This is a genomic window from Cupriavidus pampae, assembly GCF_914271485.1.
In the GTDB taxonomy this organism is placed as follows: Bacteria; Pseudomonadota; Gammaproteobacteria; order Burkholderiales; family Burkholderiaceae; genus Cupriavidus; species Cupriavidus pampae.
In genome coordinates, this window is the sequence record NZ_CAJZAG010000007.1 from 1 (window position 1) to 56,116 (window position 56,116).

The window sequence follows — 56,116 nt, forward strand, 5'->3', positions numbered from 1 at the left end:
CAGGACTCGACCAAGACTGATACGAAACCCTACAATCGACACCGCGCAACTCCCATCCCGCCGAATCGGTCACGATCCCGAAATCGGCGGTCACGTTCGCCGAAATACGCATCGAAGGCTTGACTGATATTGTGCGGGTAATGGCAAGACATTCGGTGGTGGAGCAAAAAACCGATGCCATACAGCAGGCTGCTTCGGTAACTCCGATAGTCCAAGATTCGGGAGTGATCGCAGCTCCGGTCGCTGCCGTAACAAATGCGTCCATCCAGCAGAAAGAATCTATCGATACGTATCCCACGGTCTATTCAGACATCAATGGAAAGTTGAAGATTGTCTCGAAAATTAAAGGCGATACGGTCCGAGTGAAGATGACCAACATTGCTCTGTTGTACTGCTACGGGGCGTATCTCATGGGTGACGATCAAGTTCCTTCGAAGAACATTCGGGATGCTTGTCAGGAGCATGGTCATCTAGATGAGGGGAATTTCGCGAAAATTTTCAACGATAAAACAGTCTTCTTGTCGGACGGCGTCAAAGGTGGTGCCAAACAAATCAAGCTGACTGTCGTTGGTCGTGAAAAGGCTAAGGAGTTGTTGGCTAATGGGTAAGCTTGCCGCTGAGGGGATCTTAACGACTGCTTTTCCAAAGGAGATCGTGACTCATATGCTTCAAGCGTATGACGAGGTCGCCCATAACTATAGGTTGGAGAAGTGGAAGACCAGTGAGTTAGACGCCGGTCATTTTGTTGAGTCGGTACGTCGTTTGATTGAGCAGCAGCTTTTTGGGCAATTTACACCGTTTTCCACGGCCATGGGCTCCTTCAATCAAGGTGTGCTCAACAAATACGAGGGGGCTCAAAGTGGGGGTGACGAGTTCAGAATACTCATCCCTCGGGTGCTTTACGCCATGTACTGCATCAGAAATAAGAGGGGAGTTGGGCATATTGGAATAATATCACCCAATAAACTTGACGCTTCTTTTATATTGAACTCGGCTAAATGGGTGTTGGCCGAACTGGTACGTCTCGCAGGAGGCAATGCGCCCGACGAGGCCTCTAGATTAGTTGATCAGATCCTTGAGCGGCAAGTGGACTTGATTTGGGACGATGGCGAAAGCTTCATGGTCCTCAATTCGAAATTGAGGGCTCCTCAGAAAGTCTTGCTTGTTCTGTATAAGCAAGATCGATTGGGGATCGAGTCTCTCAGGGAAAAGATTCAATATAGTAACAAATCTGCATTTAAGAAAATTGTGCAATCTCTGCAGAGATCCAAACACATCGACATTACGATTGATGGACTTTGTAAATTGTCTCCGTTAGGGGTTGCAGAAGCTGAGGCGATAATCGAAGGACATTGAATGTCTTGGTGGCGGGCTGTGCGATAGCGACCTTTTGAGATGCTGGTACTCATTTTCGGGTCTTGCGCACCTTTCCGGCTCTAGGTTGAAGATCGGCTTTAATTTTTGAACCGAAGATTTAAAGTACCCCCGGTGCGGCACAAGGGGCACTATCTTGAAAATTAGAGCTAAAGCCTTGCTGACGTTGTGTTGTTGGGCTCTCTCTCTGTGCGGTCCTCCAGCCCAACTGTGCGCCGAAGCCTTCGGTTCGGTGTGCCGTTTCAGGCGCGGGTAGCGGAACTTCTGACGATGTCCAAGTAGTAGCTGCGCGGATCATCTTCGTAAGATCTAAAGCCGCGTTGGGCGAGCCAAACACGCAGACGAGGATTCACCACCTCCTCGCATTCGATACGGCTGTATGAGAGTCCATCAACGCCGCAAACGAGATCGTTAATCATGGCCGTGAAGAACCCCCGCCCTCGGTTCTTCAGTTCGGATACGTGAATATTCGCCAAACATATGGTCGGTTGCCTTGGATGGCCATGATTTCGATTTTCCGGCGGCAATCCGATTCGCGTGTAGCACACGAAAAGCCTACTTTCGTACCACGAGGACATCCACTGCCACCGCGCGTCGTTCATTGCCTCCATTTCCAACTGACGGGCCCAATCAAAGAAAGCTTCGATGTGCTTCTTGTTTCGTTCTGCGTCATGATTCAAAGTCACGATCGCCTCCAACAGAAAACGGTCTCGATCTGCCATCGGTCCAAACAATCGGTCCTCAGGCTCCCCCATTGAGGGTGGGTGTCACAGATGGTCGGAAGGCGGCCTAAGGCGTACCACAAACAGGCCTCATGTAGTACCACATTTGCCTCGGTGCTAATTAGTGATCATCGTTGTGGCGACTCTGAAACCCGCATAAAATAAGGCCTTCAGCGTCATCACCCAACCTCGGTTCGAATCCCTAAATCCCTGTCGGCGGGACCATCACCTTCGTGGCATGACGACGTCATCGTTGGCTACCGACCCCGCGCCGATTCGCGCGTTACCGCACGTATTCCCCCGATTCCACACCCCGTGTTTGCGGCCGTCCATCTGACGACCGGCTATGATGTCGGCTTCACGCGCACGCGACGGTTGAGTCCGCGTCGTGCGTCTGACTGAATTTTTCGGCACCTATGCACCTACTGAAGACGATTCATCGCAGGCTGCCTGCACTCGCCGGCATGCTGGCCGCGCAGGCCATGGCGGTCGCGCCCGATCCCGGGCTGGCCGACACGTCGGGCTGCACGGCGATGCTCGACATCGTGCAGGAGAGCCTGCGCAGCGAGATCGAGGTCGTCTGCAATGAGCCCAACAAGGCCGGCTGCGAGGCCAAGAACGGGCAGATTCGCGTCATTCTCGACATCGTCGAGCATCGCCGCCAGCGCGGCGCCGACGAGTGCGACACCATCGCCCAGGTCAACCGCCTGCTGCGCACGCTGCCACCGCGCGGCTGATCCTGCGCCGCCCGTACCGCTTACGATCCCTCTGCACTACTGGCCGTTGGGCCGCCACCGTACGTCCGCCACGCCCCGCCTCAGTGCGAAAACTTCGAGAACAGCTGAATCACCGCCACCCCGGCAATAATCAGCCCGATCCCCAGGCAAGCCGCCAGATCCGGCACCTGCCGATATAGCACGGCGGCAATCAGCGTCACCAGCACAATGCCGGCCCCGCTCCAGATGGCATACGCCACCCCCACCGGCACGGTCTTCATCACCTGCATCAGCAGCCAGAACGCCGCCACATAGCCAGCGACCACCAGCACACTGGGCCACAAGCGCGTGAAATTTTCCGCAGCCTTGAGGCAGCTGGTAGCGATAACTTCGGCCACGATGGCCAGCGCTAGTAGTACACAACCGTTATTCATGGCGATAAAAGAGGCTAAAAAGACGCATGTAGGCCCTATTATGAGGGTCAGCCGCACCAACCCGGCGCAAAGTCCCCCCTGAAAGCCCGGAAACGTACGCCCGACAAGGGTTTTCGGCGTGCGGGTTACCCTCCCTTGCGGTGGTTGTGCCCCGCGTCGGAGGGGGGTTGAATGCCGGGTAGGCATTCACAGATCAAACGGCTCAACAAACACCCGGCCACGCATGCACGGGTGAGAGGCCGAAGTTAGTCGCGGCGGCACGCTCCGACCATACCGGCACCTATAAAAATCATGCCGGGGCGGGGCGACAGGAATTCAGGGGAGCGGGTATGCGGAACGATATCGATGCGGCCACAATCTGGCCGGCTTCGCGGGCCGTCGGCGTCCGAGTTGACGTCGATGGGAAGAGGGAGGACAGGGCAGCGGACCGGACAGCGGACAGGGTAGACACCGACGCGGCATGCGGCGATGGCATCTGGCAAAACACGATTGCCGCCGCCGATCACGCGCTCGAAGAAGCCAATCGCATCCAGCGTGGCGTTCAGCAAAATCTGAAGCTGATGCAGGAGATGCGCAACCTCCGCGAGGAACTGCGCAAGGCGCACGCAGAGGTAGACCGCTATCGCGGCATGCATGCGCGCGTAGTGGTCAGCATGCGGCAGATCGAAGAAGAGCGCGATGCCGAACTCGCGCGGCTGCAGGCCGACAACGAGATGCTGCTGGTGCGGCATCGCGTCTACAAGCTGCTGGCCGAGCATTACGCCACCGCGGCCTTGGGGTTCGACGCCAAGGTCTTCACCGAGCACCGCGACCGCGTGCTCGAGCACGTGCTGTTCCAACGCCGCAAGGGCACGCCGGTGACGCGCATCACGCGCGCCGATATCTCGTTCCTGCTGCTATAGCCGTATAGCCGGCAGCCAGACTGTCACCTCAGTCCGCGACCTTGTCCGAGGGGAATCGGAACGACTCCATCAACAGATACCCCATCGGAATGTCGAGCGTGACGTTGCGCGGCGGAATGGGCGACAGAAACCACTTGCGATACAGCTGCTGTGTTTCCCCCTCGTGGATCGATGCGACCATCGCGCGATCCACCAGCTTCTTGAACTCCGGGTCGCCCTTGGGCAGCATCAGCGAATACGGCTCGATGGCCAGCATCGAACCGCGTACCGCATAACGGTGACGATCGCCGCCAGCGGCGGCAAGCCCGGCGAGTTGCACGTTGTCGGCAGCCACAGCATTGACGCGATCCGCATCCAGCAGTGACAGCGCCTGGTTGACCTCAGGCGCCTCTACGATGTCGACGCCGATCGCATGGGTCACCGGCAGACTCCGCACGGCTGCGAGGGTAGTGGTGCCCGCAGCCAGTGCAACAGGCTTGCCGCGCAGGTCTTTCCAGTCATTGATGCCAGAGTTCGCCTTGACGAGCATGCGCGTACCCGCGATGAAATGCGGGATCGTGAAGGCCACCTGCTCGCGGCGTTGGCGCGTATTGGTCGTCGTGCCGCATTCCAGGTGAGCGAGTCCGCCCGCAATGGCATTTATGCGTGTGGTTGGGGTGACGGGCACCCATGTGACCCGCAGCGTGGGGACCGCCAGGGCCGTGCGGATTGCCGCCACCACGCGCATGCACAGATCGATCGAATAGCCCGCGGGCTTGCCATTGACGACATACGAGAACGGCACTGCCGATTCGCGGTACGCCAGCCGGACGGTTCCGGCCTGCCGAATCTGCTGTAGCACCGTGCTTGCCACAGCGGGTGCGTCGGCGTCCGGCGCCGTCGATTTCGCAGGTGCCGCTTGTGCGCTCCAGCACATCACGGCAAAGAAGCCGAGGGGATACCAACGGGTCATCGACGCTCCAGACAATGGAAGTTCGGAGCGATTCTTCCATGGCCGCGCGCCGTGACACAACTGTCTCGGAGAAACAGCGACGAAGCGACCCGCTAGTCGGCCACCTTGTCGCTCGGGAACTTGAACGAGTCGCGCAGCAGATAGCTCATCGGAATATCAAGCGTGATGCCATTCGGCGGAATCGCCGTCAGGAACCACTTGCGGTAGAGCCTCTGTGTTTCCTGATCGTAGATCGCGTTGATCATGGCCTTGTCCACGAGCTTCTTGAACTCGACATCGTGCTTCGACAACATGATCGCGTAGGGCTCGATCGTCAGCAGATCTCCCGTGACCGTGTATTGCGCGGGCGCCTTCGCATTGGCACGCAAACCATACAACAGCACGTCGTCCATCACGAACGCATCGGCCCGTCCAGACTCGACCATCGCAAACGCTTCCGCATGGTCCTTCGCTTCTACGATCTTCCAGCCGAGCGCGCCGGATTCATTCATCTTGCGCACCTGCACCAGCGGCGTGGTACCCGTGGTGGAGACCACCGTCTTGCCGCGCAGATCTGCCCACTTGTGAATGCCGCCGTCGGTCTTGACGATCATGCGGCTACCGGCGATGTAATGCGGGATCGTGAACGCCACGACTTCGCGGCGGTCACGGTTGTTCGTCGTCGAGCCACACTCGAGATCAGCCTTGCCCTCGACGATCGCGGGAATGCGGCTGGCCGGCGTCACCGGCACAAACTCGACGCGCAACTGCGGCTGCTTGAGCGCGGTACGCAGCGACTCGGCAATGCGCAGGCAGAGGTCCACCGCATAGCCCATGGGCTTGCCATCGGCGACAAACGAGAATGGCACCGAGCTTTCGCGATGGGCAATCCGCACCGCGCCAGTCACCAGGATGCGTTGCACGACCGAGTTGCCGGGAGGCACGTTGGGCGAGGCAGCGTGCGCGGGCGCAAGCAGTGCCATCGGCAGCGACGCGGCAACAGAGAGAAACAGCGCGGAGAGTCCGCGGCGCGCGCATGCAGGCAACCGGCGCGGCAAGGCCAATGTGTTCATGGATTATTCACCCGTCCGAATAAAGTGAAACAACAAGTGGAACGGCAAGTTGATGCTGGCCACATACGGCCGGATAGTTCCGGCTCTGTTTTGCTGCGTCGTGCTGGTGCTACCTGCTGCGGGTTGCTGCGGGGGATAAAGCGAAAAAACGATGTTGCGGCGAGAGGCTGTCGCTGACCAGGGCGACAGGCTCGAATTGTTCCATGCCGGGGCACTGTGACACAACCGTCGCAAATGAAACGTGCACCGAGGCGTGCCGAGCATGCAACGGTCGGCGCCGGTTCCGGTTGACGGGGGCTTTCCCTTAAGGAGTTGTCCGACTTATTCGCCGGCGCGGCGCTCGGTATCCTTCAGTTGTGCCTTGCGAGCAGGGCACCGAGGAGAGACTCTTGGGCCCGTCATCGAACGGGCCTTTTCTTTTCCCGCACGGCTTTTGCGCAAGGCCGAATGTAAGGCCGAATGTCAGGCCGAATGCAAGGCCGAATGTAAGGCATTTGCTGGCCGCCACCCGCGCTCGTCTACAATCCGGGCCACGCTGTACGCACCGTCAAAATCCATGGCCCTGTTTTCCATTTCCGATGCCCAACTCGCGTTCGGGCACGTCGCGCTGCTCGACCACACCGATTTCTCGCTGGAAGCCGGTGAACGCGTTGGCCTGATCGGCCGCAACGGCAGCGGTAAATCGTCGCTGCTGAAGATCGTCGCCGGGATGTCCGCGCCCGACGATGGGCTGATCGCCCGCCAGAGTGGCATTACCACTGCATATGTGCCTCAAGAGCCTCAATTCGAGCCCGGCGTGACCGTGTTCGAAGCTGTGGCGCTCGGCATGGGTGCCGCGCATTCATTGCTGGTGCGCTACGAAGCCGTGGTGACCAGGCTGGAAGCGCAGCAGGACGAGGCCACGCTGGCTGAACTGCACCGCCTGCAATCCGAACTCGACGCCGCCGATGCGTGGCAACTGCGCACGCGGGTGGAAAGCACGCTTGCTCGCCTTGATCTCGATGCCCACACCCGCGTTGATGCGCTGTCAGGCGGCTTGCAGAAGCGCGTCGCGCTGGCGCAGGGGCTGGTGGCGGAACCTGACATCCTGTTGCTCGACGAGCCGACCAACCACCTCGATGTGACTGCTATCCGCTGGCTCGAGGACCTGTTGCTCGGCTTCCGTGGCAGCGTGCTGCTGATTACCCACGATCGCGCATTCCTCGACCGCGTGGCCACGCGCATCGTCGAACTCGATCGCGGACGCCTGGTGTCGTTCCCCGGCAACTTCGCCGCCTATCAGACGCGCAAGGCCGACCTGCTGGCGGCGGAAGCGGTGGAGCAGGCCAAGTTCGACAAGCTGCTGGCGCAGGAAGAAGTGTGGATTCGCAAGGGCGTGGAAGCGCGCCGCACGCGCAGCGTGGCGCGGATCCAGCGACTGGTGACCATGCGTACCGAACGCGCGGCGCGCCGCGAGGTGCAGGGCAACGTCAAGCTCGAGGTGTCGCAGGCGGATCGCTCGGGCAAGATCGTGGCCGAACTGACCGACGTCTCCAAGGGCTATGGCGACAAGACGGTGGTGCGCGACTTTACCGGCACCATCATGCGCGGCGACAAGGTTGGCCTGATTGGTCCCAACGGCGCGGGCAAGACCACGCTGCTGCGGCTGATCCTCGGTGAACTCGCACCGGATAGCGGCACCGTTCGCAACGGCAGCAATCTGCAGGTGGCGTACTTCGATCAGATGCGCACGCAGCTGGATCTCGAACGCTCGCTGGCCGATACCATCAGTCCCGGCAGCGACTGGGTCGAGGTCAATGGCCAGCGCAAGCACGTGATGAGCTACCTCGGCGATTTCCTGTTCGCACCGGAACGCGCGCGTTCGCCGGTGCGGTCGCTTTCGGGTGGCGAGCGTAATCGTCTGCTGCTGGCACGTTTGTTTGCGCGGCCGGCCAATGTGCTGGTGCTCGACGAACCGACCAACGACCTCGATATCGACACGCTCGAACTGCTGGAGGAACTGCTGCAGGACTACAGCGGCACGGTCTTCCTCGTTTCGCACGATCGCGCGTTTCTGGACAACGTGGTCATGTCGACGATCGCGGCCGAGGGCGATGGCTTCTGGCGCGAGTCAGTAGGTGGCTATTCGGACTGGGAAGCGCAGAGCGCGCGCGCCGCGGCGCTGCAGTCCGCCGCGCGCCAGGCAGAGCAGAAGCTCGCCGAGCCGGTCAAGAGTCAGGCCACGCGCGAGTCGCGCGGCGCCAACCGGACCGTCAAGCTTTCGTACAAGGAACAGCGCGAACTCGATGGTCTGCCCGAGCGCATTGCCGCGCTCGAGGAAGAGCAGAAGACCATCAGTACGCAGCTCGCCGACGGCGCGCTCTACGCATCGGACGCGGCGCGCGCCACGCAACTGGCCACGCGGCACGACGAGATCGAGATGGAACTGCTCGAAGCGCTGGAGCGCTGGGAAGTACTGGAAGCCAAGAACCGCGGCGAAGCGACCTGACGTTAATCGCCTATCCGCACCAAGCCAAAACCATATTGGTCAGATCGACCATAAACGCTGGCCGCAGATAGGCGAGAAAACCCATCGTCAGCACCGCGGCCAGCGCCGTCAGCCCCAGGCCGCGTAGCCAGCGCTCACGTCCGGTATCCGTAGTCATGACATTCACACCGGAATCGGTTGCGGCCGCTCAAGCGCTTGCTCACGAATCGGCAGATTCACCGCCGCGGCCAGCACGCCAAGCGCGATCGCGATCATCCAGACGGTGTTGTAGTTACCGGTCTTGTCGAACAGAAACCCACCCAGCCACGCGCCAAGGAAGCTGCCGATCTGGTGCGAGAAAAACACCACCCCCGACAGCATCGACAGGTACTTGACCCCAAACACCTGTGCGATGATGCCGTTGGTCAACGGCACCGTGGACAGCCACAAGAAGCCCATCAGCGCGGCAAACACCCACGTGCTCGCCGCTGTCAGCGGCAGCAGCAGATACCCCGCGATCACGAACGACCGCGCGATGTAGATAAACGACAGCAGATAGCGCTTGGGCAGGCGCTGCCCCATCGCGCCCGCGGTGTAGGTACCGAACACGTTGAACAACCCGATCAGCGCCAACGCCACGGTAGCAATCTTGGGATCGACGAAACCTTGTTCCTTCAGGTACGGCGCCAGATGCACGCCAATAAAGACCACCTGAAACCCGCATACGAAGTAACCAAGCGTCAGCAGCTGGAAGTTGCGGTTGCCAAACGCCTCGCGTGTGGCTTCCGCAATGGTCTGGTGATGACCGCCGGTGCTGGCCGCCATCTTCGGCTCACGCAGCGAGAAAGCGAGCGGCAACATCAGGCAGGCCATCGCGGCCATCACGAACAGCGCGTTCTGCCAGCCAGTGGTCGAAATCAACGTCTGCTCGACCGGAATCATCAGAAATTGGCCAAATGAGCCCGCCGCGGCGGCAATGCCCATCGCCCACACGCGCTTCTCGGGGCTGGCAATGCGGCCAATCACGCCATACACCACGCTGTACGTGGTGCCCGCCTGCGCAATGCCGATCATGATGCCGGCGCCCGAGGCAAACGCGGTGCCGGAAGTGGCCATCGCCATCACGATCAGCCCGCCCACATACAGCACCACGCCTACCAGCATCACACGCAACGCGCCAAACTTGTCGGCCAGCGCGCCCGCAAACGGCTGGGTCACGCCCCACATCAGGTTCTGCAGCGCCAGCGCGAACGCAAAGGTTTCACGATTCCAGCCATGGGTCTGCGTAATCGGCAGATTAAAAAGGCCAAAACCATGCCGGATGCCCATCGATAGCGTGACGAGCAGGCCGCCGCACACCAATACCGTGGTCAGTGAGAGTTTTCTTTCGGTCATGTCGTGGCTCGCCGTCTCTATTGTTTTGAATGTTCTGTGCGCGCCGAGGGTGCGGCCATGGCGCTGTATAGACCGGAAGAAGTGTACTCCCGCACGATCGTTCGCGGAAAGTGACACCCGAAGTGACGCCAACTCCAGATGCTCTTGAACCGATTGCCCTCGCGGCCATCTATTACAATGCTGCGCATTCCTGCCGCAGCGACGGCCACACCCAATTACTCGAGCGACTCCCGTAGCGACGCCATGGCGAGCAAAACCAGTCAGTACAGCGAATCTTCCATCCGGGTCCTGAAGGGCCTGGAGCCGGTCAAGCAACGGCCCGGCATGTACACCCGTACCGACAACCCCCTGCATATCGTGCAGGAGGTCATCGACAACGCCTCCGACGAAGCGCTCGGCGGCCACGGCACCGAGATCCACGTGACCCTGCACAAGGATGGCAGCGTCAGCGTGGAGGACGACGGCCGCGGCATTCCCGTGGGCATTCACCCCGAAGAGGGCGTGCCCGTGGTCGAGATCGTGTTCACCCGCCTGCATGCGGGCGGCAAGTTCGACAAGGGCAAGGGAGGCGCCTATGCGTTCTCGGGCGGCCTGCACGGCGTGGGCGTGTCCGTGACCAATGCGTTGGCCACCCAGCTCGACGTCGAGGTGTGGCGCGACGGCAGCCATTCCACGCTGACGTTCTCCGGTGGCGATGTCACCAAGGCGCTGCAGACGCGCAAGCTCGAGCGCGGCGAGAAAAAGAACGGCACGCGCGTACAGGTGTGGCCCGACGCCAAATATTTCGATAGCGCGACCATTCCGCAGGCGGAGCTGCAACGCCTGCTGCGTAGCAAGGCCGTGCTGTTGCCGGGCGTCAAGGTGACGCTGGTCATCGAGAAGACCGGCGAATCGCAGACGTGGCAATACGATCAGGGCCTCAAGGGCTATCTGGTGGAAGCACTGGCACAAGGTAGCGGCGCTGAACTCGTGATCCCGATGTTCGAGGGCGAGCATTTCGCCGATCCGGACGCCAATCCCGGCGAAGAAGGCTTTGCCGATGGCGAAGGCGCTTCGTGGGTGGTGGCATGGACCGACGAAGGCGCGCCCGTGCGCGAGTCCTACGTCAACCTGATTCCGACGCCTGCCGGCGGCACGCACGAATCCGGTCTGCGCGAAGGCCTGTTCCAGGCGGTGAAGAGTTTTATCGAGATGCACGCGCTGCAGCCCAAGGGCGTCAAGCTGATGAGCGAAGACGTGTTCGCGCGCGCTTCGTTCGTGCTGTCCGCCAAGGTGCTGGACCCGCAGTTCCAGGGCCAGATCAAGGAGCGCCTGAACAGCCGCGATGCGGTGCGCCTCGTCTCCACATTCAGCAAGCCCGCATTGGAGCTCTGGCTCAACCATCACGTCGATTACGGCAAGAAGCTCGCCGAGCTCGTGATTCGCCAGGCGCAGGCACGCACGCGTGCGGCGCAAAAGGTCGAGAAGAAGAAGGGCTCCGGCGTGGCCGTGCTGCCCGGCAAGCTGACCGATTGCGAGTCGACCGATATCACGCGCAACGAACTGTTCCTGGTCGAGGGCGACTCTGCCGGTGGCTCGGCCAAGATGGGCCGCGACAAGGAATTCCAGGCCATCCTGCCGCTGCGCGGCAAGGTGCTCAACACGTGGGAGACCGAACGCGATCGCCTGTTCGCCAACAACGAGGTGCACGACATCGCGGTGGCGATTGGCGTAGACCCGCATGGCGCGACTGACGAACCCGATCTGTCGAACCTGCGCTACGGCAAGATCTGCATCCTGTCCGATGCGGACGTGGACGGCGCGCATATTCAGGTGCTGCTGCTGACGCTGTTCTTCCGGCATTTCCCGAAGCTCATCGACAACGGCAATGTGTGCGTGGCCCGCCCGCCGCTGTTCCGCGTGGATGCACCCGCGCGCGGCAAGAAGCCCGCGCAGAAGCTCTATGCGCTGGACGAGGGCGAACTCGAAGCGATTCAGGACAAGCTGCTCAAGGACGGCGTCAAGGAAGGCGCATGGCAGATCTCGCGCTTCAAGGGCCTCGGTGAGATGAGCGCCGAGCAGCTGTGGGAAACGACGATGAACCCCGATACGCGCCGGCTGCTGCCGGTGGCGCTCGGCGAATTCGACCTGCCGCAGACCGTGACCATGATGAACATGCTCATGGGCAAGGGCGAGGCATCGCAACGCCGCTCGTGGCTCGAAGAAAAGGGCAACGAGGTCGAGGCGGACATCTAAGGAGACAATGCGCATGGCGAACGGCTCGATCACAACGAAACGTCGACTGGCGGCATCCGTGCTCGCCATCGCCGCGTTGTGCGCGACGTCCGCCGCGCGAGCCGAACTGTACGGCTACGTCGATGGCGACGGCGTCGCGCATTTCTCCGACCAGAAGCTCGACGAACGCTACAAGCTGTTTATGAAGGACGGTGGATCGCTCGACACCGCCAACCTGTCTCGCCCGGGGCTTCGTACCGCCTTGCCCCGGCCGGTCGGTGGCGACCCCGAGGCGAACAAGCTGTACCGCTATGTGCTCAACCACCCGAACCTCAAGGTGGTCGATCCGATGATCGAGCAGATTGCGCTCGCGCAGAACGTCGATCCCGCGCTGGTCAAGGCGGTCATGGCGGTGGAGTCCGGCTTCAATCCAACGGCGGTGTCGCCGAAGGGCGCGATTGGCCTGATGCAGGTGATTCCCGACACGGGCGCGCGCTTTGGCGTCAATGCCGACAAGCGGCGCACGGTCGAGCAGAAGCTGACCGACCCGCGTATGAACATCTCCGCTGGCGTGCGCTATCTAAGCTGGCTCATGCAGTTGTTCCCGAACAATCTGGAACTGGTGCTCGCCGCGTATAACGCGGGCGAGGGCGCGGTGCAGCGCTACAACAACCAGATTCCGCCTTTCCCGGAGACGCGGCAGTACGTGAGTACCGTTCTGGCGTTTTATCAGCTGTATCAGCCTGCCGCCGGCCCGTCGGTGATCCGCACAAGTAGCGGCGAAGGGCCGTCCCGCGTCAGGGTGGTGCTCGGCGGACGCCGCAACATGCCCTAATTTCGGCGATTAAACCCGTCCACTCATTTAGAATCCTGAGCTGACCGGAACTCCGTTCAGCCACGGCGCTCGTGCCGTCTGCCTGCCTACCATGGACGACCAACAAGACATTACGTACCAACCCGATGAGCCGGCCGATTCGCTGACGCTCGCCCGCTACGCGGAACGCGCCTACCTCGACTACGCCGTCAGCGTGGTCAAGGGCCGCGCGCTGCCCGAGGTGACCGACGGCCAGAAGCCCGTGCAACGCCGCATCCTGTTCGCGATGCAGCAGATGGGCCTGCGTGCCGACTCCAAGCCCGTGAAGTCCGCGCGCGTGGTCGGTGAGGTCCTCGGTAAATACCATCCGCACGGTGACCAGTCCGCGTACGACGCGCTGGTGCGTCTGGCGCAGGACTTCTCGCTGCGCTATCCGCTGATCGACGGCCAGGGCAACTTCGGCTCGCGCGATGGCGATGGCGCCGCGGCGATGCGATACACCGAAGCGCGCCTGACGCCGATTGCGCGACTGCTGCTCGACGAGATTGACCTGGGCACGGTGGAGTTCGTCCCGAACTACGACGGCTCCGAGATCGAGCCGAAGGTGCTGCCCGCGCGGTTGCCGATGGTGCTGCTCAATGGCGCGTCCGGTATTGCAGTGGGCATGGCCACCGAGATTCCGCCGCACAATCTGCGCGAAGTCGCCGCGGCGACCGTGGCGATGATCCGCAATCCGAATATCACGCTGGCCGAGTTGCTGACGCTGATGCCGGGTCCGGACTATCCGGGCGGTGGCCAGATCATCTCGCCGGCTTCGGATATCGCGCAGATCTACGAAGGCGGCCGCGGCAGCCTGAAGGTACGCGCGCGCTGGAACATCGAAGAGATGGCGCGCGGACAGTGGCAGATGGTGGTGAATGAACTGCCGCCGAACACGTCGGCGCAGAAGGTGCTCGAGGAAATCGAGGAAATCACCAACCCGAAGATTCGCGCAGGCAAGAAGGCGCTGTCGACCGAGCAGACCCAGCTCAAGACCACGATGCTGAGCGTGCTCGACGCGGTGCGCGACGAGTCCGGCAAGGATGCGCCGGTGCGTCTGGTGTTTGAGCCCAAGAGCAAGAACGTCGAACAGCAGGAATTTATCCAGACGCTGCTTGCGCATACGAGCCTGGAGTCGGGAGCGCCGATCAACCTCGTGATGATCGGCAAGGATGGCCGGCCGCGTCAGAAGGGTTTGGCCGAGATTCTGCGCGAATGGATCGCGTTCCGCTTCGAGACGGTGACCAAGCGCACGCGCTTCCAGCTCACCAAGGTCGAAGACCGCATCCATATCCTCGAAGGCCGGATGCTGGTGCTGCTGAAGATCGACGAGGTGATTCGCATCATCCGCGAGAGCGATGAACCGAAACCCGCGCTGATCGAGGCATTCAATCTGTCCGATCGTCAAGCCGAGGACATTCTTGAAATCCGCCTGCGTCAATTGGCGCGACTCGAAGCGATTCGCATCGAGCAGGAGCTCAAGAAGCTGCGCGACGAACAGGCTGAGCTTGATGTACTGCTGAAGTCCGAGACCATGATGCGCCGTCGCATCATCAAGGAGATCGAGCAGGACGCCAAGCAGTTCAGCCCGGAAGACAAGGATCCGCGTCGCACGCTGATTCACGAAGAGCGCCGCGCCGCTGCCGAGGTTCGCGTGATCGACGAGCCGGTGACGGTGGTGGTATCGGGCAAGGGCTGGGTGCGTACGCGTCAGGGCCATGGCCACGATTCGCAGCAGTTCACGTTCAAGGCGGGCGATACGCTGTATGCGACGTTCGAATGCCGCACGATCGATACGCTGCTGGTCTTCGGCACCAACGGTCGCGTCTACTCGGTCGCGGTCAACGGCCTGCCGGGTGGTCGCGGTGATGGTGTGCCACTGACCACGCTGATCGAGCTTGCCCCGGGTACGCAGATCGCCCACACGTTCGCGGGCAACGCGGAACAACGCATGCTGATGGCCGCGTCGAACGGCAACGGTTTCCTGACCAAGGTTGGCGACATGACGAGCCGACAGAAGGGCGGCAAATCGTTCGTCACGCTCGAAGACGGCGACGTGCTGCTGAAGCCCGAACCCCTCGCCGACGACGCCACGCATGCGGCGTGCGTCTCCGCCAACGGCCGCCTGCTGCTGGTAGCGTTCGAAGAGATCAAGGTCCTCTCTGCCGGCGGCCGCGGCGTAATGCTGATGGAGCTGGAAGACAAGGAACTGTTGCTCCAGGCCATCGCCGTCGGCGCTCCGGGCCTGATCGTCTCAGGCACCGGCCAACGCGGCGGCAAGATGCCCCCGCAGACGCTGAAGGGCAAAACGCTGCTGCCGTTTGTCGGTAAGCGCGCCCGCAAGGGCAAGGCGGTGGAAGCAAAGCTGAAGGATGTACGCATCGAAGCAGTACGGCCAGAACCGACGGTTTGAAGTTGATTTGCTCCCCTCTCCCTTGAGGGAGAGGGGCTGGGGGAGAGGGTGAAAGGTTAATTAACCCATTGTTGTCTCCCCTCTCCCTCGGGGAGAGGGGCCGGGGGTGAGGGCCCACGCATCAAGCTCACCCAACAAAACAAGATGCACCATAGGCTTCATCAAAAGCCAACGAGACACGACGCCATGCCCCCGATCACGCCCACCGAGCCAGATCTGGCTCCGCCCCCCAACGCCCGCACACTGTTCTTCGAATTCGCCCGCATGGGGCTCACCGGCTTTGGCGGCGTCCTCCCCTTCGTAAGACGCGCGGTAGTCGAGCGCAACCGCTGGCTCAACGACAAAGACTTCGTAGAGGTACTAAGCGTAGGCCAGGTACTCCCAGGCCCCAACGTCATCAATGTCTCGCTAATGCTAGGCCTCAGATTCGCTGGCCTACGCGGGGCAGTAGCAGCCTTCACAGGCCTCGTGCTGGTGCCAATGGTGGTGGTACTGAGCGTAATGGTTCTATACCAACACTACCAAGACGTCGAAGCTGTCCGCCGCATGCTCACAGGCATGACCGCTGTTTCAGCAGGCCTCATTCTCTCCACCGGCTGCAAGCTAGCCCAAAGCCAACCTAGAACAATCCGAGCGCTGCTGATCGGCGCCGCAGCATTCGTGACCATTGGCCTGCTACACCTGCCACTGGTCCCCGTCATGGCCGTACTGGTGCCCATTGCGCTGTACCTCGAACACCGCGCCATCAACAAGGAGGCCGCATGAGCACGCCCGAGATCCTCCGCAGCCTGCTAGGCCATTTCGGCATGCTGTCACTACTATCGATCGGTGGCGGCGCAACAACCATCCCCGACATGCACCGGTATCTAGTCGAAGCCAACGGCTGGATGACCGACCAGCAGTTCTCGGCGCTCTACGCGATCTCCCAGGCTTCCCCGGGCCCCAATGTGCTATTCGTAGCCCTATTCGGCTGGCAGGTAGCCGGCCCCCAAGGCACGTTCGCCGCCATGACCGGCATGGTCGGCCCCTCAAGCATCATCGCCCTGGGCTTCGAATACTTCGCCGGCCGCGCCCCCCACGCCCGCTGGCCCAACCTGATCAAGAAAGGCCTATCAGCCCTGACCATCGGCCTCCTGATGTCCACCGGCTGGCTACTGGCCGCGAGCGTAGACCACAGTTGGACGGCGATTGCGGTGACGTTGCTGACGGTATGGCTGATGCTGAAGACGAAGGTGCATCCGCTGGCGCTGGTGGCACTGGGAGCGGGGGCGGGGTTGTTGGGGCTGGTATAGGTCTCGCGAGCCGGGTGCTGGAATGCAAGTGGCCCGCCTGAGCAGGCGGGCCACTTGGTCATGCTGCGTGAACCAGTGCTAGCTGACGATTACAGATACGTCAGCGTAATGGTCGCCGAGCCGTTGATGGCGACGTCCTGGGTCAGTGCGGGCAGTTCGCCGGTCTTGGCGATGGCCGCTTCGACCTTGAACGGTTGCGTGGCAGTCATGAATGCGACGGGAGCGATGGTACCGGTCGTTGCCCACGACATGCCTTGATAGCCATGGGTGTTGACGGCGATGGCGGACGTATAGCCCGCCCAGGTCTTGCCTTGGTCGAAAGAGGCGATCATGCCCACGTTCTTGCCGTCAGCGACGGCTGGCGTCTGGTCCATGGTGATGACGTATGCGCCGATATTCTTGCCACCGACGTTGCCCAGACCGAAATAGGCCTTCGAGGCGTTAGACAGAGCCGCGCCGGCGTTTGCGTTCGCACTGCCTGCGCTATTGTCACCCGTGGTCCACATCACTCGGGTTGCGGACTGGCAGGTGACGGAGAAGGACGAATTCTTGGCGGCCAGTTTGGTCGGTGCCGTATCGCTGAGTGTGTTGGCGGCAATCGTCCCGAGGTCGATCACGCCGCCACCCGAGAAGGTAACGTCGCAGGCGGCAGGCTTGATCGTGCCGGTGACCGTCAGGTTGGCGGAGCCGGCGGCGAAGGCTGCGCTGGAAGCGGCGGCAAACAGGATGGAAGCGAGGGCGGTATTACGAATAGTGGTGTTCATGATATTTCGATGTATCTCAGAGTTTAAAAAGCAGTGTTCGCGCTGGAACGGCATGAAGTCTGCTCGTTGGACGGCTACCTCTGAATCGTAAAAATACTAAAAATGGAAACTGCCCAATAGTTCGTAAAACGACTATGAAATAGGGTGATAAGCAGCGAACATTGTGTCGTCTGTGTATCGTGGCGAGCGGGTGATGTGCCTGTTCTGTCCGGATGTGTGCGATGACTGTTACAAATACTTGATCTCAAAGGTCACCAAACCGTCGAGATGGATGTCCTGAGTGAGGGGCGGCAAGTCCGTTGCCTTGCCGATGGCGAAGTCGAGTTGCCATTGCTGGGTGATGGTCTTGAATGCGCCTGGCGCGGAGGCTGGGCCGCTCGACCAGCCGTGTCCGCGGGTGGCGGGTTGGCTCCAGTCCACTTGCTGGGTCTGATTCCATAAATTTCCGCCATCGGTGGTGTAGAGCGTCGTCGCTACCTGCCCGTCGACCGTCGCGAGTGTCTGCGCGTTGCGCTGGATGGTGTATGCGCCAATATTCTTGCCATCTGCCTTGCCCGCGCCATACCAGACGTAATCCAACGGATAGATCGCGCTTCCTGCCGCGTCGTTGGCCGTTCCCTGGCGACCGTCGATCATGCTCAGTACGAGTTTGGTGGGCGCGTTGCAGTGGATGGTCATCGTGAACAGTTTCGACGCCATGCGAGTTGCGGAGGTTTGGCTGAGTGCCGGGGCATGGATGGTGCCGAAGTCGATAAGGGCGTTATCGGACAATGCTATCGAGCAGGCGGAGGGCTTGATGCTGCCCTTGATCGTCAGGTCGGCGTTGTCCGCGGCGAAGGCGGCGCTCAGGATGGCGGCGAGGGGGAGTGTGGCGAGGGCGGTATTGCGGATAATGAGTTTCATGTGATTCGGCGTGGCTTGTGATGTTCGAGTTGAGACGGCGCAAGTGTTTGCGCAGGCTCGTGATTTCGGAATCGCAAGAAGCCTTAAATCGGTGAAACGGTTGGCGAGTTCGTAGAACTACGAGGCGGAGGAAAACAAGCGGGAGAAAAACAAAAAACCCGCGAAGCTTGCGCTAAGCGGGTTTCTAAATGGCATCTGATGTGCCTGGTACTGCTGAATTCTTTATGGTGCCGAAGAGAGGAATCGAACCCCCGACCTTCTCATTACGAATGAGCTGCTCTACCGACTGAGCTACTTCGGCCCACACCGATGGATTTGCGTCGCATCGGATAAGAGACCGCGATAATAGCAGCGGCTTTGCGTTTTGTGAAGCCCCCGAGCCATTTTTTCTATGCCGCGGAGAACGCTCAATGGCCTGTCATCCCGCTGACACAGTCCTAGGACGTCATACCTTTTCATGATCGCACGATCCCGTGTATATGGCGCCAACGCCGCGCGCCACATGTATGTCTGCAAGAGAAAACGTCTAGGGAATACACCGATGAGAACCACATTGACCGGTTAGAGACGCAGGTTTAGATTGCTCACACGTTGTATGACGACAGATCAATAACACACGTAATAAACATGTCTCTTGCATCGAAAGACCCGCTCGACGGCGTCACCGCGCGTTGCCATCGCATTCTGATGACGGGCGCCGCGGGCAACCTCGGCAAGGTCCTGCGCGACCGGCTCAAGCGTTATGCCGATGTGGTCCGGCTCTCGGACATCGCGGACCTCGGCACCGCGCACGCGCAGGAAGAACTCGTGACGTGCAATCTTGCCGATCCGCAGGCCGTGCATGCACTGGTCGAAGGTGTCGATGCGATCGTGCATCTCGGCGGAGTGTCGGTGGAGCGGCCGTTCGAGGAAATCCTGCCGGCCAATATTCAAGGCACGTACAACATCTATGAAGCCGCGCGTCGCCATGGCGTGAAGCGCGTGGTGTTCGCCAGCTCGAACCACGTCATCGGGTTCTACAAGCAGGGCGATATGCTCGACTCGGACACCGTGCCGCGTCCCGATGGCTACTACGGCATCAGCAAGGCGTTCGGCGAGCAGATGGCGAGCTTCTATTTCGATCGCTACGGTATCGAGACCGTGAGCCTGCGCATCGGCTCGTCGTTCCCGGAAGCGAAGGATCGTCGCATGTTGATCACGTGGCTAGGTTATGACGACCTCGAGCAGCTGATCAAGCGCTCGATATTTGTGCCCGATGTGGGCAACCTTATCGTCTATGGGGCTTCGGCCAATCGCGATCGCTGGTGGGATAACGGCAAGGCTGAGCGTCTTGGTTTCAAGCCCGTCGAGAGCTCCGAGCAGTTCCGCGCCAAGGTCGAATCGGTGCCGCCGTTGCCTGCGGACGATCCCGCTGGCTGGTATCAGGGCGGGGCATTCGTCAAGGCTGGTCCGTTCGGAGACTGAGCGCCATGAACGCGGTGGCGGCCACGATGGGGATCGAACGGATCGGCAATATGCGTTGCGGCGTCGGCGAGAGCCCGGTGTGGCATGGCGGCGAACGCGCGCTGTACTGGACCGATATTCCGAATCGCACGCTGTGGCGGTGGGATCCGTCGAGCGGGCAGTCGAGCTCGTGGCAACTGCCCGAGATGGCAGGCTGCATGGCCATGGCGGCCGATGGTGGATGGCTGCTGGCGATGGAGAGCGGACTGTTTCGCTCGACGGCGTTCGTACCCGGCATGGTTGCGCCGTTGCTGAGGCGCGTGGCCAAGGTCACGCATGCGCGTGAAGGCATGCGTTTCAACGATGGGCGTTGCGATCGGCAGGGGCGGTTCTGGGCCGGCACGATGGTGATGGACATGTCGCGGGCAGCCGACGATGGCCAGCTTTATCGCTATGACTTCAGCGATGGCGTGACACCAGTGCTGTCGTCGCTGATCACGCCCAACGGTCTCGCGTTCAGTCCCGATGGCCGCACGATGTATCTGTCCGATTCCCATCCCACGCGGCAGCTTGTGTGGGCGTTCAACTACGACATCGACACGGGCACACCGTCGAACCAGCGCGTGTTTGTCGATATGACGGCGTTGCCGGGTCGGCCTGATGGCGCCGCCGTTGACGCTGAAGGCTGCTACTGGATCTGCGGCAACGATGCCGGGCAGATTCATCGCTTTACGCCGGCAGGCAAGCTCGATCGCAGCATCGCCGTGCCCGTCGCCAAGCCCGCCATGTGCGCGTTTGGCGGAGAGAAACTCGACACGCTGTATGTCACCTCGATTCGCACCAGCGATGCCGAGGACCCCATGTCCGGTGCTGTCTTTGCGTTGCAGCCGGGCGTGCAGGGCCTGCCGGAGCCCATGCTGAAAGACTGATCCAAACCATCACCATCATCGCGTCATAACTAGAAACGGAGACACCGATGCTTTTCAACCGCTCGTTCCAACGCGCGTGCGTCACGCTTGCCGCCGCCATGCTGCCGCTGCTGGCGGCGCCCGTCGCAACCGTCGCACACGCCGCCGACTTCCGCTCGGCCGATATCCACCCAGAAGACTATCCGACCGTGCTCGCGGTGCGCCATATGGGCGAATTGCTCAAGCAGCGCACCAACGGCCGGCTGTCGATCAAGGTGTACGCGCAGGGCTCGCTCGGCAGCGAGAAGGATGCAATCGAGCAGACCAAGATCGGCGCACTGCAACTGGTGCGCGTGAACGCCGCGGCGATGAACAACATCTGCGAAGCGACCATCGTGCCGACCATGCCGTTCCTGTTCCGCTCGACGGACCATATGCGTCATGTGCTCGATGGCCCGGTCGGTGACGACATCCTGAAGTCGTGCGAGAAAAACGGCTTTATCGGCCTGGCGTGGTACGACAGCGGCTCGCGCTCGCTGTACACCACCAAGCGTCCGATCCGCACGCTGGCCGATGCCAAGGGCATGAAGATTCGTGTGCAGCAGTCCGACCTATGGGTGTCGCTGATGGAAGCGATGCACGCCAATGCCACGCCGATGCCGTGGGGCGAGGTGTACACGGGCCTGAAGACGGGCCTCGTCGATGGCGCCGAGAACAACTGGCCCAGCTATGAAAGCTCGCGCCAGTTCGAGGTGGCCAAGTACTACTCGATGACCGAGCACTCGATGGCGCCCGAGATGCTGCTGTTCTCCAAGCTCGCGTGGGATCGCCTGCCGGCGGCGGATCAGCAGATCGTGCGTCAGGCCGCGAAGGACTCGGTGCCGTATATGCGCAAGCTGTGGGACGAGCGTGAGGAGAAGTCACGCAAGATCGTCGAGGCTGCGGGCGTGCAGATCATCCAGGTGGACAAGGCCTCGTTCCAGGCCGCGATGAAGCCGGTGTACGACCGCTTTATCACGAGCCCGCAGATGAAGGACTACGTGCGCCGCGCGCAGGAAACGAAGTAACGGCGGGCAGGGGAGACCATGATGTCGTCATCGTCCACCCCGGCCAGCGCGGAGGTATCCAATGAGGTATCCAATGAGGTATCTCCCGCGCTGCCGGAAGAGAAACTAAACGCGGCACCGAACCTTTACACGCGCTTCTGCGCCACGCTCGCGCGTGCCTGCATGGCGCTTGGCATCACCGGCCTCGTGCTACTGGTCATCGCGGTGCTGGTGCAGGTGTTCGGCCGCTACGTGCTCAACGACACGCCCACGTGGGCGGAAACCATCGCGATGCTGCTCGTGCTGTACGTGACGATGCTCGGCACCGCGGTGGGCGTGCGCGACGCGGGCCATATCGGGCTCGAATCGCTGCTGGTGCTTGCGCCCGAGCGCATCCGCATCAAGATCGAGCTGCTGATTCACGTGCTGGTCGGCACCTTCGGCGCGGTGATGGCGTGGAACTGCGCGCTGCTGGCGCTTTCCGTCGCTGACTACAAGCTGCCGACGCTCGGTATCTCGGAGGGTTGGCGCTATCTGCCGCCCGTGATCGCGGGCACGCTGATCGTGCTGTTTTCGATCGAACACCTCATCGCGGTGGTCAAGGGGACCGAAGTGGAGCCCGCATGGCACTGATCATTCTTTCCGTCTGCTTCTTCGGGCTGCTGATTCTCGGCGTGCCGGTGGCGTTTGCGATCGGACTCTCAGCAGTGGCGACGATCCTCTACGAGGGGCTGCCACTCGCGGTGGTGTTTCAGCAGATGACGTCGGGCATGAACGCGTTCTCGTTCCTGGCGATTCCGTTCTTTATCTTCGCGGGTGAGTTGATGCTGTACGGCGGTATCGCCGATCGCATCGTCGGCTTTGCCAAATCGCTGGCCGGCCATGTGCGCGGTGGGCTAGGCATGTCGAACGTGGTCGCGTGCACGCTGTTCGGCGGCGTCAGCGGCTCGCCCGTGGCCGACGTATCGGCGATGGGCGCGGTGATGATCCCGATGATGAAGCGCGAGGGCTATCACGCGGACTACGCGGTCAACGTGACCACGCACGCGGCGCTCGTGGGCGCGCTGATGCCGACCAGCCACAACATGATCATCTACACGCTGGCTGCGGGCGGCAAGGTGTCGATTGCCGCGCTGATTCTGGCGGGCGTGGTACCGGCGCTGATCCTGACGCTGTGCAACCTCGCGGCCGCGTACTTCGTGGCGCGTAGCCGTGGCTATCCGGCCGGCACGTTCCCGGGCTGGAAGATGGTCGGCCACTCGCTCGCGGCCGCGCTGCCGGGCCTGTTCGTGGTGGTGCTGATTCTGGTGGGTATTCTGTCGGGCGTGTTCACGGCGACCGAGTCCGCCGCAGTGGCGGTGCTCTACGCGCTGACGCTGACGGTGGTGGTGTATCGCTCGCTGACCAGGGAGCAGTTTATTCGCGCGGCGGCCAAGGCGGTGAAGACGACGGGTGTGGTGCTGCTGCTGATCGGCATCTCGGGCACGTTCGGCTATCTGATCAGCCTGTATGGCGTGGCCGAACTCACAGGCCAGTTCCTCAGTTCGCTGTCGACCAGCCCGTGGATGATCTTCCTGATGGTCAACGTGCTGCTGTTCGTGCTCGGCACATTCCTCGACATGGCCGCGACGATCCTGATCTGCACGCCGATCTTCCTGCCGATCTGCCAGCACTACGGCATGGGACCGGTGCAGTTCGGCATGTTGATGCTGATCAATTGCGCGCTGGGGTTGAATACGCCACCGGTGGGGACCACGCAGTTTGTGGGATGCGCGATCGGGGGCGTGTCGGTAGGGCAGGTCATGAAGACCATCTGGCCGTTCTACGGCGCCTTGCTGGCCGCGTTGCTGATGGTGACCTACGTGCCGGCGTTTTCGATGTGGCTGCCGGATCTGCTGCTCAAATAACGCTGGGCGGAAAGACAACGCCCCGCTTCGCGCTGCCGCGAGCGGGGCGTTTGTTATGGCGCCAACCGGTCAGGCCTTGCCCTCGGCTTCCCTGTGGTAACGCGTCACGAGCTCGACTTCATTCTTCGACCCTAGGATCACCGACACGCGCTGGTGCAGCTTGGTCGGTTCCACATCGAGAATGCGATCATGCCCATTGGTGGCCGCGCCGCCGGCCTGCTCGACCAGCATCGCCATCGGGTTGGCCTCATACATCAGGCGCAGCTTGCCCGGCTTGTCCGGATCGCGCTTGTCCCACGGATACAGGAAGATGCCGCCGCGCGTGAGAATGCGGTGCACGTCCGCGACCATCGAAGCAATCCAGCGCATGTTGAAGTTCTTGCCGCGCGGACCATCCTCGCCAGCCAGGCATTCGTCGATGTACTGGCGCACGGGCGGGGCCCAGTGGCGCATGTTGGACATGTTGATCGCGAATTCCTTGGTGTCCTCCGGAATCTGCACGTCCTGCTGCGTCAGCACGAAGCTGCCGGCTTCCCGATCGAGCGTGAACATGTGCACGCCGTTGCCGACCGTCAGCACCAGCGTGGTCTGCGGGCCGTACACCGCGTAACCGGCCGCCACCTGTTGCGTGCCCGGCTGCATAAAGTCCGCCTCGGTCACTGTCTGGCCCGGCTTGGGCATATGCAGCACCGAGAAGATCGTGCCGATCGACACGTTCACGTCGATGTTCGACGAGCCGTCGAGCGGATCGAACAGCAGCAGGTATTCGCCCTTGGGATAGCGGTTCGGGATCTCGTAGAACGAGTCCATTTCCTCGGACGCCATGGCGGCCAGATGGCCACCCCATTCGTTGGCGTCGAGCAGCACCTCGTTGGCGATCACGTCGAGCTTCTGCTGCGTTTCGCCCTGCACGTTGCCGGTGCCGGCCGAGCCGAGGATGCCCGCGAGCGCGCCCTTGCTGACGTTGTTCGAGATGGCCTTGCAGGCGCGCGCGACCACTTCGATCAGCAGCCGCAGCTCGGGCTGGATCGTGTTGTGCTTGCGCTGCTCCTCGACCAGATATCGGGTGAGACTGATGCGTGTCATGGTGGGGTTCTCCTTGGATCGGCGCCATTCTACCGTGGCGCCGCTTCCGGCTAGGCTAAGTTCGATCGAGGGCGGCCTCAGGCCGACAGCGATTTACCCACGATTTCGCGCACATCGCGCGACAGCGTCGAGGATGCCGCCACGCGTTCCAGCGCCGCGCGCATGCGGTCGCGCAGCGGCAGCGCGTACTTCTGCCAGCGGTCCATCACACGCGCCAGCCGCGCTGCCACCTGCGGATTGATCGCATCGAGCGCCAGCACCTGGTCGGCCCAGAATTCGTAGCCGGAACCGTCCTCGGCGTGGAATTGCGCGGGGTTGCCCGAGCAGAAGCTGAAGATCAGCGAACGCGCGCGGTTCGGGTTGCGCAGCGTGAACGCGGGATGGTCCATCAGATGGCGCACCACCTCGATCGTGCGCTTGCCCGCGCGCGGGCCCACCTCGCCGCGTTGCATGCCCTGCAGCGAGAACCACTTGTCGATGACGAGCGGATCGTTCTCGAAACGCTGGTAGAAGTCGGTCAGCGCATGTTCACGCCCCGGCGCGAAGCTATTGACCAGTGCCGCCAGCGCGGCATAGCGGTCGGTCATATTGTCGGCCTGCTGGTAGTGGCGATCCGCCAGTGCCTGCATGTCGGCTTCGCCGGTGTCGGCCAGATAAGCGAGTGCGAGGTTACGCAATGCGCGGCGGGCCGCGGCCTCCGCGTCGGGCGAGTACGGGCCCGGCGTCGCGTTGGACTCGTACGCGGCCAGCCACTCGGCCTTGAGCGCGCGGGCCAGGCCTTCGCGCAGGAACAGCCGTGCGCGATGGATCGCGGCCGGGTCGGCCACGCCCATGCGTTCGGCCAGATAGCCCTCGGCCGGCAGCATCAGTGCCTGCTCGCGGAAGGCGGGGTTCAGCGTGCTGTCGGTCAGTACCACGCGGAATGCGTCGACGAGCGCCTTGCTGAGTTTCAGTTCGCGGCCGGCCTGGGCTTCGCCCACGAGTTCCAGCAGCACGCGCGTGGCCAGACGCTGGCCCGCTTCCCAGCGGTTGAACGGGTCGCTGTCGTGTTCGAGCAGGAACGTCAGTTCGGCGTCGGCGTATTCATAGTCAACGATCACCGGGGCCGAGAAATTGCGCAGCAGCGACGGCGTTGGAGCATCACCGGGGTGCAGTCCAACCGGTAGCCCAACAAAGCGGAAGGTCTGCTCGGCCTGCGTGAAGTCGAGCACGCGCGTGGTATCGCCAGCGGCCGCTTCGCTTTCGAGTTGCAGCGGCAGGTCTTCGCCGTCCTTGCCGATCAGGCCGATGGCGAACGGGATATGGAACGGTTGTTTGGCGGGCGTGCCGTCGCGGGTCTCGATGCCCACCTTCGGGCAACGCTGCGCGAGCGTGACATCGAGCGTACCGGCGGCGGCGTTCCACGCGGTGCGCACGGTGACCACCGGCGTGCCGGCCTGGCTGTACCATAGGCCGAACTGCGTAAGGTCGCGGCCGTTGGCCTCGGCCATCGCGCGGCGGAAGTCGTCGCAGGTCACGGCCTGGCCGTCATGGCGCTGGAAATACAGGTCCATGCCCTTGCGGAAGCCATCGCGGCCGAGCAGCGTCTGATACATGCGCACGACCTCGGCGCCTTTCTCGTAGACCGTGACCGTGTAGAAGTTGTTGATCTCCTCGTAGCTGTCCGGGCGCACCGGATGCGCCATCGGACCCGCGTCCTCGGGGAACTGCACCTGACGCAGCACGCGCACGTCCTCGATGCGCTTGACCGCGCGGCCGGACTCGGAGCCCATCATGTCGGCCGAGAATTCCTGATCGCGGAACACGGTCAGGCCTTCCTTCAGCGACAGCTGAAACCAGTCGCGGCATGTGACGCGGTTGCCGGTCCAGTTGTGGAAGTACTCGTGGCCGACCACCGACTCGATGTTGGCGAAGTCGACGTCGGTCGCGGTCTGCGCGTTGGCCAGCACGTACTTGGTGTTGAAGATGTTCAGGCCCTTGTTCTCCATCGCGCCCATGTTGAAGTCGCCCACGGCGACGATCATGAAGCGGTCGAGGTCGAGTTCCAGCCCGAAGCGGCGCTCATCCCAATGGATCGAGTTGATCAGCGAGTCCATCGCATGGCGTGTCTTGCCGATGTCCTGCGCTTCCACCCACACCTGCAGCAGCTTCTCCTTGCCGGAGGCGGACTGGATGCGTTCCTCGATGCATTCGAGTTTGCCGGCCACGAGTGCGAAGAGATAAGACGGCTTGCGGAACGGATCTTCCCAGACCGCCTCGTGGCGGCCATCGGGCAAGCCGCGCTCGCTCAGCAGGTTGCCGTTGGAGAGCAGGACCGGATACGCGGTGCGGTCCGCGCGCAGCGTGACGCGGTAGGTCGTCATCACGTCGGGGCGGTCGAGGAAGTACGTAATGCGGCGGAAGCCTTCGGCCTCGCACTGCGTGAAGAAATTGCCGTTGGACACGTACAGGCCGGACAGCGTGGTGTTGGCGGCCGGGTTGCAGGCGGTGGTGATCTCGAGCGTGCCTTGCGCGGGCAGGCCGGTCAGCGTCAGCGTGCCGGTGGCGGTGCTCACGCCGGCAAACGGCTGGCCATCGAGGCGCACGCCGATCAGTTCGAGTTCCTCGCCGACCATCACCAGCGCGGCATCGGCGGCGGCGCCAGGTGCGCGCTGGAAGCCCAGCGTGCTCGTGACGACCGTGCGCTGCGGGTCGAGTTCGAGCACCAGATCGACATGATCGATCACGAACGCGGGCGGAGTATAGTCCTTGCGATAGACGGTAACGGGCGTATCGGTGCGGAGCATGGGGAAATCCTGTGTTCGGGAAATCGTTGGGGTGTACCGAGTGGGGCGACGGCGGGCATGGTGCAGCGCCGAAGCCCTCATTGTAGCCAACGGGGTGGAACGAGGTCGGCCAGGGAACGCGGCATCACGCGACGGGTCTCACTGGCGTGGCGGGATACTAAAAAGAAGGCGGGAAGGATCGAACATGCGGCAAGACATTTCCAATCGGCAGGCGGGACGAACGCGCTGGACCCTCGCGCTCGCGCTTTTGGCGGCGCTATGGCTCTCGGGCTGCGCCAGCACGATCACCACCGAGGTCACGGCGTTCCGCCAGCCCGAATGGCAGAACGACGCGCCGCGCACCTACGCGTTCGAACACACGCCGCAGCAGGACGCGCAGCTCGAGCGTGCCACGTACGAGCAATGGCTCGCGGCCGCGCTCGGCGGCGTGGGATTCGAACAATCCCCGGCGGCTCAGGCAAGGTATCTGGTTACCATGGACTATGACGCGGTGCCGGGCATGGTGCGCGTGGCGGAAACCGTCTATCCCGACCCGTGGTACGGCCCATGGGGACCGTACTGGGGACCTTATGGCGGTTATGGCTACGGCGGCTGGTATCGACCCTACGGCCCGTGGGGTTGGGGCGGCCCGGGCTACTGGCCGCCGCAGACGATCGTGCGCGATGTACCGGTGACCTTCGCGAGCCTGCGCGTGTTCTTCAAGGATGCGAAGTCGGGCAAGCGCGTCTATCAGGTGACCGCGCGCAATACCACCGAGGGTGGCAGCCTCGCGGGCGTGATGCCGTACATGATCCGTAGCGCGTTCGCCGATTTCCCAGCCGAGAGTGGCCGGCCGCGTCGCGTGACCTTAGAGGTGGAAAAGGCCAAACCGTAAGGCAGGTAGTACCGAAACTGAAGAGAAAGTTGGTACACCGCGCATGCGCGCTGGGCTAGAATGGCTGCTCGAATTTTCCGGCCAATGCCGCCGGAGCCTGTCACGCATCCGCGGGCGCGGACCGGACGGACCCCGGGGCATGGCCTCTTCCCGGACGAGCAGAATGACTAGCAAGACTACCGGCGCGGATGCTGCGTCGCAACAAGCCCCCCAGCAAGCCCCCAACAGTCCCGAGGCGCAATTGCGCCTCGCCGCGCTCGAGTATCACCGCAGTCCCACCAAAGGCAAGATCCAGGTCACCGCTACCAAGGCCCTGTCGAACCAGCGCGACCTCTCGCTCGCGTACTCGCCGGGCGTAGCGTATGCCTGCGAGGAGATCGCCAAGGACCCGTCGATGGCCGCCGAGTACACCTCGCGCGCGAACCTCGTGGCGGTGGTGACCAACGGTACCGCAGTGCTGGGTCTGGGCGATATCGGCCCGCTGGCCGGCAAGCCCGTGATGGAAGGCAAGGGCTGCCTGTTCAAGAAATTCGCCGGCATCGACGTGTTCGACATCGAACTCGATGCGCGCGATCCGGACAAGATCGTCGAGATCGTGGCCGCGCTGGAGCCGACGCTCGGCGGCGTGAACCTCGAGGACATCAAGGCGCCCGAATGCTTCTACATCGAGAAGAAGCTGCGCGAGCGCATGAACATTCCCGTCTTCCATGACGATCAGCACGGTACCGCGATCATCTCGGCCGCCGCACTGCTGAACGGCCTGAAGGTCGTGGGCAAGGAAATCGGCAAGGTCAAGCTGGCCGTGTCGGGTGCCGGCGCAGCCGCCATCGCTTGCCTGGACACCATGGTGAGCCTCGGCGTGAAGCGCGAGAACGTCTACGTGGTGGACTCGAAGGGCGTGATCCATGTGGGCCGCGACGCCAACATGGAAGCCAACAAGGCTCGCTACGCGCAGGACACCTCGGCCCGTACGCTGGCCGATATCGTCAAGGACGCCGACGTGTTCCTGGGCTGCTCGACCGCGGGCGTGCTGACGGGCGACATGGTCAAGACGATGGCCGACAAGCCCATCATCCTGGCGCTGGCCAATCCGGAACCGGAAATCCGCCCGGAAGTCGCCAAGGCCGCGCGCCCGGACTGCATCATCGCCACCGGCCGTTCGGACTATCCGAACCAGGTCAACAACGTGCTGTGCTTCCCGTACATCTTCCGTGGCGCGCTCGACTGCGGCGCGACCAAGATCACGGAAGAGATGAAGCTTGCATGCGTGAAGGCGATCGCCGAGCTGGCCGAGGCCGAGCTCAATGACGCCGTGGCCGCTGCCTACGGTGGTGCCGAGCTCAAGTTCGGCCCCGACTACATCATCCCGACGCCGTTCGACCAGCGCCTGATCGAGAAGATCGCGCCGGCCGTAGCCAAGGCCGCGGAGGAATCGGGCGTGGCAACGCGTCCGATCAAGGACTACGAAGCCTATCGCCAGCAACTGACGCACTACGTCTATCACACCGGCCTGATGATGAAGCCGGTGTTCACGGCTGCCAAGGCCGCGCCGAAGCGCGTGGTCTACGCCGAGGGCGAGGAAGAGCGCGTGCTGCGCGCGGTGCAGAGCGTGGTCGATGAAGGCCTCGCGCGTCCGATCCTGATCGGCCGCCCGAACGTGATCCAGATGCGTATCGACAAGGCCGGCCTGCGCCTGCGCGCGGGTGTGGACTTCGAACTCGTGAATCCCGACGACGATCCGCGCTACCGCGCCTACCACGAGGCCTACCACGCGCTGCGTGGCCGCGACGGCGTAACGCCGGACATGGCCAAGGTGGCGCTGCGTCGTTCGAACACGCTGATCGGCACCATGCTGATGCATATGGGCGATGCCGACGCGCTGCTGTGCGGCACGGTGGGTCGCTTCGAGGGTCACCTCGAACACGTGCGCGACGTCATCGGCATGAAGCCCGAGGCCAAGGTGTTCGCGGCCATGAACGCGCTGATGCTCGAGAAGTACACGCTGTTTATCACCGACACGTTCGTCAACGACGATCCGACCGCCGATGAACTCGCGTGCATCACGCAACTGGCTGCCGAGGAGATCGCGCGCTTCGGCCTGCATCCGAAGGTCGCGCTGACGTCGCACTCGATGTTCGGCTCGTCGGAGCGTCCGTCCGCGCGCAAGATGCGTGAGGCGGCCGAGATCCTGGCGAAGGTGGCACCGCAGCTCGAGGTGGAAGGCGAGATGCAGGGCGACGCGGCGCTGGTCGAGGACGTGCGTCGTCACTTCCTGCCGACCACCAAGCTCGCCGGCAGCGCCAACCTGCTGGTCATGCCGACGCTGGACGCGGCCAACATCGCGTTCAACCTGCTCAAGATCACGGGCGGCCAGGGCGTGACGGTGGGTCCGATCCTGCTGGGCGCCGCCAAGCCGGTGCACATCCTGACCCCGCAGGCCACCACGCGCCGTATCGTCAATATGACGGCCGTGGCAGTGGCGGAAGCCGGCGCACTGCGTTAAAGCAATGGCAGCTCTCACGCAGTGAGGGTGCAGCAAAAAGAAAAGCCGGGTCGCAAGACCCGGCTTTTTTCCATTCCCTGTGTGCGCAGCTATTGCAACACGTTGTACTGCTCGCGCATGACCACGATGATCGAACGCGCTGCTGCGAGTTGCTGCGTTACGTCATCGAAGCGGTCCTCACGGAAGTCCACTTCCGCACTCCAGTTGCAACCGGTGTGATCAGGTCGATGCACGCGCATGGCGTGCAACTCCAACTCACCGCACTCTGGATTGCTATCCAGGCACTGGCTCAGGATCGCCATCAATTCCGAACGGGTCTTCGCATAACGCCTCATGAGTCACCTCACTCGTTCCTGTCTCGTGATTCCGGCACAGAGTCCGGAACCCCATTTAAGGACTGCGAGGAGACTGCCGCCAATTGAATCCGCCTATGAAGTCCCTGCTTTCGATCTTGCGCGATTGCTGCGGCGCGGCATCTTAAAATCGTGCAACACGCTCTCTTCTCCCAAAAGAGAAGAGAGCGTCGCGCGTCAGAACTTGTGGCGGATGCCTACGCCAAAACTGTCGCCGTGTTCGACGCCGACAATCTTGTCGTAGAAGTAGGCCGCGTACACATCCGTGCGCTTGGACAGGTTGTAGTCGTACGCCAGCGCGAAGGTATTGCGCTTGAAGTCCGAGATCGCGTTGTCGGTCTTGCCGTAGGCGTACGTGGCCAGCACCGCGCCGGCGCCCACCGGCACCGAGGCGCCGACCTGACCGGTGGTCTTCTTGATATCGCCGCTCGGCACCGCGCCACTGACGCTGGTCTTGATGTACTGGCCCTGCGCGAACAGCTTGACGATCTTGAAGTCGTACGAGAGGCCAGCCTGTACCGCGCTCTGCTTGCTGACGCCGGTCAGCAGCGAGTTGTTACCGGTGGCGATATCGAACGGCGTGTTGTCGAACTTGACCTGCTGGAACGCCAGCGTCGCGGCAAAGTCGCCGCTGAAGTAGGTCACGTTGCCGCCCCACTTGTTCTGGCTGTAATTGCCGGCGTTCTCGCCGAGGCCATAGATGAAGTTGGCGGTCAGGCCACCCCAGGTCGGCGTGGAGTACAGCACCGAATTGTTCCAGCCCGAGTCGCCGATGATGCCCGGATCGTAGACGCCCGGCGCGGACGCCGTGAAGTAGGTGTGGAACACCATCGGCGAGAACACGTACGAGTCGATCAGCGGATTGAACAGAATCGTCGATACGAAATACGGCGTGGTGTTGCGGCCGAGCTTCAGCGTACCGTACGTGTTGTTCTCGAGGCCGACGAACGCGTTACGGCTGAACATCGAGTCACCGTCGAAGCGGCCGACGCGGCCGTTATCGGTCCGGTAGAACGCGTTGAGGTCGAAAATCGCGCGCGTGCCCGCGCCCAGGTCTTCCGAGCCTTTGATGCCCCAGTAGGACGTTTGCATGCCGCCCGAGTTCGCGACGAACGCGCGTTCGCCGGTGCCCGGACTCTTGATGCCGCCGATAAACATATCGGCCTGACCATAAAGCGTGACGCCCGATTGCGCCAGGGTGGCGCCCGAATACAGGACAGCCGCGATCGCCGCCAGCTTGAAAGCCGGCTTGTAATGCTTCGACATGGGTAAAGACCTCCGTGGTTTGATACCGTTCAGAACGTGTTGTGCTGGGTTCGCTGTGGCTGGCCGGCGCGGCGCGCCTCTGATGGGTGCTACCGTCTTTTATCGAATCTCCGGTATGGCGAACGACGTCCTGCTCTCTTCTGATTTCTCTCTTCTTTATCCGCCCGTTTTTTGCTCAGCCGGATACTAAGTCGTCGAGTCGAAACTGCGCAATGCGATGAATCTGATTGATGCAGGTTTGCAACTCGACGTCGGGCGCGTTATCGATGCGCCTTGCAAATTCCGCGATGATGCCGTGGCGATCGTAGCCACGCACCGCGAGGATGAAGGGGAAGCCAAACTTGCGGTTGTAGTCCGCATTGAGCTGTTGCAGCTGCTCGAACTCCGCGGGCGTGCACAGGTGCAGCCCGGCGCCGCTCTGCTCGCGGGTGGACTCGTCGGTCAGCTCGCCGCGCACCGCGGCCTTGCCCGCCAGTTCCGGGTGGGCGCGCACCAGCGTGAGCTGAGCCTCGCGTCCGGCTTGATCGACGGCCTCGCGCAACGCCGCGGCCAGCGCGGCGAGGTTGGCAAACGGCCGTTTGCGCGCGGCGCTCTCCGCGAACCACGGCGAATGCTCGTAGATGCCGCCGAGCACCTCGACAAAGCCGGCCTCCGGCATCGCATTGAGTTGCGCGATCGTGTAGGGGGTACCCGGCGCCGTCATGCCTGGCCTCCGAACGGGTGCGTCTCTACCCAGTGACGCGCGATATCGACGCGGCGGCAGATCCAGACCTTGTCGTGCTCCTGCACGTAATCCAGAAAACGTTGCAGCGCGCGGAAGCGACCCGGCCGGCCGAGCAGGCGGCAGTGCATGCCGACCGACAGCATCTTGGGCCGATCGAGTCCACGCGGATCGCCTTCGGCGTACAGCACGTCGAACGCATCCTTGAGGTACTGGAAGAACTGCTCGCCCGTGTTGAAGCCCTGCGGCGAGGCAAAGCGCATGTCATTGGAGTCGAGCGTGTAGGGCACCACGAGGTGCGGCTTCTTCTCGCCGCCGGTGACTTCCACTTCGGTCCAGAACGGCAGGTCGTCGCCGTAGTAATCGGCGTCGTACAACAGGCCACCGTGCTCGACCACCAGCCGGCGCGTGTTGGGACTGTCGCGGCCCGTGTACCAGCCCAGCGGCATCGATCCGGTCATCTCGCGGATGATCTCCATGCCGATGCGCATATGTTCGCGCTCGGTGGCTTCGTCGATGTTCTGGTAGTGGATCCAGCGCCAGCCGTGGCAGGCAATCTCGTGACCGAGTTCGACGAACGCGCGCGTGACATCGGGATGCCGCTGCAGCGCCATCGACACGCCGAAGATTGTCAGCGGCAGGCCACGGCGCTCGAACTCGCGCAGGATGCGCCAGACCCCCGCGCGCGAGCCATATTCGTAGATGCCCTCCATGCTCAGGTGTCGCGCGGGATAGGCGGCCGCGCCGATGATCTCCGACAGGAATTGCTCGGAGCCGGCATCGCCGTGCAGCACGTTGTTCTCGCCGCCTTCTTCGTAATTGAGCACGAACTGCAGCGCAACGCGTGCGCCGCCGGGCCATCGCGCATGCGGCGGCTCGGCGCCGTAACCGATCAGGTCGCGTGGGTAGTGTTGGGAATCTTGAGGTTGAGTCATGGCTGCTGCGGTGGAGTTGTTCGGTGCCGTTACTCGGTGCCGTGTGAATTGGCGGCGGCGTTGCGCAGCGCTTCTTCCGCGGACTGCACGCCGTTGTAGAACAGGTTCAGCGCCACCGCGACGATCGTGCCGAGCACGATGCCGCTATGCGTGAACGGGTCGGTCCACTTCGGCAGGTACTGGAACAGCGTGGGGGAGAGCGTCGGGATCATGCCGAAGCCGATCGCGATGGCGACGATAAACAGGTTGTGGCGATTGCGGTTGAAGTCGCACGAGCCGAGGATGCGAATGCCGGTTGCCGCGACCATGCCGAACATCACGATGCCGGCGCCACCGAGCACGAACTGCGGCACCGAGGCCACCACGTGCGCCATCTTCGGAAACAGTCCGAACGCGATCAGGATCAGCCCGCCGGCCACGGCCACATAGCGTGAGCGCACACCGGTCACCGTGACCAGCCCCACGTTCTGCGAGAACGACGTGTACGGGAACGTGTTGAACAGACCGCCGACGATGGTGCCGAGGCCGTCGGCGCGCAGACCGTTGGTCAGCTCGCGATTGGTCAGCCGCTTGCCGGTGATATCGGCCAGCGCCAGGAACATGCCGGTGGACTCTACCAACGTGATCAGCATGACGATGCACATCGACAGCACCGCGGTGAGCTGGAACGTCGGCATGCCGAAGTGCAGTGGCGTGATGACCGCTACGTAGCTCGCCTCATGCAGGCCCTCGAACGAGACCTTGCCAAAGGCCATCGCCACCAGCGTGCCGATGATGATGCCGAGCAGCACCGCGCAGTTGGCCACGAGGCCGCGGCCGAATTTGGTCAGCACAAGGATGACCACCAGCACCAGGCCCGCGATGGCCAGACTGCCGAGGTCGCCATAGGCGAGGTTGGGCACATCCTTGACCACGCCGTCGATGACGGCGCGCACCGTAGGCTGTCCGCCACCGGCCCAGTTGATGCCGACGCGCATCAGCGAGATGCCGATCAGCGTGATCACGGTGCCGGTGACTACCGGTGGGAAGAGTCCCAGCATGCGGCCCATCACCGGGGCGATCAGGATACCGAAGATGCCGGACGCGATGACCGCGCCATAGATGCCGAGCAGACCGATCTCGGGGTCGCCGCCGATGGCGATCATCGGTGCCACCGCCGCGAACGTGACGCCCATCATCACTGGCATGCGAATGCCGAAGCGCCAGAAGCCGAGCGCCTGGATCAGCGTGGCGATGCCGGCCGCGAACAGATCGGCGTTGATCAGAAAGGCCAACTGGTCCTTGGGTAGCTTGAGCGCGCCGCCCACGATCAGCGGTACCGCTACGGTCCCGGCATACATCACCAGCACGTGCTGGAGGCCCAGGGCCAGCAGCCGGCCCGATGGCAGGCGTTCGTTGATGCGATCGGCCGGGGCCGAGTCTGTTGCGGATGTCGCGGACGTCATGGGTGTCTCCTTCTCCAATCGTGGGGAATCCGTGCCTCCACGCCCGGGCATCGGCCTTGTGCACGCGCGGCAGCTCTATGGCGCCTGAAGATGCGTGCGGGTTCCGGGTCGTCAAAGAGGCGCGGAGCAAGCCGCGCGCCAGCATCAGTGGGTGTGGCCCCCACCTTGTACGCTGCCCGGTGTGCTGCCCGGGTTGTTGCCTTGTCCAAGCACACTGCGCAAGTCGAAATTGCCGGGTTCATCGGGTTGCACGCGGTCGGCACAGGCGCCAAGGTGGTGCGCCATGCGCGTCTTGGCCAGTGCGGCGTCGCCCGCTTCGAGTGCATCGAGGATGTCGTCGTGTTCGTCGAACGAGCACGCGTTGTGGCCCGGCGCTTCCACGCTGGCGATCATCAGCGTCGTACGCGAGACCAGCCGGCGCATCATCGTCACCAGCAACGCATTGCCGGAAAGCTCGGCCAGCGCGGTATGGAATTCCGCCGACAGGCGGATCCAGCGCGGCCGTTCGTGCGAAAGAAACGCCTGCCGTTCTGTTGCTACCATCCTGCGCAGCGGCGCGATGGTAGCTTTGACGTCGGCGCGGGCCGCCAGCTTGTCGAGCACGGCGCGCTCCAGCATTTGCCGCAGCTCGAACATATCGTGCGCCTCGTCGGTGGACGGGCTCGCAATAAACGCGCCGCGGTTGGGCTCGAGGTCCACCATGCCGTCCGCCGCCAGCCGCGACAGCACCTTGCGCACGGTATGCCGCGCGGTGGCATAGATCTCGCACAGCGAGTGCTCGGTCAGCTTGGTGCGCGGCGGCAACCGGTGTTCCATGATCGCGTCGTAGATCTCGTGGTACATGCGCTCTTCCACCGAGCCCTTGCGGGCGGGTTTGCTGTCGGCGACCGGCAACGGTTCCGTATCGCTGTCGATGGCGGGGGCAATGAGCTTGAGATTCTTGGACATGTCTGCACCCGAGAGAGGAGGTGGGGCGATCGTAGCGAGCGTGTTGCCGGGTCGGACATCGGCGCGCGTGATGATCGGTATTCAGGGTTGATGAGCTAAAAATTGTTGACAATTATTTGGATAGGGACGCACCATTGTCAACAAAACCACCCAAGGTTTTCGACAAATCCGGGTAAGTACGGAGTTGTCATAAGGATGAGCGGGGCGCATCGTCGCCTCGCAACATTCGGTTTGAACTCGTTTTGAAGATTCAGTTTGCGCCGGGATGCGTGACCACACGTACCGAGCGGGCACCCTTCCCACAAGGGGTGCTAGTGAAGGCAGCGGCGCCTATCACAACCCAAACGTCAAGGATGACAAGATGGGACGCCTCACTACGCATGTACTGGACACGGCCGCCGGCATTCCCGGTCACGGCATGTCGATCGCGCTGCATAAAATTGTCAACAATCAGCGCGAGACACTCAAGCGCCTCGTGACCAATCACGATGGTCGCGCCGACGCGCCGCTGCTCGAAGGCGACGCGCTGGTCCCCGGCGTCTACGAACTCGAGTTCGGCGCCGGCGACTACTTTCGCGCTCAGGGCGTCAAGTTGCCCGAGCCCGCCTTTCTCGACGTGGTGACGCTGCGCTTCGGCATTGCCGACGCTGGCGCGCACTACCACGTGCCGTTGCTCGTATCGCCGTGGTCGTACTCGACCTATCGCGGCAGCTGACGCGACCCGCGGGAAGGAGACACATCATGGAAGGCTACATTCTCGACTGGTTCAACATGCTGCTGCGGTGGGCGCACGTGATTACCGCAATCGCGTGGATCGGCTCATCGTTCTATTTCGTCTGGCTCGATAACAGCCTGACCAAGCCGGAGGACCCCGAGCTCAAGCGTCGTGGCGTCGATGGCGAGCTGTGGGCCGTGCACGGCGGCGGCTTCTACAACCCGCAGAAGTACCTCACCGCGCCTAAGCAGTTGCCGGAGAACCTGCACTGGTTCTACTGGGAGTCCTATTCGACGTGGATGACCGGCTTCGCGCTGCTGGTGGTGCTGTACCTGTTCAACGCGAGCACGTTTCTGATCGACAAGAACGTGCTCGACATGTCGCCGGGCGCGGCGGTCGGCTTTGCGGTGTCGTATCTGCTGATCGGCTGGGTGGTGTACGACTGCATCTGCCGTGTGTTCGTCAAGAACGATCGCATGGTCGGCATCATGGTCGCGCTCTACGTCGTGCTGGCCGCGTATGCCGCATGCCATGTGTTCTCGGGTCGCGCGGCATTCTTGCTGACCGGCGCGATGATCGCGACGATCATGAGCGCGAACGTGCTGGTGTGGATCATTCCGGGGCAGCGCAAGGTCGTGGCCGCGCTGCAGGCGGGCCAGCCCGTCGATCCGATCCATGGCAAGCGCGCGAAGCAGCGCAGTGTGCATAACACCTACTTCACGCTGCCGGTGCTGTTCGCGATGCTGTCGAACCACCACAGCATGACGTACACCCACAAGTACAACTGGCTGGTGCTGATTCTCATCATGCTGGCCGGCGTGATGGTGCGGCAGTTCTTTATCCTCAAGCACAAGGGCCGCATCAATATCGCGTGGCCCGCGGCGGGGGTGGCACTGCTGGGTGTGGTGGCGGTGATGATCGCGCCGCAGCCACGTGCAGTGGTGGCGAGCGCGGGCGGTGAAGCCGCCGCCAATGCCGTGAGCTTTCACAAGGTGCAGGAGATCATCAACGCGCGTTGCGTGCAGTGCCACGCGGAGCAGCCGAAGATGATGCCGACTGCCGCGAAGGGCATCAAGCTCGATACGGTCGATGAGATCAAGGGGCACGCGCAACTGATCTACCAGCAGGCGGTGCAGCAGAAGGCCATGCCGCTCGGCAACGTCACGCAGATTACGGACGACGAGCGCGCATTGCTGGGGCAATGGTTCGAGGGTGGCGCCAGAACAACCAACTGAACGTTGGTAGGTCTGGCGTTTGATACGGGCATCGGTGATCGACGGCCCTGGCACACTTGGCCGTCGAGGGTTTGAACGGGGCGTTATGCCCCGTTTTTTTATGGCTGTCTTACGGTATCAGCGGCCGACGTTGAACAGCGCCAGCAGACCAAGCACGAGGAAGATCGCGGCCGCGATCTTGTGCACCAGCGCGATTGGCATCTTGTTGGCGAACTTGTCGCCGAGCAGTACCGCGGGGGCGTTGGCGAGCATCATGCCGAACGTGGTGCCGGCCACCACAGCGATGACTTCCGTGGGGAAGCGCGCGGCCAGCGCAACCGTGGCGATCTGCGTCTTGTCGCCCATTTCCGCAAAGAAGAACGCCACGATGGTGGTGCCGAGAATACCGAGCGCGCCCTTGACCGGCCGCGCTTGCTCGGCGTCATCGAGCTTGTCGGGGATTAGCATCCATGCGGCCATGGCGATAAAGCCGAGGCCGAGGATCCAGCGCAGCAGGTTGGCCCCGAGCACATGCGTGATCCAGCCGCCCAATGCACCGGCAAAGCCGTGATTGACGAGCGTGGCGATGAGGATACCGAGGATGATCGGAACTGGCTTGCGATAGCGTGCGGCCAGAACGAGGGACAGCAATTGAGTCTTGTCGCCCATTTCGGCGAGCGCCACGATGCCCGTGGAGACGAGGAATGATTCCATCTTTTATGTGGGAACAACCCGGGCCGCAATGCATCGCGAGATGCCAATGACACTCGCCTTTCCCGGCCCGGCCAGAAAGGTGAGGTCATCGGTCTCGCCAGGCCCTTCCAGGCTGCGTACGCCATAACTGGAAACCCAGTCAAGTCTGTTGACGTACGCCCTCGTTCATGGAACGAGGCGGCTACTCCCCAATGGAAGCCCGCATTATAACGGTGCACACATGCGCCGTCTACTTTCAGGTCGGAACGGGTGCGTTCTCGCTGGTCTGGCGGCCGCGGAAGTCGGTCCAGCACAGCGCCTTGAAGTCATACAGCTTGCAGCGACGCGCGGTCTTGAAGTACCAGCGCCACGAGAAATTCTCGACGATGATGCGGCCCGGCAGCGCATGCTCGAGCAGCGCCTGGGCGCGCTTGAGCCGATATAGCGGCACGCTCATGTCCACGTGATGCGCCGTGTGCTCCATGATGTGATGGAGCGCAGCGCCAATGCCGTGGCGGAAGCGCAGATGCACGGTGGTCGAGACGAACGGCTGCGCCTTGGCCCACATGGCCTTGGTGTCGTACCAGGCCACACTGGTGTGCGTGTGGTGGACGTAGAGCACGAAGCCGACCGTGAGGTTCCAGACGAGGAACGGCAGCACGAAGCCGGTGGCGATCAGCAGTGTCACGGATTGATCGGTGACCAGTGCCAGTGCTGCGAGCGCGCCGATCCACAGGGCGCCGAACGTGGCCACCAGCACGCAGTCCCACGTGAAGATCGCGCGGCGCGTGGCCATCTGACGCTTGCTCGGGAAGAACATCTTGATCCACCAGATCTCCACAAGGTAGTAGAGGCCGGCACCGAAGCCGTTGCGATAGATGCGTTCCAGCATGCGGCGCCAGCGCGGCAGCGCGCGGAACTCTTCGAGCGAGTAGGGCGCCCACACGAAATCGAAGCCTTTGAGGTTGGTATAGCCGTGGTGCACCACGTTGTGGCCGACTTCCCACAGGCTGTAGGGCGTCAGCGACGGCAGGAAGGTCAGCCGGCCGATCCACTTGTTGAGGCCGCGGCGCGCGGTCAGGCTCTGGTGGCAGGCGTCATGGCCGATGATGAACAGTCGCGCGATCACGAGGCCGGCCAGCACGCCGATGCCCAGCTTGGCCCACCACGGGCTGACCAGCACGAGGGCAGCCATCACGGCGGCGAAGAGCAGGTAGTCGAACGCGAACAGGAACAGCGCGCGCGGCGTGCTGCGTGTGCCGAGCGGAATCAGCCAGCCACGAATGACCTTGCGGCCCGGTAGCGGCGCCTCGGCTGCGATGGGCTCGGGCAGGTCATTCTGCGTCGATGCCTTGCGGGCAGGGGTGGCAAACGCACCGGCGTCAGCCAATGCGTTATCGGAGTGAGCAGTCATGCGGATCTTCCGGTATCAGTCGTAAATGCGCCAGTTGCATGGCGCTTGATTGCCGGAAGAGGCTAACGAGCTTTGGTGACAGTTGTGTTGATGTTCGTCAACACATAGCAGATAAGCGACTTTTTGGTGGTTATGCGGTCGTTATGCGGCGGCCGCCAGGACCGTGCGCTCCCCCACCGCTTGCCCCATCACGTACACGTCCTCGATGACCCGATCGTCGCCGAGCATCGCAAACGCAAACAACTGCTCCTCGAGCGTCTCCGAGCGGCTGCTGCGGCGAGAGATCAGCGGCGTGGCATCGGGGTCCAGCACCACGAAGTCCGCCTCGCAGCCCGCCTCGAAGCTGCCGATCCGGTCCGCCCAACCCAGCGCGTCGGCCGCGGCGCGCGTCGCCAGGTAGAACATGCGCAACGCGGTCAGGTGATAACCACCCATGCGCGCCACCTTGTGCGCGGCGTTCATGGTGCGGAACATCGAGAACGAGGTGCCTCCGCCCACGTCGGTGGCCAGCGTCACGTTGAGCCGGTGCGCATCGGACTGGTGGAAGTCATAGAAGCCACTACCCAGGAACAGGTTCGAGGTCGGGCAGTGCGCCACCGCCGCGCCGCTGTCGGCCAGACGTCGACGATCGTCCGGGTCGAGGTAGATCGCATGGCCATAGAACGCGCCCGGCCGCAGCAGGCCGTAGCGATCGTAGACATCGAGGTAGCTGCGCGCATCGGGAAACAGCTCGGCGACCCATTTCACCTCATCGCGGTTCTCGGCCACATGGGTCTGGATAAACGCGTCGGGGTAGGCGCGCGCCAGTTCGCCGCACGCGGCCAGTTGCGCCTCGGTCGAGGTCGGGGCGAAGCGCGGTGTGATCGCATACGCCAGCCGGCCCTTGTTGTGCCACTTCGACATCAGGTCGGCCGAATCGCGCGCGCCGGTCTCGGCGGTGTCGCGCAGGAACTCCGGGCAGTTGCGGTCCATCATCACCTTGCCGGTGATCATGCGCAGGTTGCGCGCCTCGCTCGCCGCGAACAATGCATCGGCGGAGGTCGCGTGCACGGTGCTCCAGACCAATGCGCTGGTGGTGCCATTGCGCAGCAGCTCGTCGGTGAAGAACTCCGCCACCGCGCGCGCATAGGCGGGCTCGGCAAAGCGGCGCTCTTCGGGAAACGTGTAGGTGTCGAGCCAGTGCAGCAGGCCCGGCGACGGTGACGCGATGATATCGGTCTGCGGATAGTGGATATGCGTGTCGATAAAGCCCGGCACGATCAGCTTGCCGCGATAGTCGATCAGCTCGGCATCGGCCGGAATGCGCGACGACAGATCGTCGTAGGCACCAGCCGCAACGATGCGCCCGCCGCGCACGAGCAACGCCCCGTCCTCCCAATACTCGTAGCCATCGTCATGAAACTGCGGATCGCGCAGGAAATGCAGGATGCGGCCGCGGATGACTCGAGTGGTACCGGCAGGCAATGCGCCCGGGAAGGAGGGGGTTGTCGTCATGATGGAGATCTCGTTACTGCCGGGCCGCCCAGAAGTGGTCGACTTCGGCAAGGTACTCGGCCTTCAGCGCGGGAGGCAGAAAGGCCGCTTCAAAAGAGTTGCGCGCGAGCTTGTGCGCATCGGTGGCGTCAAGCGGCAGCGCGTCGAACGTGGCTTCCCAGTTGGCGTTCATATAGCCGCCGAAGTAGGCCGGATCGTCCGAATGCAGCGTCACGACGACGCCGGCGTCGAGCATGCGCTTGGCCGGATGGTCGCGCAGGTCCGGATAGACCTTGAGCTTGACGTTGGACAGCGGGCACACGGTCAGCGCGATGCGTTCGCGCGCCAGCCGCGCAATCAACGCATCATCGTCGATCGCGCGCACGCCGTGATCGATCCGTTCAGCGTGCAGGATATCGAGCGCGTCCGTTACGTACTGTGCCGGACCTTCCTCGCCCGCATGCGCCACCAGTCGCAGGCCGAGCTCGCGCGCCCGTGCGAACACACGCGCGAACTTCTCGGGCGGGTGTCCCAGCTCGGAGGAGTCGAGGCCCACGCCGACAAAGCGGTCGCGATAGGGCAGTGCCGCCTCGAGCGTGGCAAACGCGTCTTCCTCGGACAGATGGCGCAGGAAGCAGAGGATCATCTTGCTCGAGAAATCGTACTCGGTGCGCGCCTGCGCGAGTGCATCGGCAATGCCGTCGATCACGGTGCCCATGGGCACGCCGCGCGCGGTGTGGGTCTGCGGATCGAAGAAGATCTCGGCGTGGCGCACGTTGTCGGCCACGGCACGCTGGACATAGTCCATCGTCATATCGAAGAAATCTTCCTCGGTCAGCAGCACGCTGGCGCCGGCGTAGTAGATGTCGAGGAACGACTGCAGATCGCTGAACGCGTACGCCTCGCGTAGCGCCTCGACGCTGGGGTAGGGCAGCGTGACCTGGTTGCGCTGGGCCAGCCGGAAGATACGCTCGGGTTCGAGCGTGCCTTCGATATGCACATGCAATTCGGCCTTCGGGGTACGGCGGATCATGTCCGCGAGCGCGGTATCGATGGTCATGGGGGGCCCTCTTCTATGTCTGGTCGGTGTCTGCGCGTCAGGCTTCGTGGGCCAGACGCGCCGGATTACGGCACCACCGCCTCCATGCGGCTGGCGGCCAGCGCGGCCATGCGCTGATCGCGCACTTGCAGCAGCTGGGCGACGATGGCTACCGCAATCATAGCCGGAGCCTTGTCTGTAATGCCGGTGACACCAATCGGACACGTCATTTCGGCAAAGCGCGCGGGGTCCACGCCGTGATCCACAAGCCGATGCTCGAAGCGCGCGCGCTTGGTCTGCGAGCCGATCAATCCGAAGTAGGCAAAGTCCGTTCGCCGCAGGATGCGCTCGCACAATGCGAGGTCGAGCGCATGACTGTGGGTCATGACGAGGAAATAGCTGCCGGCCGGCGCCTGATCGACCACCGCCTCGGGCGTATCACTGGCTTCGGCTTCGACGTTGTCGGGCAGATCGCCCGGAAACAGCGTGTCGCGCTCGTCGACCCAGTGCACGCGGCATGGCAGGTTGGCCAGCGTCTTGATCAGCGCATGGCCGACGTGGCCGGCGCCGAACAGCACGACGTGCAGCGGCTCGGGCACCAGCGTGTCGATCCAGCCCTCGTCGTCGCGTTCCACCATAGGCAGGAGCGCGCGGGTCTCGGCAATGGTGACGGGGCGCGTGGCATCGCGCAGCGACACCTTGCGCGCGAGCGCGCGGCCCGCGGCGAAGGCCTCTTCGACGGCATCGAGCCAGCGCAGGTCGTCGGCGCGCAGCACCTCGAAGGCCAGCCACACCACGCCGCCACAACATTGGCCGAGGGCCGGGCCGAGCGGAATGCGCTCTACTCGACGGGCGGGACGGGCCGGACGGGCCGGGCGGGTCGTGTGGAACGTTGCCAGCATCTCGCGCGCAATGTCCATGCCGCGCCATTCGAGATGCCCGCCACCGATGGTGCCCACCAGATCGTTGGCCGTGACCAGCATACGGACACCGGCCTCGCGCGGCGCGGAGCCGCGCACCTCGGCAATGGTGACCATGACCACGGGCACGCCGGCGCGGATCCAGCGCGCGGCATCGGTAAAGCGGAAGGGCTTGAGCGGAGCGTCCTGCATGGCTGGCTCAGACGGCTTGCGCCGCTGCCTCCGACGTCTGCATCGCCTGTACCGCTTCGACGGCGTCGAGAATTGCCTCGCTGGTGGCGGGCGCGCGCAGCGGCGGATTCACGCGATAGTCGCCCACCGCGGCAATCGCATCGCGAATCGCGAAGAACACCGAGAACGGCAGCAGCAGCGGCGGTTCGCCGACGGCCTTCGAGCGATGAATGCTGTCCTCGACATTGCGGTTCTGGAACAGCCGCACGCGAAAGTCTTCCGGGCAATCGTTGACGGTCGGAATCTTGTACGTGGACGGTGCATGCGTCATGAGCTTGCCGTCCTTGTTCCACCACAGTTCCTCGGTGGTGAGCCAGCCCATGCCTTGAATAAACGCGCCTTCCACCTGACCGATATCGATGGCCGGGTTCAGGGACTTGCCGGCATCGTGCAGCGCATCGGCGCGTAACAGCTTCCATTCGCCGGTGAGCGTATCCACGATGACTTCCGAACAGGCGGCGCCGTACGCGAAGTAGTAGAACGGACGGCCCTGCAGTTTCGACTGGTCCCAGTACAGCTTGGGTGTCGTATAGAACCCATCCGACCACAGTTGCACGCGCGCCACGTAGGCCTCGCGCGCCAGATCGCCAAAGTCCATCCGCAACTCGCCAGCCACCACGAGGTCGTCGCCAAAGCGCACCGTGTCCGGGGCCACGCCTGCCTTGCGCGCGGCAAACGCGGTCAGGCGCTCGCGAATCTGGCGCGCGGCGTCCTGCGCGGCCTTGCCGTTGAGGTCGGCACCGGTGGAGGCCGCAGTGGCGGAGGTGTTGGCCACCTTGCTGGTATCGGTGGCCGTTACGCGCACGCGCTCCATGCGGATGCCGAGTTCGTGCGCGACCACCATCGCGACCTTGGTGTTGAGCCCCTGGCCCATCTCCGTGCCGCCGTGGTTCACAAGCACCGAGCCGTCGTTATAGACGTGCACGAGCGCGCCTGCCTGGTTGAAGTGCGCGACGTTGAACGAGATGCCGAACTTCACCGGCGTGATCGCGATGCCTTTCTTGAGGATCGGGCTGGTCGCATTGAACGCGCGCGTGGCGTCGCGGCGTGCCTGATATTCGCTCGATGCCACGAGCTCGTCGATGAGTTCGTGGATCACGTTGTCTTCAACGGTCTGGCCATACGGCGTGACGTTGCGCTCGGTCTTGCCGTAGAAGTTGGTGCGACGCACGGCCAGCGCGTCCTTGCCGACATTGCGGGCCACGTTGTCGAGGATGTACTCCATCGCGAACGCGCCCTGTGGGCCGCCAAAGCCGCGGAACGCGGTATTGCTCTGCGTGTTGGTGCGGCCGCAGTAACCGTCGATCTGCACGTTCGGCAGCCAGTAGGTGTTGTCGAAATGGCAGATCGCACGCGTCATTACCGGACCCGACAGATCGGCCGAGAAGCCTGCACGCGAGACCATCTCTACCCGCACGCCGTCGAGACGACCTTCGTCGTCATGGCCGACCTCGAAGTCGAACGCAAAGTCATGACGCTTGCCGGTGATCATCATGTCGTCGTCGCGATCGGGGCGCAGCTTGACCGGGCACAACAACTTCCATGCTGCCAGCGCGGCGCAGCACGCGAACATCGCCGATTGCGATTCCTTGCCGCCGAAGCCGCCGCCCATGCGCCGGCATTCCACCACCACCTGATGCGCATGCCAGCCGAGCATATGGGCCACTGCGTGCTGCATCTCGGTCGGATGCTGCGTGGAGCACCATACGTGCATGCCATCGTTTTCGCGTGGCGCCGCGTAGGCGATCTGGCCTTCGAGGTAGAACTGCTCCTGACCGCCGAGGTGGATCTTGCCGGCGTCGCGATGCGTGGCGGCGTCGATCTGCGCGCGCGGCTCGCCGCGCGTGAGGTGCATCGGCGGCAGCACGTAGCTGCCCGCCGCGTGCGCGGCCTCGGGCGACAGGATCGGCGGCAGGTCTTCGTATTCGATTTCGGCGCGGCGCGCGGCACGGCGCGCATCGTCGTGCGAGGCTGCCACCACCACAAAGATCGGCTGGCCGATAAAGTGCACCACATCCTTGGCGAGGATCGGATCGTCGTGAATGATCGGGCCGCAGTCGTTGACGGCGGGAATATCCGCGGCGGTCAGCACGTCCACCACGCCGGGCGCGGCGCGCACCTTGTCCAGCGAGATCGAGCGAATGCGCGCGTGAGCGCGCGTGCTCATGCCGAGCGCGGCGTGCAGCGTGCCGGCCAGTACGGGAATATCGTCGGTGTAGGTGGCGGTGCCCGCCACGTGCAGGTGGGCCGACTCGTGCGGACGGGAGATGCCGACCTGCGGGGAGGACTCCGCGGCCACGCTGGCATCGAGCAGGAAGGGTTCGGTCTGCTTGTTCATATCCGTTTCCTCAGGCGCTGGCCACGGCAACCGCCGCGCGCATGGTCGCAGATTCGCCCGCACCGGCGGCGCGTACATTCAAAGCGGCGGCCGGCAAGGCATCGGCGCGCGTTTCCAGCCAGAAGCGATAGAGCAGGTTGGCGGCGCCGCGCGCGCGATACGACGCGGTAGCGCGCATATCGGAGAGCGGCGCGTAGTCGCGGGCGAGCGCGGCCATGCCGGCACGCGCCGTGGCCTCGGTCCAGGGCTGACCGGTCAGGGCCGCTTCCGTCAGCGCGGCGCGCTTCGGCGTGGCGGCCATGCCGCCGAAGGCGATACGCGCACGCGTCACCACACCATCCTCCACATCGATGCCGAATGCCGCGCACACGGCCGAAATATCCTCGTCGAAACGTTTGGACAGCTTGTACGTGCGGAAATGCCCGGGATTTTGCGGATGTCCTTTAACGGGCACGCGCAACGCGGCGACGAATTCACCGGGCACCATCGCGGTCTTCTGATAGGCGAGGTACAGGTCTTCGAGCGGCAGCGTGCGTCGCTGGTCACCAAGCTGCAGCACGACTTCGGCGCCGAGCGCGATCAGCGCGGGCATCGAGTCACCGATCGGCGAACCGTTGGCGATATTGCCGCCCAGCGTGCCGGCATTGCGGATGGGCAGCGAAGCAAAACGTTTCCACAGTTCCTCGAGTTCGGGGTGCGTCGCGGTGAGGGCGGCGTAGCCGTTCTCCAGCGTGACGCCGGCGCCGATCTCGATCATGCCGTCTCGTTCGTCGATCGTCTGCAGGTCTTCCACCTGCCCCACATACAGCAGGTTGCCGAGTTCGCGGAACTGTTTCGTAACCCACAGACCCACGTCGGTGCTGCCCGCGAGAATGCGGATGCCGGGTTCCTCGGCCTTGATGCGGCCGAACTCGGCGGCGGTGCGCGGTGCGTAGAAATGTTGATCGCGCACGGCGTAGTGGAAGGTCTCGCCACGCTTCAGATTGCGCAACGTCTCGGCGATGCGCGCCGGGTCGAGCTTGCCTGCCCGCGGCACCGGCAGTTGCATCATGCGCTGGCCCGCATCGACGATCGGACGATAGCCGGTGCAGCGGCACAGGTTGCCGGTCAGGGCGTCACAGATATCGGTGCGTGTAGGGGCCGACGTTGCCGCAGTGCCATCGCCGGGGTGGCCGTGCGTATGCTGGTGGTAAAGCGCCCACAGCGACATCACGAAGCCGGGCGTGCAGAAGCCGCATTGGGAGCCGTGACATTCGACCATCGCTTCCTGCACCGGGTGCAGCGCGCCATCGGGCTGGCGCAGGTCCTCGACCGTGATCAGGGCCTTGCCGTCGAGGGTGGGCAGGAACTGGATGCACGCGTTGACGGCCTTGAACGCGATCTCGGGTCCGCCGGCGTTGTGCTGGAGCTCGCCGATCACCACCGTGCACGCGCCGCAGTCGCCTTCGGCGCAGCCCTCCTTGGTGCCCGTGCAGCGTGCGTCTTCGCGCAGGTACTGCAGCACCGTGCGGGTCACGGCGGCGTCGGCCACCTCTCTGACCTGGCCGCGGTGATAGAAGCGGATGGTTTGCGTCTCCATGGTTTTCTCTCTTTCGTGGATGGAGCAAACATAGCACTGGGCTTCCCGATGCAATATTCGGCCCAGCTTATAGCGCTCATCAATGCGTGGGCATTCGGTCCGGGCGCGGGGCGTATCCCGGCAGTCCCGAATTGACCTGACAAGCGGGGCGTACATACACTATGCGCCTCTCCGTTCCCTCACGCCAGCCGTGCGGGACCGCGATGTCATGCGGGTTTGCCCGGTTTTTAGCGCCGCTTTTAGCCCGATTGTCACCTTAGCCCCCACCGCTCATGCACGGACGCGACCACCTCGATACCTACCTGCTGCGGGTGCTGCACACGCTGCTTACCGAGCAGAGCGTGACGCGCACCGCGGTGCGCCTCGGCCAGTCGCAACCCGCCATCAGCAACACGCTCAAGCGGCTGCGCGAGATCACCGGCGACGCCATTCTGGTGCGCGGCAAGACCGGCATGGTGCCGACCGAGCGCGGGCGCGAGCTGCTGGCGCTGGCCGAGCAGAGCCTGGCGGCGATGGATCGCATCGCGCGGCCGCCGCAGCAGTTCGACCCCTCCACCACGGGACGCACGTTCCATCTGGGGGCGCCCGACTATCTCGATGCGTTTTTCCTGCCGAATATCGTCGAGCGCGTGCGGCGGCTGGCACCGGGCGCCAAGCTGTTCGTGCATCCGATGACGCAGGCGAGCGATTTTCTCGATGCGCTGGAGCAGGGGCAACTCGATATCGTGGTGGGCAACTGGCTGTCGCCACCCGAGCATCTGCATATCTCGCCGCTGTTCGACGACGAGGTGGTGTGCATGCTTGGCGCCCAGCACCCGCTCGCGCGCAAGGGGCTGTCGCTCAAGCATTACCTCGAGATGCCGCATCTGGCGCCGGCGCCGTATGCGTCGATGCAACGCAGCATGATCGACCAGGCGCTGGCGGAGCAGGGGCTCAAGCGGAATATTCAGGTGACGCTGCCGTATTTCGGGCTGGTGCCCTATGTCCTGATGAAGACCGACATGGTCTTCACCACTGGCCGTCAGTTCGCGGCGCACTACGCGCAATACCTGCCAATCCGCATGGTGCCGTCACCGGTGCCGTTTCCGCGCATGCGCTTCTACCAGCTCTGGCACGAGCGCAGCCATGCTGCGCCAGACGTGATGTGGCTACGCCGCGCCATCGCCGAGGTGGCGGCGGATCTGCCGCAGTTGCCGAAGCTGGAGCCGATTGCCGAGTAACTGCTCACCCGGCTTCCAGTACACTCGACCCATCTGACCGCCGCGAGGACCCCATGCTGGAAACCGCCGCGCTGGCCGCGGGCATGTCCTGGGCCAGCGGATTGCGTCTGTATCTGGCCGTGCTGACCGCCGGCGTGCTTGCCAAGCTGGGCTGGCTACAGCTGCCCGGCGGGCTCGACGTGCTTGCCTCGTGGTGGGTGATCGGCATCGCCGGCGTGCTGGCCGTGGCCGAGTTCGTCGCCGACAAGGTGCCCGGCTTCGATACGGTGTGGGACAGCATCCAGACCTTTATCCGCATTCCGGCCGGCGCGGTGCTCGCCGCCGCGGCGTTTGGCCACATGGACCCGCAGTGGATCGTCGGCGCCGGCCTGATCGGCGGCACGCTGGCCGGTACCGCCCACGCGGCCAAGGCCGGCACGCGCGCGCTGATCAACGTCTCACCGGAACCTTTTTCCAACTGGCTGGCCTCTTTCACGGAGGACATTACCGCCGCGGGGGGATTGCTGCTGGCATTCTTCCTGCCTGTGGTGTTCTTCGTGCTGCTGGCCGTCTTCCTGATCGTCGCGATCTGGCTGATCCCGAAACTCTGGCGCGGCATGCGCCGCCTGCATGCGAGCCTGCGCGGCCCGCGCGCGCCCGACTGACCCCGACTGACCGATACCGACTGCAACCGATGTCAAACGCTTCTGCTCGTTTCTCCCCGTGGCATCAGGCCCTGCGCATGGCGCGTCGTGACTGGCTGGCCGGCGAACTGACCCTGCTGCTGTTCGCGCTCGTGCTGGCGGTGGCCGCGCTGACCAGTGTCGGCTTTCTGGCCGACCGCATGCGGCTAGGGCTGGAGCGCGACGCGCGCCAGATGATCGCCGCCGACGTGCTGCTGATCTCGGACCAGCCCTTTGTGCCCGCGTTCCTCGAGCGCGCCGCGGCGAGCGGCCTGCAAACGGCGCAGACGGTAACGTTCCCAAGCATGGCCACGGCGCGCCCTGTAGGCAGCACCACCGCCAGCGGCGAAGCCGCAAGCCAGCTTGCCGCGCTCAAGGCGGTCAGCGACGGCTATCCGCTGCGCGGACGCCTTAAGGTCACTACCGCGCCGGACGGCGCCGAGCAGGACGCGCAGGGCATTCCCGCGCCGGGCACCGTGTGGGCGGACGAGGCGCTGCTGACCGCGCTCAACCTGCGCGTGGGTGACAGCCTGCAGCTCGGCAACAAGACCTTCCGCATCGACCGCCTGATCACGCAGGAACTCGACCGCGGCGCGGGCTTCATGAACTTTGCGCCGCGCGTGATGCTGCCGCTTACGGACCTCGACGCCACCGGCCTGATCGGCTGGGGCAGCCGCGTGACCTACCGCCTGCTGGTGGCCGGCCCGGATGCCGCGGGAGCCGCCTATGCCAAATGGGCACAGGCCGAGATCGAGACTCGCCACCTGCGCAATACGCGCGTGGAATCGCTCGAATCGGGCCAGCCGCAGATGCGCCAGACGCTCGACCGCGCTGAACGCTTCCTGTCGCTGGTAGCCGTGCTGTCGGCGATGATCGCCGCCGTGGCGATTGCGATGTCCGCGCGCCGCTACATGCAGCGCCATACCGACGCCTGCGCGGTCTACAAGTGCATGGGGCTCTCGCGCGCGCAGATCCTGACCGCATTCGGCATCGAGTTCCTGCTGCTTGGCGTGGCGGGCGCGGTGCTCGGCGTGCTGCTCGGCTACCTCGCGCATTACGGGCTGCTGCTGTCGCTGGGCGGATTGCTGCAGGTCTCGCTGCCGCAACCGTCTCTGCTGCCCGCGGCGGTGGGTGTGGCCGCCGGCCTCGTGCTGCTGGTGGGCTTCGCACTGCCGCCGCTGCTCGCGCTCACGCGCATCGCGCCGCTGCGTGTGCTTCGTCGCGATATCGGCACGCCGCCGATCTCGGCGTGGATCGCCTATGCGCTCGGCCTGGGCGCATTTATCGCACTGCTGCTGGTGGCGGCGCGCGACCTCAAGCTCGGCATCACCACCGCGGGCGGGTTCGTTGGCGCGGGCGCATTGTTTGCCGTGCTCGCGCTCGGCATGCTGACCGTACTGTCCAGGGCGATGCGCGGCCGCGCGCGTGGCAGCGTGGGCTGGCGCTTCGCGCTGGCCGTGCTCGAACGGCGCCGCTCGGTCACCGCGCTGCAGACCGTCGCGCTGGCCATCGGCCTGATGGCGCTGCTGCTGCTCGGCATGACGCGCAACGACCTGATCGACTCGTGGCGCAATGCCACGCCGGCCGATGCCCCCAATCGTTTCATCATCAACATCCAGCCGGATCAGCGCGATCCGCTGCGCGCGATGCTGGAACGCAATGGCATTGAAGACCTGCTATATCCGATGGTGCGCGGCCGCCTGACGCATATCGACGAACGCCCGATCCGCGCCGATAGCTACCCTGACGGCCGCGCGCGCAATCTGGTCGAACGCGAGTTCAACCTGTCCTATACCGATGCGTTGCCCGCAGGCAACCAGATCGTCGGTGGACAATGGGTGAACGGTGGCGACGCCAAGGCCGGCGCATCGGTGGAGGAGGGCATTGCCAAGACGCTGCATATCAAGCTCGGCGATACGCTGCGCTTCGACATCGCGGGGCAAACCGTCGAGGCCCCGGTCACCTCGCTGCGCAAGCTCGACTGGAGCTCGATGCGTGTCAATTTCTTCGTGATCCTGCCGACCACGCAGATGCGCGACCTGCCGGCGACCTACATCACCGCGTTCCACCTGCCAACCGCCAAGTCCACGCTCGGCAACCAGCTGACCGCGACGTTTCCGAACATCACCGTGGTCAACACCGACCTGATCCTGCGGCAGGTGCAGGACGTGCTCGACCAGGTCATTGCGGCAGTCGAGTTCCTGTTCATCTTTACGCTGCTGGCCGGCGTCACGGTGCTGTATGCGGCACTGTCGGGCGCGCGCGACGAACGCAAGCGCGACGCGGGATTGCTCAAGGCGCTCGGCGCCAGCGCGTCGCTGGTGCGCCAGACGCAATACGCCGAATTCCTTGTGGTGGGCGGGCTGGCGGGTTTTCTTGCGAGCCTCGGCGCGATCGCGGTCGGCTGGGGATTGTCGCAATTCGTGTTCGACTTCCCGTATCGCTTCAATGTCTGGATCGTGCCGGTCGGCGTGGTTTCTGGCATGCTGTGCGCCTTTGCCGGCGGCTGGCTCGGATTGCGCGAGGTGCTGCGGCAGCCCGCACTGGCCACGCTGCGCGATGCCTGACCTGAAATTTTCATGACCGAACAGAACAATACCCCCACCGAAGACACCACCGCCTACGCACTGGTAGGCGGCGAGGCGAAAGTGCGCGAACTCGTCGATCGGTTCTATGACCTCATGGACCTCGAAGACCAGTTCAAGGGCCTGCGCGCATTGCATCCCACCACGCTCGAAGGTTCGCGCGACAAGCTGTTCATGTTCCTCTCGGGCTGGCTCGGCGGCCCGAGTCTCTACATCGAACGCTACGGCCACCCGCGCCTGCGCGCGCGTCACCTGCCATTCGAGATCGGCATCAGCGAGCGCGATCAGTGGATGCGCTGCATGTCGATGGCGATGGAAGACGTTGGCCTGTCCGAGGATCTGCGCCTGCGGCTGATGCAGGCGTTCTTCGAGACCGCGGACTGGATGCGCAACGTCGCGCGCTGATTTGAATCCGCGTCCGATCATGCCGCCTGACGCGCAGCGCCTGCTCGACTTCTGGTTCGATGTGCCGGGCGGCCCTGCGTGGAATACCTATCGCCGCGCATGGTTCAAGAAGGATGCCGCGTTCGACGCGGCCGTGCGCGAAGCGCTGCTGCCCATGTGGCAGGCAGATTGCGGCCCCGACGACTGGTCCGTCACGCCCGAAGGGGCCTGCGCCCGTATCGTGCTGCTCGATCAGATACCTCGCAACGCGTTCCGCGGCGACCCGCGCGCCTTCGCTACCGATGCGGCGGCGCTCGCCCTGACGCGTCGCATGCTCGCGCTAGGCTGGGATCGTCAGCTACCCACGCCGCAGCACCGCATGTTCTGCTACATGCCGCTACAGCACGTGGAGGACCTCGACGCCCAGCACGAGTCCGTACGTCAGCTCCAGGCCCTGCGCGACGAAACCGGGCTGGACACGGTGTACTGGGCCGAAAAGCACCGCGACGTCATCGCGCGCTTCGGCCGCTTTCCTCATCGCAATGCCGTGCTCGGGCGCCTCAGCACCGACGAGGAGATTGCGTTCCTGAAAGAGCCCGGCTCTTCATTCTGAACGGTCCGCTACAGATACGTGACGGTGATCGTCACGGCGTTGTCGCGCGAAGTCGTCATCACCGTCACGTCGTACGCCCGCCGCACGATCCGATCGCTGGCGCGTGCATCGCCCGATTTGGATTCCGGCACAAGCGCTCCCCCGACCGCGCTCAATGCGACGCGCGCACCGGCATCGCACTCGAGCATGACCTGCACGTTGCGGTTGCTTTCGGACGCGTCCGAATTTTTCGCGGCCGGAACCTGCACCGCGCAAGCGGCAGGATGAATCGTGCCCCGGACCCGCAGACTCACCGCATCCTGCGCCAGCGCCGCCACACTGGCGGACGACAGTAATGCGACAGACAAGATTCTCGTAGTTCGCAGCGTCATGATGAAGAAGTGAGTTCCAGTGAAGTGGTCAGAATTTTCTGGGGTGCTCTCAGATATCGAGCACGCAGTATAGGCAGTGAAACAGCCGGCGAAATCACAACGCGCGAAAACGCTTCACTTTCGTAATTCTCCGATGCGGAGGCCGATTTGTATCCGCCCGGTCACCTGAGGATTCTGTTTGCTTATAATTCGAGACCGGCCCCACCGGCCAAATCGTCAGGATCGTCCGCCACCCATGGAAGCCAAGCCCCAGACTGGTCCGCGTCGTACGCGCGACCGCATCCTCGATGTCTCGCTGCGACTATTCAACGAGCTTGGGGAGCCCAACGTCACGACGACGACCATTGCGGAGGCCATGGAGATCAGTCCGGGCAATCTCTACTATCACTTCCGCAACAAGGACGACATCATCAACTCGATCTTCGTGCGCTTCGAGCAGGAGATGGAGCGGCGCCTGAAGATGCCGGCGGACCACAAGGCCACGCTGGGTGAGAGCTGGGGTTACCTGCAGTACATGTCGGAGTTCCTGTGGAACTACCGTTTCCTGTATCGCGACATCAACGATCTGCTGGCGCGCAACCGCATGCTGGAGACGAACTTCAAGCGTATCGTCGATCAGAAGAAGCGCTTCGCGTTCGAGATCTGTCGGCAGTTCCAGGAAGACGGCGATATGGAGGCCACACCAGAGCAAGTGGAGGCCGTGTGTACCAACATGGTCGTGATCGCCACCTACTGGCTGTCGTTCCAGTTCGTGCAGCATCCGCGCCAGTACAACGATGCCGAGCAGATCCGTGGGTATCTGCATGGCTCCAGTTATCACATCTTCTCGATCCTCTCGCCGTACCTGCGTGGCAAGGCGCGCGAGGCGTTCGACCAGCTTGCGCGTGAGTACGCGGAGAGCAAGGCACAGCTCGAGAAAGCACAGGCAGCAAGGGAAGCGAGAAAATGAAAGCGGTTTGCGTCTATTGCGGGTCCAGTCCCGGTTTCCGCGCGGAGTACGCGCAAGGCGCGCGCGAGCTTGGCCGCGCGCTGGTCGAGCGCAACATGTCGCTGGTCTACGGTGGCGGCAAGGTCGGGCTGATGGGCATCGTCGCGGATAGCGTGCTCGAGCACGGCGGTACCGCGATCGGCGTGATTCCCGACGCGCTGATGCAGAAGGAAGTCGGCCATCGTGGCCTGACCGAGCTGCATGTCGTGCGCAATATGCACGAGCGCAAGCAGATGATGGCCGATCGCGCCGATGCGTTCATCGCGATGCCGGGCGGCGTGGGCACGTTCGAAGAACTGTTCGAAACGTTCACGTGGCTGCAACTCGGGTATCACGACAAACCGGTGGGCCTGCTCAATGTCGCTAGTTTCTACGATCGCATGATCGACTTCCTGACCCACGCGGTCGATGAAGGCTTTCTGAAGCGCATCCACGCCGATCTGCTGCATGTGGCCGACACGCCCGACGCGCTACTCGGCAAGCTTGCGGCCGCGCCGCGCGTGGTGGTCGACAAGTGGCAGCAGGGGCGCGAGCAGACCTGAACGGCCCTGGCCGGCGCCCGCCGCCATCAAGGTTCAGACCAGTCGCCTCAAACCAGTCGCCTCAAACCAGTCGCCTCAAACCAGTCGCATCACCCAGTGCCACACGATCGGCCCGCCAATTGCCAGCCACGTGCCGAGGCATAGCACCAGCGCGAGCATCACGGCTGCGCTGCCGAAGTCCTTGGCACGCTTCGACAGGCTGTGCCGCTCGAGTGAGATGCGGTCCACGGCCGCTTCCACGCTCGAGTTGAGCAACTCCACGATCAGCACCAGCGTCAGCGTGCCCAGCAGCAGCACGCGCTCCACCACACTGACCGGCAGCACGAACGCGCACGGCGCGAAGATCACGAACAGCGTCAGTTCCTGGCGGAAGGCGCTTTCCTCGAGCACCGCATACCGCAACCCCGACACCGAATTGATGGCCGCATACCAGGCACGGGTAAGCCCGCGATTGCCCTTGT

At 63.3% G+C, this 56,116-nt stretch carries 51 protein-coding genes, 1 tRNA gene and 1 riboswitch (1 of these 53 cut by a window edge); of the genes, 26 read left to right on the forward strand and 26 right to left on the reverse strand.

All coding sequences use genetic code 11. The features are described from left to right. The first annotated feature begins 119 nt into the window (after positions 1 to 119). Positions 120 to 608 carry a hypothetical protein gene (locus LDO41_RS17615; RefSeq protein ID WP_223990527.1) on the forward strand — a complete coding sequence of 163 codons (489 nt, stop codon included), beginning with the start codon at positions 120 to 122 and terminating at the stop codon, positions 606 to 608. Further along, a complete protein-coding gene (locus tag LDO41_RS17620) occupies positions 601 to 1,356 on the forward strand; it encodes a hypothetical protein (protein WP_223990529.1) in 756 nt (251 codons plus the stop codon). The genes LDO41_RS17615 and LDO41_RS17620 overlap by 8 nt, the downstream gene beginning before the upstream one ends. Before the next feature lie 260 nt (positions 1,357 to 1,616). On the opposite strand, the gene LDO41_RS17625 is transcribed toward LDO41_RS17620, so the two are convergent. Beyond that, positions 1,617 to 2,060, reverse strand: a complete 444-nt coding sequence (locus tag LDO41_RS17625; RefSeq protein ID WP_223990531.1) for a hypothetical protein — start codon at positions 2,058 to 2,060, stop codon at positions 1,617 to 1,619. A 452-nt stretch (positions 2,061 to 2,512) separates the two neighbouring features. On the opposite strand from LDO41_RS17625, the gene LDO41_RS17630 reads away from it, so the two are divergent. Beyond that, positions 2,513 to 2,833 (forward strand): hypothetical protein, encoded by a 321-nt coding sequence (locus tag LDO41_RS17630; RefSeq protein ID WP_223990533.1) that lies wholly within the window; start codon positions 2,513 to 2,515, stop codon positions 2,831 to 2,833. An 80-nt stretch (positions 2,834 to 2,913) separates the two neighbouring features. On the opposite strand, the gene LDO41_RS17635 is transcribed toward LDO41_RS17630, so the two are convergent. Then, positions 2,914 to 3,246, reverse strand: coding sequence for a DMT family transporter (locus tag LDO41_RS17635; protein ID WP_223990535.1), 333 nt, complete (start codon positions 3,244 to 3,246; stop codon positions 2,914 to 2,916). A 329-nt stretch (positions 3,247 to 3,575) separates the two neighbouring features. Here LDO41_RS17635 and LDO41_RS17640 point away from each other — a divergent pair, with 329 nt between their 5' ends. After that, on the forward strand, positions 3,576 to 4,148 hold the full coding sequence (locus tag LDO41_RS17640) for a hypothetical protein (protein ID WP_223990536.1): 573 nt from the start codon (positions 3,576 to 3,578) through the stop codon (positions 4,146 to 4,148). A gap of 28 nt (positions 4,149 to 4,176) precedes the next feature. Here the strand turns inward: LDO41_RS17640 and LDO41_RS17645 are convergent, their stop codons facing one another. Both LDO41_RS17645 and LDO41_RS17650 read right to left on the reverse strand, forming a co-directional pair. Beyond that, on the reverse strand, positions 4,177 to 5,100 hold the full coding sequence (locus LDO41_RS17645) for an amino acid ABC transporter substrate-binding protein (protein ID WP_223990537.1): 924 nt from the start codon (positions 5,098 to 5,100) through the stop codon (positions 4,177 to 4,179). A 92-nt stretch (positions 5,101 to 5,192) separates the two neighbouring features. Continuing rightward, complete coding sequence (locus LDO41_RS17650) at positions 5,193 to 6,152, reverse strand: amino acid ABC transporter substrate-binding protein (RefSeq protein WP_377741706.1); 960 nt, start codon at positions 6,150 to 6,152, stop codon at positions 5,193 to 5,195. Positions 6,153 to 6,708: 556 nt separating this feature from the next. On the opposite strand from LDO41_RS17650, the gene LDO41_RS17655 reads away from it, so the two are divergent. Then, on the forward strand, positions 6,709 to 8,640 hold the full coding sequence (locus LDO41_RS17655) for an ATP-binding cassette domain-containing protein (RefSeq protein WP_223990539.1): 1,932 nt from the start codon (positions 6,709 to 6,711) through the stop codon (positions 8,638 to 8,640). Between the two features lie 10 nt (positions 8,641 to 8,650). On the opposite strand, the gene LDO41_RS17660 is transcribed toward LDO41_RS17655, so the two are convergent. After that, positions 8,651 to 8,797, reverse strand: coding sequence for a hypothetical protein (locus LDO41_RS17660; RefSeq protein WP_223990541.1), 147 nt, complete (start codon positions 8,795 to 8,797; stop codon positions 8,651 to 8,653). 5 nt (positions 8,798 to 8,802) lie between these two features. After that, positions 8,803 to 10,014 (reverse strand): MFS transporter, encoded by a 1,212-nt coding sequence (locus tag LDO41_RS17665; RefSeq protein ID WP_223990543.1) that lies wholly within the window; start codon positions 10,012 to 10,014, stop codon positions 8,803 to 8,805. Between the two features lie 243 nt (positions 10,015 to 10,257). Here LDO41_RS17665 and LDO41_RS17670 point away from each other — a divergent pair, with 243 nt between their 5' ends. The 5 genes from LDO41_RS17670 (at position 10,258) to LDO41_RS17690 (ending at position 16,786) form a co-directional block, all read left to right on the forward strand. Beyond that, the gene (locus tag LDO41_RS17670) at positions 10,258 to 12,249 is read left to right on the forward strand and encodes a DNA topoisomerase IV subunit B (RefSeq protein ID WP_223990545.1); all 1,992 of its coding nucleotides are present in this window, start codon (positions 10,258 to 10,260) and stop codon (positions 12,247 to 12,249) included. Between the two features lie 13 nt (positions 12,250 to 12,262). Then, the gene (locus LDO41_RS17675) at positions 12,263 to 13,063 is read left to right on the forward strand and encodes a lytic transglycosylase domain-containing protein (RefSeq protein ID WP_223990547.1); all 801 of its coding nucleotides are present in this window, start codon (positions 12,263 to 12,265) and stop codon (positions 13,061 to 13,063) included. Between the two features lie 91 nt (positions 13,064 to 13,154). Beyond that, positions 13,155 to 15,494, forward strand: a complete 2,340-nt coding sequence (gene parC / locus LDO41_RS17680; protein WP_223990549.1) for a DNA topoisomerase IV subunit A — start codon at positions 13,155 to 13,157, stop codon at positions 15,492 to 15,494. 186 nt (positions 15,495 to 15,680) lie between these two features. After that, positions 15,681 to 16,259 (forward strand): chromate transporter, encoded by a 579-nt coding sequence (locus LDO41_RS17685; protein ID WP_223990551.1) that lies wholly within the window; start codon positions 15,681 to 15,683, stop codon positions 16,257 to 16,259. Then, entirely contained in the window at positions 16,256 to 16,786 is a 531-nt protein-coding gene (locus LDO41_RS17690; protein WP_223990553.1) for a chromate transporter, read from the forward strand. The genes LDO41_RS17685 and LDO41_RS17690 overlap by 4 nt, the downstream gene beginning before the upstream one ends. 89 nt (positions 16,787 to 16,875) lie before the next feature. Here the strand turns inward: LDO41_RS17690 and LDO41_RS17695 are convergent, their stop codons facing one another. The 3 genes from LDO41_RS17695 to LDO41_RS17705 all read right to left on the reverse strand — a co-directional run bounded on the left by LDO41_RS17695 (position 16,876) and on the right by LDO41_RS17705 (position 18,754). Next, the gene (locus tag LDO41_RS17695) at positions 16,876 to 17,604 is read right to left on the reverse strand and encodes a DUF1120 domain-containing protein (protein ID WP_223990554.1); all 729 of its coding nucleotides are present in this window, start codon (positions 17,602 to 17,604) and stop codon (positions 16,876 to 16,878) included. Between the two features lie 174 nt (positions 17,605 to 17,778). After that, positions 17,779 to 18,453, reverse strand: a complete 675-nt coding sequence (locus tag LDO41_RS17700; protein ID WP_223990556.1) for a DUF1120 domain-containing protein — start codon at positions 18,451 to 18,453, stop codon at positions 17,779 to 17,781. Positions 18,454 to 18,678: 225 nt separating this feature from the next. After that, positions 18,679 to 18,754, reverse strand: a tRNA-Thr gene (locus LDO41_RS17705). Positions 18,755 to 19,080: 326 nt separating this feature from the next. On the opposite strand from LDO41_RS17705, the gene LDO41_RS17710 reads away from it, so the two are divergent. From LDO41_RS17710 to LDO41_RS17730, 5 genes are all read left to right on the forward strand, one after another. Beyond that, on the forward strand, positions 19,081 to 19,917 hold the full coding sequence (locus LDO41_RS17710) for an NAD-dependent epimerase/dehydratase family protein (protein ID WP_223990558.1): 837 nt from the start codon (positions 19,081 to 19,083) through the stop codon (positions 19,915 to 19,917). A gap of 5 nt (positions 19,918 to 19,922) precedes the next feature. Then, entirely contained in the window at positions 19,923 to 20,825 is a 903-nt protein-coding gene (locus LDO41_RS17715; RefSeq protein ID WP_223990560.1) for an SMP-30/gluconolactonase/LRE family protein, read from the forward strand. 98 nt (positions 20,826 to 20,923) lie between these two features. After that, positions 20,924 to 21,871, forward strand: a complete 948-nt coding sequence (locus LDO41_RS17720; RefSeq protein WP_223991383.1) for a TRAP transporter substrate-binding protein — start codon at positions 20,924 to 20,926, stop codon at positions 21,869 to 21,871. A gap of 162 nt (positions 21,872 to 22,033) precedes the next feature. Further along, positions 22,034 to 22,483 (forward strand): TRAP transporter small permease, encoded by a 450-nt coding sequence (locus LDO41_RS17725; protein WP_223991385.1) that lies wholly within the window; start codon positions 22,034 to 22,036, stop codon positions 22,481 to 22,483. Then, positions 22,474 to 23,757 carry a TRAP transporter large permease gene (locus tag LDO41_RS17730; protein WP_223990562.1) on the forward strand — a complete coding sequence of 428 codons (1,284 nt, stop codon included), beginning with the start codon at positions 22,474 to 22,476 and terminating at the stop codon, positions 23,755 to 23,757. The genes LDO41_RS17725 and LDO41_RS17730 overlap by 10 nt, the downstream gene beginning before the upstream one ends. Positions 23,758 to 23,826: 69 nt before the next feature. Here LDO41_RS17730 and LDO41_RS17735 read toward each other — a convergent pair whose 3' ends face one another. After that, on the reverse strand, positions 23,827 to 24,843 hold the full coding sequence (locus LDO41_RS17735; protein ID WP_223990564.1) for a class 1 fructose-bisphosphatase: 1,017 nt from the start codon (positions 24,841 to 24,843) through the stop codon (positions 23,827 to 23,829). Between the two features lie 77 nt (positions 24,844 to 24,920). Further along, positions 24,921 to 27,629, reverse strand: a complete 2,709-nt coding sequence (gene pepN, locus LDO41_RS17740) for an aminopeptidase N (RefSeq protein WP_223990566.1) — start codon at positions 27,627 to 27,629, stop codon at positions 24,921 to 24,923. Positions 27,630 to 27,813: 184 nt separating this feature from the next. Between pepN and LDO41_RS17745 the strand changes: the two genes are divergently transcribed. Together LDO41_RS17745 and LDO41_RS17750 are read left to right on the forward strand one after the other, a co-directional pair. Further along, positions 27,814 to 28,503 (forward strand): DUF4136 domain-containing protein, encoded by a 690-nt coding sequence (locus LDO41_RS17745; RefSeq protein ID WP_223990568.1) that lies wholly within the window; start codon positions 27,814 to 27,816, stop codon positions 28,501 to 28,503. Between the two features lie 163 nt (positions 28,504 to 28,666). Next, on the forward strand, positions 28,667 to 31,006 hold the full coding sequence (locus LDO41_RS17750) for an NADP-dependent malic enzyme (RefSeq protein WP_223990570.1): 2,340 nt from the start codon (positions 28,667 to 28,669) through the stop codon (positions 31,004 to 31,006). An 89-nt stretch (positions 31,007 to 31,095) separates the two neighbouring features. On the opposite strand, the gene LDO41_RS17755 is transcribed toward LDO41_RS17750, so the two are convergent. From LDO41_RS17755 to LDO41_RS17780, 6 genes are all read right to left on the reverse strand, one after another. After that, positions 31,096 to 31,341 (reverse strand): hypothetical protein, encoded by a 246-nt coding sequence (locus LDO41_RS17755; RefSeq protein ID WP_223990571.1) that lies wholly within the window; start codon positions 31,339 to 31,341, stop codon positions 31,096 to 31,098. 195 nt (positions 31,342 to 31,536) lie between these two features. Continuing rightward, complete coding sequence (locus tag LDO41_RS17760; protein WP_223990573.1) at positions 31,537 to 32,625, reverse strand: porin; 1,089 nt, start codon at positions 32,623 to 32,625, stop codon at positions 31,537 to 31,539. Positions 32,626 to 32,800: 175 nt separating this feature from the next. Further along, positions 32,801 to 33,328 (reverse strand): 2-oxo-4-hydroxy-4-carboxy-5-ureidoimidazoline decarboxylase, encoded by a 528-nt coding sequence (uraD, locus tag LDO41_RS17765; RefSeq protein ID WP_223990576.1) that lies wholly within the window; start codon positions 33,326 to 33,328, stop codon positions 32,801 to 32,803. Further along, positions 33,325 to 34,281, reverse strand: a complete 957-nt coding sequence (gene puuE, locus LDO41_RS17770) for an allantoinase PuuE (RefSeq protein WP_223990577.1) — start codon at positions 34,279 to 34,281, stop codon at positions 33,325 to 33,327. The genes uraD and puuE overlap by 4 nt, the downstream gene beginning before the upstream one ends. A gap of 29 nt (positions 34,282 to 34,310) precedes the next feature. Beyond that, positions 34,311 to 35,726: a nucleobase:cation symporter-2 family protein gene (locus LDO41_RS17775; RefSeq protein WP_223990579.1), complete on the reverse strand. Its 1,416-nt coding sequence runs from the start codon at positions 35,724 to 35,726 to the stop codon at positions 34,311 to 34,313. A gap of 144 nt (positions 35,727 to 35,870) precedes the next feature. Further along, on the reverse strand, positions 35,871 to 36,674 hold the full coding sequence (locus LDO41_RS17780; RefSeq protein WP_223990581.1) for a GntR family transcriptional regulator: 804 nt from the start codon (positions 36,672 to 36,674) through the stop codon (positions 35,871 to 35,873). Positions 36,675 to 37,035: 361 nt separating this feature from the next. Between LDO41_RS17780 and uraH the strand changes: the two genes are divergently transcribed. Both uraH and LDO41_RS17790 read left to right on the forward strand, forming a co-directional pair. Continuing rightward, entirely contained in the window at positions 37,036 to 37,389 is a 354-nt protein-coding gene (gene uraH / locus LDO41_RS17785) for a hydroxyisourate hydrolase (RefSeq protein ID WP_223990583.1), read from the forward strand. Between the two features lie 26 nt (positions 37,390 to 37,415). Then, on the forward strand, positions 37,416 to 38,624 hold the full coding sequence (locus LDO41_RS17790; protein WP_223990585.1) for a urate hydroxylase PuuD: 1,209 nt from the start codon (positions 37,416 to 37,418) through the stop codon (positions 38,622 to 38,624). Between the two features lie 117 nt (positions 38,625 to 38,741). Here the strand turns inward: LDO41_RS17790 and LDO41_RS17795 are convergent, their stop codons facing one another. The 7 genes from LDO41_RS17795 to xdhA form a co-directional block, all read right to left on the reverse strand. Next, positions 38,742 to 39,317 (reverse strand): TMEM165/GDT1 family protein, encoded by a 576-nt coding sequence (locus LDO41_RS17795; protein WP_223990586.1) that lies wholly within the window; start codon positions 39,315 to 39,317, stop codon positions 38,742 to 38,744. A 15-nt stretch (positions 39,318 to 39,332) separates the two neighbouring features. Then, positions 39,333 to 39,519, reverse strand: a riboswitch (yybP-ykoY riboswitch). Between the two features lie 33 nt (positions 39,520 to 39,552). Next, positions 39,553 to 40,710, reverse strand: coding sequence for a fatty acid desaturase (locus LDO41_RS17800; RefSeq protein ID WP_223990589.1), 1,158 nt, complete (start codon positions 40,708 to 40,710; stop codon positions 39,553 to 39,555). A 141-nt stretch (positions 40,711 to 40,851) separates the two neighbouring features. Beyond that, positions 40,852 to 42,204, reverse strand: coding sequence for a guanine deaminase (gene guaD / locus LDO41_RS17805; protein ID WP_223990590.1), 1,353 nt, complete (start codon positions 42,202 to 42,204; stop codon positions 40,852 to 40,854). A 13-nt stretch (positions 42,205 to 42,217) separates the two neighbouring features. Then, on the reverse strand, positions 42,218 to 43,243 hold the full coding sequence (locus LDO41_RS17810) for an adenosine deaminase (protein WP_223990592.1): 1,026 nt from the start codon (positions 43,241 to 43,243) through the stop codon (positions 42,218 to 42,220). Between the two features lie 65 nt (positions 43,244 to 43,308). Then, positions 43,309 to 44,334, reverse strand: coding sequence for a xanthine dehydrogenase accessory protein XdhC (xdhC, locus tag LDO41_RS17815; RefSeq protein ID WP_223990594.1), 1,026 nt, complete (start codon positions 44,332 to 44,334; stop codon positions 43,309 to 43,311). 7 nt (positions 44,335 to 44,341) lie between these two features. Next, entirely contained in the window at positions 44,342 to 46,711 is a 2,370-nt protein-coding gene (gene xdhB, locus LDO41_RS17820; protein ID WP_223990596.1) for a xanthine dehydrogenase molybdopterin binding subunit, read from the reverse strand. A gap of 10 nt (positions 46,712 to 46,721) precedes the next feature. Continuing rightward, complete coding sequence (xdhA, locus tag LDO41_RS17825; RefSeq protein ID WP_223990598.1) at positions 46,722 to 48,290, reverse strand: xanthine dehydrogenase small subunit; 1,569 nt, start codon at positions 48,288 to 48,290, stop codon at positions 46,722 to 46,724. A 272-nt stretch (positions 48,291 to 48,562) separates the two neighbouring features. On the opposite strand from xdhA, the gene LDO41_RS17830 reads away from it, so the two are divergent. From LDO41_RS17830 to LDO41_RS17850, 5 genes are read left to right on the forward strand one after another with little or no spacing between them, the layout of a single operon-like run. Beyond that, positions 48,563 to 49,510: a LysR substrate-binding domain-containing protein gene (locus tag LDO41_RS17830; protein WP_223990600.1), complete on the forward strand. Its 948-nt coding sequence runs from the start codon at positions 48,563 to 48,565 to the stop codon at positions 49,508 to 49,510. Positions 49,511 to 49,563: 53 nt separating this feature from the next. Further along, positions 49,564 to 50,154, forward strand: coding sequence for a DUF4126 domain-containing protein (locus LDO41_RS17835; protein WP_223990602.1), 591 nt, complete (start codon positions 49,564 to 49,566; stop codon positions 50,152 to 50,154). A 29-nt stretch (positions 50,155 to 50,183) separates the two neighbouring features. After that, positions 50,184 to 52,739 carry an ABC transporter permease gene (locus LDO41_RS17840; RefSeq protein ID WP_223990604.1) on the forward strand — a complete coding sequence of 852 codons (2,556 nt, stop codon included), beginning with the start codon at positions 50,184 to 50,186 and terminating at the stop codon, positions 52,737 to 52,739. Between the two features lie 12 nt (positions 52,740 to 52,751). Then, positions 52,752 to 53,162, forward strand: a complete 411-nt coding sequence (locus LDO41_RS17845) for a group II truncated hemoglobin (RefSeq protein ID WP_223990606.1) — start codon at positions 52,752 to 52,754, stop codon at positions 53,160 to 53,162. Positions 53,163 to 53,181: 19 nt separating this feature from the next. Next, complete coding sequence (locus tag LDO41_RS17850) at positions 53,182 to 53,754, forward strand: DUF924 family protein (RefSeq protein ID WP_223990608.1); 573 nt, start codon at positions 53,182 to 53,184, stop codon at positions 53,752 to 53,754. Positions 53,755 to 53,762: 8 nt separating this feature from the next. Here LDO41_RS17850 and LDO41_RS17855 read toward each other — a convergent pair whose 3' ends face one another. Continuing rightward, a complete protein-coding gene (locus LDO41_RS17855) occupies positions 53,763 to 54,101 on the reverse strand; it encodes a hypothetical protein (protein WP_223990610.1) in 339 nt (112 codons plus the stop codon). A gap of 259 nt (positions 54,102 to 54,360) precedes the next feature. On the opposite strand from LDO41_RS17855, the gene LDO41_RS17860 reads away from it, so the two are divergent. Continuing rightward, entirely contained in the window at positions 54,361 to 55,074 is a 714-nt protein-coding gene (locus tag LDO41_RS17860) for a TetR/AcrR family transcriptional regulator (RefSeq protein WP_223990612.1), read from the forward strand. Then, a complete protein-coding gene (locus tag LDO41_RS17865) occupies positions 55,071 to 55,655 on the forward strand; it encodes an LOG family protein (protein WP_223990614.1) in 585 nt (194 codons plus the stop codon). Before LDO41_RS17860 ends, LDO41_RS17865 begins: the two co-directional genes overlap by 4 nt. Before the next feature lie 75 nt (positions 55,656 to 55,730). Here the strand turns inward: LDO41_RS17865 and LDO41_RS17870 are convergent, their stop codons facing one another. Continuing rightward, positions 55,731 to 56,116: the 3' portion of a diacylglycerol kinase gene (locus LDO41_RS17870; protein WP_223990616.1), read on the reverse strand. Its footprint extends 67 nt past the window's final position; the window shows 386 of its 453 coding nt (coding positions 68–453); its start codon lies beyond the right edge, outside the window; it ends in the stop codon at positions 55,731 to 55,733.

Excerpts from the sequence above, each read along its gene's own strand:
- LDO41_RS17865 (WP_223990614.1), top strand. The coding sequence starts at position 55,071 with ATGAAAGCGGTTTGCGTCTATTGCGGGTCCAGTCCCGGTTTCCGCGCG.
- LDO41_RS17645 (WP_223990537.1), bottom strand. The coding sequence starts at position 5,100 with ATGACCCGTTGGTATCCCCTCGGCTTCTTTGCCGTGATGTGCTGGAGC.
- LDO41_RS17850 (WP_223990608.1), top strand. The coding sequence starts at position 53,182 with ATGCCGCCTGACGCGCAGCGCCTGCTCGACTTCTGGTTCGATGTGCCG.
- LDO41_RS17735 (WP_223990564.1), bottom strand. The coding sequence starts at position 24,843 with ATGACACGCATCAGTCTCACCCGATATCTGGTCGAGGAGCAGCGCAAG.
- LDO41_RS17845 (WP_223990606.1), top strand. The coding sequence starts at position 52,752 with ATGACCGAACAGAACAATACCCCCACCGAAGACACCACCGCCTACGCA.
- LDO41_RS17835 (WP_223990602.1), top strand. The coding sequence starts at position 49,564 with ATGCTGGAAACCGCCGCGCTGGCCGCGGGCATGTCCTGGGCCAGCGGA.
- LDO41_RS17695 (WP_223990554.1), bottom strand. The coding sequence starts at position 17,604 with ATGCCGTTCCAGCGCGAACACTGCTTTTTAAACTCTGAGATACATCGA.
- puuE (WP_223990577.1), bottom strand. The coding sequence starts at position 34,281 with ATGACTCAACCTCAAGATTCCCAACACTACCCACGCGACCTGATCGGT.
- LDO41_RS17675 (WP_223990547.1), top strand. The coding sequence starts at position 12,263 with ATGGCGAACGGCTCGATCACAACGAAACGTCGACTGGCGGCATCCGTG.
- LDO41_RS17840 (WP_223990604.1), top strand. The coding sequence starts at position 50,184 with ATGTCAAACGCTTCTGCTCGTTTCTCCCCGTGGCATCAGGCCCTGCGC.
- LDO41_RS17685 (WP_223990551.1), top strand. The coding sequence starts at position 15,681 with ATGCCCCCGATCACGCCCACCGAGCCAGATCTGGCTCCGCCCCCCAAC.
- xdhC (WP_223990594.1), bottom strand. The coding sequence starts at position 44,334 with ATGCAGGACGCTCCGCTCAAGCCCTTCCGCTTTACCGATGCCGCGCGC.
- guaD (WP_223990590.1), bottom strand. The coding sequence starts at position 42,204 with ATGACGACAACCCCCTCCTTCCCGGGCGCATTGCCTGCCGGTACCACT.
- LDO41_RS17700 (WP_223990556.1), bottom strand. The coding sequence starts at position 18,453 with ATGAAACTCATTATCCGCAATACCGCCCTCGCCACACTCCCCCTCGCC.
- LDO41_RS17690 (WP_223990553.1), top strand. The coding sequence starts at position 16,256 with ATGAGCACGCCCGAGATCCTCCGCAGCCTGCTAGGCCATTTCGGCATG.
- LDO41_RS17635 (WP_223990535.1), bottom strand. The coding sequence starts at position 3,246 with ATGAATAACGGTTGTGTACTACTAGCGCTGGCCATCGTGGCCGAAGTT.
- LDO41_RS17640 (WP_223990536.1), top strand. The coding sequence starts at position 3,576 with ATGCGGAACGATATCGATGCGGCCACAATCTGGCCGGCTTCGCGGGCC.
- LDO41_RS17745 (WP_223990568.1), top strand. The coding sequence starts at position 27,814 with ATGCGGCAAGACATTTCCAATCGGCAGGCGGGACGAACGCGCTGGACC.
- LDO41_RS17790 (WP_223990585.1), top strand. The coding sequence starts at position 37,416 with ATGGAAGGCTACATTCTCGACTGGTTCAACATGCTGCTGCGGTGGGCG.
- LDO41_RS17715 (WP_223990560.1), top strand. The coding sequence starts at position 19,923 with ATGAACGCGGTGGCGGCCACGATGGGGATCGAACGGATCGGCAATATG.
- parC (WP_223990549.1), top strand. The coding sequence starts at position 13,155 with ATGGACGACCAACAAGACATTACGTACCAACCCGATGAGCCGGCCGAT.
- LDO41_RS17730 (WP_223990562.1), top strand. The coding sequence starts at position 22,474 with ATGGCACTGATCATTCTTTCCGTCTGCTTCTTCGGGCTGCTGATTCTC.
- LDO41_RS17780 (WP_223990581.1), bottom strand. The coding sequence starts at position 36,674 with ATGTCCAAGAATCTCAAGCTCATTGCCCCCGCCATCGACAGCGATACG.
- LDO41_RS17795 (WP_223990586.1), bottom strand. The coding sequence starts at position 39,317 with ATGGAATCATTCCTCGTCTCCACGGGCATCGTGGCGCTCGCCGAAATG.
- LDO41_RS17755 (WP_223990571.1), bottom strand. The coding sequence starts at position 31,341 with ATGAGGCGTTATGCGAAGACCCGTTCGGAATTGATGGCGATCCTGAGC.
- LDO41_RS17830 (WP_223990600.1), top strand. The coding sequence starts at position 48,563 with ATGCACGGACGCGACCACCTCGATACCTACCTGCTGCGGGTGCTGCAC.
- LDO41_RS17630 (WP_223990533.1), top strand. The coding sequence starts at position 2,513 with ATGCACCTACTGAAGACGATTCATCGCAGGCTGCCTGCACTCGCCGGC.
- uraD (WP_223990576.1), bottom strand. The coding sequence starts at position 33,328 with ATGACGGCGCCGGGTACCCCCTACACGATCGCGCAACTCAATGCGATG.
- LDO41_RS17620 (WP_223990529.1), top strand. The coding sequence starts at position 601 with ATGGGTAAGCTTGCCGCTGAGGGGATCTTAACGACTGCTTTTCCAAAG.
- LDO41_RS17725 (WP_223991385.1), top strand. The coding sequence starts at position 22,034 with ATGGCGCTTGGCATCACCGGCCTCGTGCTACTGGTCATCGCGGTGCTG.
- uraH (WP_223990583.1), top strand. The coding sequence starts at position 37,036 with ATGGGACGCCTCACTACGCATGTACTGGACACGGCCGCCGGCATTCCC.
- LDO41_RS17720 (WP_223991383.1), top strand. The coding sequence starts at position 20,924 with ATGCTGCCGCTGCTGGCGGCGCCCGTCGCAACCGTCGCACACGCCGCC.
- LDO41_RS17665 (WP_223990543.1), bottom strand. The coding sequence starts at position 10,014 with ATGACCGAAAGAAAACTCTCACTGACCACGGTATTGGTGTGCGGCGGC.
- LDO41_RS17660 (WP_223990541.1), bottom strand. The coding sequence starts at position 8,797 with ATGACTACGGATACCGGACGTGAGCGCTGGCTACGCGGCCTGGGGCTG.
- pepN (WP_223990566.1), bottom strand. The coding sequence starts at position 27,629 with ATGCTCCGCACCGATACGCCCGTTACCGTCTATCGCAAGGACTATACT.
- xdhB (WP_223990596.1), bottom strand. The coding sequence starts at position 46,711 with ATGAACAAGCAGACCGAACCCTTCCTGCTCGATGCCAGCGTGGCCGCG.
- LDO41_RS17710 (WP_223990558.1), top strand. The coding sequence starts at position 19,081 with ATGTCTCTTGCATCGAAAGACCCGCTCGACGGCGTCACCGCGCGTTGC.
- LDO41_RS17760 (WP_223990573.1), bottom strand. The coding sequence starts at position 32,625 with ATGTCGAAGCATTACAAGCCGGCTTTCAAGCTGGCGGCGATCGCGGCT.
- LDO41_RS17650 (WP_377741706.1), bottom strand. The coding sequence starts at position 6,152 with ATGAACACATTGGCCTTGCCGCGCCGGTTGCCTGCATGCGCGCGCCGC.
- xdhA (WP_223990598.1), bottom strand. The coding sequence starts at position 48,290 with ATGGAGACGCAAACCATCCGCTTCTATCACCGCGGCCAGGTCAGAGAG.
- LDO41_RS17670 (WP_223990545.1), top strand. The coding sequence starts at position 10,258 with ATGGCGAGCAAAACCAGTCAGTACAGCGAATCTTCCATCCGGGTCCTG.
- LDO41_RS17810 (WP_223990592.1), bottom strand. The coding sequence starts at position 43,243 with ATGACCATCGATACCGCGCTCGCGGACATGATCCGCCGTACCCCGAAG.
- LDO41_RS17750 (WP_223990570.1), top strand. The coding sequence starts at position 28,667 with ATGACTAGCAAGACTACCGGCGCGGATGCTGCGTCGCAACAAGCCCCC.
- LDO41_RS17775 (WP_223990579.1), bottom strand. The coding sequence starts at position 35,726 with ATGACGTCCGCGACATCCGCAACAGACTCGGCCCCGGCCGATCGCATC.
- LDO41_RS17800 (WP_223990589.1), bottom strand. The coding sequence starts at position 40,710 with ATGACTGCTCACTCCGATAACGCATTGGCTGACGCCGGTGCGTTTGCC.
- LDO41_RS17860 (WP_223990612.1), top strand. The coding sequence starts at position 54,361 with ATGGAAGCCAAGCCCCAGACTGGTCCGCGTCGTACGCGCGACCGCATC.
- LDO41_RS17655 (WP_223990539.1), top strand. The coding sequence starts at position 6,709 with ATGGCCCTGTTTTCCATTTCCGATGCCCAACTCGCGTTCGGGCACGTC.